49 protein-coding genes and 1 riboswitch (1 of these 50 running past the window's edge) are annotated in these 56,878 nt (G+C 72.8%); of the genes, 28 read left to right on the plus strand and 21 right to left on the minus strand.

Annotated elements, in window-relative coordinates; all coding sequences use genetic code 11:
* Positions 1-137 precede the first annotated feature (137 nt).
* Entirely contained in the window at positions 138-1,355 is a 1,218-nt protein-coding gene (locus tag NYO98_RS03005) for an NAD(P)/FAD-dependent oxidoreductase (RefSeq protein WP_268110038.1), read from the plus strand.
* Positions 1,352-2,299 carry an NAD(P)/FAD-dependent oxidoreductase gene (locus tag NYO98_RS03010; protein ID WP_268110039.1) on the plus strand — a complete coding sequence of 316 codons (948 nt, stop codon included), beginning with the start codon at positions 1,352-1,354 and terminating at the stop codon, positions 2,297-2,299. Before NYO98_RS03005 ends, NYO98_RS03010 begins: the two co-directional genes overlap by 4 nt.
* Here NYO98_RS03010 and NYO98_RS03015 read toward each other — a convergent pair.
* Genes NYO98_RS03015 through NYO98_RS03025 form a run of 3 tightly spaced genes read right to left on the minus strand, consistent with a single transcriptional unit; the run spans position 2,292 to position 5,188 of the window.
* Entirely contained in the window at positions 2,292-3,929 is a 1,638-nt protein-coding gene (locus NYO98_RS03015; RefSeq protein WP_268110040.1) for a RecQ family ATP-dependent DNA helicase, read from the minus strand. The genes NYO98_RS03010 and NYO98_RS03015 overlap by 8 nt on opposite strands.
* Positions 3,930-3,986: 57 nt before the next feature.
* Positions 3,987-4,367 carry a hypothetical protein gene (locus NYO98_RS03020; RefSeq protein ID WP_268110041.1) on the minus strand — a complete coding sequence of 127 codons (381 nt, stop codon included), beginning with the start codon at positions 4,365-4,367 and terminating at the stop codon, positions 3,987-3,989.
* Between the two features lie 23 nt (positions 4,368-4,390).
* Positions 4,391-5,188, minus strand: coding sequence for a DinB family protein (locus NYO98_RS03025; protein WP_268110042.1), 798 nt, complete (start codon positions 5,186-5,188; stop codon positions 4,391-4,393).
* Positions 5,189-5,243: 55 nt separating this feature from the next.
* Between NYO98_RS03025 and NYO98_RS03030 the strand changes: the two genes are divergently transcribed.
* The gene (locus NYO98_RS03030; protein ID WP_268110043.1) at positions 5,244-6,143 is read left to right on the plus strand and encodes an alpha/beta fold hydrolase; all 900 of its coding nucleotides are present in this window, start codon (positions 5,244-5,246) and stop codon (positions 6,141-6,143) included.
* Here NYO98_RS03030 and NYO98_RS03035 read toward each other — a convergent pair.
* Both NYO98_RS03035 and NYO98_RS03040 read right to left on the minus strand, forming a co-directional pair.
* A complete protein-coding gene (locus NYO98_RS03035; protein WP_268110044.1) occupies positions 6,133-6,348 on the minus strand; it encodes an amphi-Trp domain-containing protein in 216 nt (71 codons plus the stop codon). The genes NYO98_RS03030 and NYO98_RS03035 overlap by 11 nt on opposite strands.
* Before the next feature lie 31 nt (positions 6,349-6,379).
* Positions 6,380-7,528, minus strand: a complete 1,149-nt coding sequence (locus NYO98_RS03040; RefSeq protein ID WP_268110045.1) for an acyl-CoA dehydrogenase family protein — start codon at positions 7,526-7,528, stop codon at positions 6,380-6,382.
* 88 nt (positions 7,529-7,616) lie between these two features.
* On the opposite strand from NYO98_RS03040, the gene NYO98_RS03045 reads away from it, so the two are divergent.
* The gene (locus NYO98_RS03045; protein WP_268110046.1) at positions 7,617-8,138 is read left to right on the plus strand and encodes a hypothetical protein; all 522 of its coding nucleotides are present in this window, start codon (positions 7,617-7,619) and stop codon (positions 8,136-8,138) included.
* Positions 8,139-8,176: 38 nt separating this feature from the next.
* Here the strand turns inward: NYO98_RS03045 and NYO98_RS03050 are convergent, their stop codons facing one another.
* Entirely contained in the window at positions 8,177-9,217 is a 1,041-nt protein-coding gene (locus NYO98_RS03050) for an LLM class F420-dependent oxidoreductase (protein ID WP_268110047.1), read from the minus strand.
* A gap of 40 nt (positions 9,218-9,257) precedes the next feature.
* Positions 9,258-13,604 carry an nSTAND1 domain-containing NTPase gene (locus NYO98_RS03055; RefSeq protein ID WP_326494413.1) on the minus strand — a complete coding sequence of 1,449 codons (4,347 nt, stop codon included), beginning with the start codon at positions 13,602-13,604 and terminating at the stop codon, positions 9,258-9,260.
* Positions 13,605-13,647: 43 nt separating this feature from the next.
* Here NYO98_RS03055 and NYO98_RS03060 point away from each other — a divergent pair, with 43 nt between their 5' ends.
* Positions 13,648-13,917 (plus strand): hypothetical protein, encoded by a 270-nt coding sequence (locus tag NYO98_RS03060; RefSeq protein ID WP_268110049.1) that lies wholly within the window; start codon positions 13,648-13,650, stop codon positions 13,915-13,917.
* 566 nt (positions 13,918-14,483) lie between these two features.
* Here NYO98_RS03060 and NYO98_RS03065 read toward each other — a convergent pair.
* The 3 genes from NYO98_RS03065 to NYO98_RS03075 all read right to left on the minus strand — a co-directional run bounded on the left by NYO98_RS03065 (position 14,484) and on the right by NYO98_RS03075 (position 18,580).
* Positions 14,484-16,232 (minus strand): ABC transporter ATP-binding protein, encoded by a 1,749-nt coding sequence (locus NYO98_RS03065; protein ID WP_268110050.1) that lies wholly within the window; start codon positions 16,230-16,232, stop codon positions 14,484-14,486.
* Entirely contained in the window at positions 16,229-17,968 is a 1,740-nt protein-coding gene (locus tag NYO98_RS03070; protein ID WP_268110051.1) for an ABC transporter ATP-binding protein, read from the minus strand. Before NYO98_RS03070 ends, NYO98_RS03065 begins: the two co-directional genes overlap by 4 nt.
* A 69-nt stretch (positions 17,969-18,037) precedes the next feature.
* On the minus strand, positions 18,038-18,580 hold the full coding sequence (locus NYO98_RS03075) for a YbaK/EbsC family protein (RefSeq protein WP_268110052.1): 543 nt from the start codon (positions 18,578-18,580) through the stop codon (positions 18,038-18,040).
* Between the two features lie 77 nt (positions 18,581-18,657).
* On the opposite strand from NYO98_RS03075, the gene NYO98_RS03080 reads away from it, so the two are divergent.
* From NYO98_RS03080 to NYO98_RS03090, 3 genes are all read left to right on the plus strand, one after another.
* Positions 18,658-19,668, plus strand: coding sequence for a glycerophosphodiester phosphodiesterase family protein (locus tag NYO98_RS03080; RefSeq protein WP_268110053.1), 1,011 nt, complete (start codon positions 18,658-18,660; stop codon positions 19,666-19,668).
* 64 nt (positions 19,669-19,732) lie between these two features.
* Positions 19,733-20,842, plus strand: coding sequence for a glycerophosphodiester phosphodiesterase (locus tag NYO98_RS03085; RefSeq protein ID WP_268110054.1), 1,110 nt, complete (start codon positions 19,733-19,735; stop codon positions 20,840-20,842).
* A gap of 34 nt (positions 20,843-20,876) precedes the next feature.
* On the plus strand, positions 20,877-22,589 hold the full coding sequence (locus NYO98_RS03090; RefSeq protein ID WP_268110055.1) for an aminotransferase class V-fold PLP-dependent enzyme: 1,713 nt from the start codon (positions 20,877-20,879) through the stop codon (positions 22,587-22,589).
* Here NYO98_RS03090 and NYO98_RS03095 read toward each other — a convergent pair.
* Entirely contained in the window at positions 22,586-22,906 is a 321-nt protein-coding gene (locus NYO98_RS03095) for a hypothetical protein (RefSeq protein ID WP_268110056.1), read from the minus strand. The genes NYO98_RS03090 and NYO98_RS03095 overlap by 4 nt on opposite strands.
* An 11-nt stretch (positions 22,907-22,917) precedes the next feature.
* Positions 22,918-24,201: a PspC domain-containing protein gene (locus NYO98_RS03100; protein WP_268110057.1), complete on the minus strand. Its 1,284-nt coding sequence runs from the start codon at positions 24,199-24,201 to the stop codon at positions 22,918-22,920.
* Between the two features lie 143 nt (positions 24,202-24,344).
* Here NYO98_RS03100 and NYO98_RS03105 point away from each other — a divergent pair, with 143 nt between their 5' ends.
* The gene (locus NYO98_RS03105) at positions 24,345-25,736 is read left to right on the plus strand and encodes an ATP-binding protein (protein WP_268110058.1); all 1,392 of its coding nucleotides are present in this window, start codon (positions 24,345-24,347) and stop codon (positions 25,734-25,736) included.
* Positions 25,733-26,398, plus strand: coding sequence for a LuxR C-terminal-related transcriptional regulator (locus tag NYO98_RS03110; RefSeq protein ID WP_268110059.1), 666 nt, complete (start codon positions 25,733-25,735; stop codon positions 26,396-26,398). Before NYO98_RS03105 ends, NYO98_RS03110 begins: the two co-directional genes overlap by 4 nt.
* Here the strand turns inward: NYO98_RS03110 and NYO98_RS03115 are convergent.
* Together NYO98_RS03115 and NYO98_RS03120 are read right to left on the minus strand one after the other, a co-directional pair.
* Positions 26,395-27,072, minus strand: coding sequence for a response regulator (locus NYO98_RS03115; RefSeq protein WP_268110060.1), 678 nt, complete (start codon positions 27,070-27,072; stop codon positions 26,395-26,397). The two genes, NYO98_RS03110 and NYO98_RS03115, sit on opposite strands and share 4 nt — an antisense overlap.
* Positions 27,069-28,256 carry a sensor histidine kinase gene (locus tag NYO98_RS03120; RefSeq protein ID WP_268110061.1) on the minus strand — a complete coding sequence of 396 codons (1,188 nt, stop codon included), beginning with the start codon at positions 28,254-28,256 and terminating at the stop codon, positions 27,069-27,071. Before NYO98_RS03120 ends, NYO98_RS03115 begins: the two co-directional genes overlap by 4 nt.
* A gap of 174 nt (positions 28,257-28,430) precedes the next feature.
* Between NYO98_RS03120 and NYO98_RS03125 the strand changes: the two genes are divergently transcribed.
* From NYO98_RS03125 to pcrA, 5 genes are all read left to right on the plus strand, one after another.
* Positions 28,431-29,342 (plus strand): hypothetical protein, encoded by a 912-nt coding sequence (locus NYO98_RS03125; protein WP_268110062.1) that lies wholly within the window; start codon positions 28,431-28,433, stop codon positions 29,340-29,342.
* Positions 29,343-29,406: 64 nt separating this feature from the next.
* On the plus strand, positions 29,407-30,834 hold the full coding sequence (locus NYO98_RS03130; RefSeq protein ID WP_268110063.1) for an APC family permease: 1,428 nt from the start codon (positions 29,407-29,409) through the stop codon (positions 30,832-30,834).
* A 1-nt stretch (position 30,835) separates the two neighbouring features.
* On the plus strand, positions 30,836-31,288 hold the full coding sequence (locus NYO98_RS03135; protein WP_268110064.1) for a universal stress protein: 453 nt from the start codon (positions 30,836-30,838) through the stop codon (positions 31,286-31,288).
* A gap of 30 nt (positions 31,289-31,318) precedes the next feature.
* A complete protein-coding gene (locus NYO98_RS03140) occupies positions 31,319-31,672 on the plus strand; it encodes a hypothetical protein (RefSeq protein ID WP_268110065.1) in 354 nt (117 codons plus the stop codon).
* 46 nt (positions 31,673-31,718) lie between these two features.
* The gene (pcrA, locus tag NYO98_RS03145; protein WP_268110066.1) at positions 31,719-34,100 is read left to right on the plus strand and encodes a DNA helicase PcrA; all 2,382 of its coding nucleotides are present in this window, start codon (positions 31,719-31,721) and stop codon (positions 34,098-34,100) included.
* A gap of 328 nt (positions 34,101-34,428) precedes the next feature.
* Here pcrA and NYO98_RS03150 read toward each other — a convergent pair whose 3' ends face one another.
* Together NYO98_RS03150 and NYO98_RS03155 are read right to left on the minus strand one after the other, a co-directional pair.
* Positions 34,429-35,193 (minus strand): M23 family metallopeptidase, encoded by a 765-nt coding sequence (locus NYO98_RS03150; RefSeq protein ID WP_268110067.1) that lies wholly within the window; start codon positions 35,191-35,193, stop codon positions 34,429-34,431.
* Positions 35,194-35,412: 219 nt separating this feature from the next.
* Positions 35,413-36,747 carry a cryptochrome/photolyase family protein gene (locus NYO98_RS03155; RefSeq protein ID WP_268110068.1) on the minus strand — a complete coding sequence of 445 codons (1,335 nt, stop codon included), beginning with the start codon at positions 36,745-36,747 and terminating at the stop codon, positions 35,413-35,415.
* Between the two features lie 130 nt (positions 36,748-36,877).
* Between NYO98_RS03155 and sucC the strand changes: the two genes are divergently transcribed.
* Positions 36,878-38,047 (plus strand): ADP-forming succinate--CoA ligase subunit beta, encoded by a 1,170-nt coding sequence (gene sucC, locus NYO98_RS03160; RefSeq protein ID WP_268110069.1) that lies wholly within the window; start codon positions 36,878-36,880, stop codon positions 38,045-38,047.
* A 17-nt stretch (positions 38,048-38,064) separates the two neighbouring features.
* The gene (sucD, locus tag NYO98_RS03165) at positions 38,065-38,946 is read left to right on the plus strand and encodes a succinate--CoA ligase subunit alpha (RefSeq protein ID WP_268110070.1); all 882 of its coding nucleotides are present in this window, start codon (positions 38,065-38,067) and stop codon (positions 38,944-38,946) included.
* A 216-nt stretch (positions 38,947-39,162) separates the two neighbouring features.
* Here the strand turns inward: sucD and NYO98_RS03170 are convergent, their stop codons facing one another.
* Both NYO98_RS03170 and NYO98_RS03175 read right to left on the minus strand, forming a co-directional pair.
* The gene (locus NYO98_RS03170) at positions 39,163-40,566 is read right to left on the minus strand and encodes a hypothetical protein (protein ID WP_268110071.1); all 1,404 of its coding nucleotides are present in this window, start codon (positions 40,564-40,566) and stop codon (positions 39,163-39,165) included.
* 36 nt (positions 40,567-40,602) lie between these two features.
* Positions 40,603-42,501 (minus strand): SigE family RNA polymerase sigma factor, encoded by a 1,899-nt coding sequence (locus NYO98_RS03175; protein ID WP_268110072.1) that lies wholly within the window; start codon positions 42,499-42,501, stop codon positions 40,603-40,605.
* 120 nt (positions 42,502-42,621) lie between these two features.
* Here NYO98_RS03175 and NYO98_RS03180 point away from each other — a divergent pair, with 120 nt between their 5' ends.
* The 6 genes from NYO98_RS03180 to NYO98_RS03205 all read left to right on the plus strand — a co-directional run bounded on the left by NYO98_RS03180 (position 42,622) and on the right by NYO98_RS03205 (position 48,674).
* Positions 42,622-43,893, plus strand: coding sequence for a cell division protein PerM (locus tag NYO98_RS03180; RefSeq protein ID WP_268110073.1), 1,272 nt, complete (start codon positions 42,622-42,624; stop codon positions 43,891-43,893).
* A gap of 3 nt (positions 43,894-43,896) precedes the next feature.
* Complete coding sequence (locus NYO98_RS03185) at positions 43,897-45,087, plus strand: YibE/F family protein (RefSeq protein ID WP_268110074.1); 1,191 nt, start codon at positions 43,897-43,899, stop codon at positions 45,085-45,087.
* A gap of 10 nt (positions 45,088-45,097) precedes the next feature.
* Positions 45,098-45,715 carry a phosphoribosylglycinamide formyltransferase gene (purN, locus tag NYO98_RS03190; RefSeq protein ID WP_268110075.1) on the plus strand — a complete coding sequence of 206 codons (618 nt, stop codon included), beginning with the start codon at positions 45,098-45,100 and terminating at the stop codon, positions 45,713-45,715.
* Between the two features lies 1 nt (position 45,716).
* A riboswitch (ZMP/ZTP riboswitch) is annotated at positions 45,717-45,794 on the plus strand.
* 24 nt (positions 45,795-45,818) lie between these two features.
* Positions 45,819-47,402, plus strand: coding sequence for a bifunctional phosphoribosylaminoimidazolecarboxamide formyltransferase/IMP cyclohydrolase (purH, locus tag NYO98_RS03195; RefSeq protein WP_268110076.1), 1,584 nt, complete (start codon positions 45,819-45,821; stop codon positions 47,400-47,402).
* A gap of 26 nt (positions 47,403-47,428) precedes the next feature.
* Entirely contained in the window at positions 47,429-48,277 is an 849-nt protein-coding gene (locus tag NYO98_RS03200) for a bifunctional methylenetetrahydrofolate dehydrogenase/methenyltetrahydrofolate cyclohydrolase (RefSeq protein WP_268110077.1), read from the plus strand.
* Between the two features lies 1 nt (position 48,278).
* The gene (locus NYO98_RS03205; RefSeq protein ID WP_268110078.1) at positions 48,279-48,674 is read left to right on the plus strand and encodes a DUF3017 domain-containing protein; all 396 of its coding nucleotides are present in this window, start codon (positions 48,279-48,281) and stop codon (positions 48,672-48,674) included.
* A 46-nt stretch (positions 48,675-48,720) separates the two neighbouring features.
* Here the strand turns inward: NYO98_RS03205 and NYO98_RS03210 are convergent, their stop codons facing one another.
* Positions 48,721-49,707: a malate dehydrogenase gene (locus NYO98_RS03210; protein ID WP_268110079.1), complete on the minus strand. Its 987-nt coding sequence runs from the start codon at positions 49,705-49,707 to the stop codon at positions 48,721-48,723.
* Positions 49,708-49,814: 107 nt separating this feature from the next.
* Here NYO98_RS03210 and NYO98_RS03215 point away from each other — a divergent pair, with 107 nt between their 5' ends.
* The gene (locus NYO98_RS03215; RefSeq protein WP_268110080.1) at positions 49,815-50,501 is read left to right on the plus strand and encodes a hypothetical protein; all 687 of its coding nucleotides are present in this window, start codon (positions 49,815-49,817) and stop codon (positions 50,499-50,501) included.
* A 15-nt stretch (positions 50,502-50,516) separates the two neighbouring features.
* Here NYO98_RS03215 and NYO98_RS03220 read toward each other — a convergent pair whose 3' ends face one another.
* Complete coding sequence (locus NYO98_RS03220) at positions 50,517-51,638, minus strand: aquaporin (protein ID WP_268110081.1); 1,122 nt, start codon at positions 51,636-51,638, stop codon at positions 50,517-50,519.
* Positions 51,639-51,835: 197 nt separating this feature from the next.
* Here NYO98_RS03220 and NYO98_RS03225 point away from each other — a divergent pair, with 197 nt between their 5' ends.
* The 3 genes from NYO98_RS03225 to NYO98_RS03235 all read left to right on the plus strand — a co-directional run bounded on the left by NYO98_RS03225 (position 51,836) and on the right by NYO98_RS03235 (position 55,684).
* Complete coding sequence (locus NYO98_RS03225) at positions 51,836-54,046, plus strand: NADP-dependent isocitrate dehydrogenase (protein ID WP_268110082.1); 2,211 nt, start codon at positions 51,836-51,838, stop codon at positions 54,044-54,046.
* A gap of 67 nt (positions 54,047-54,113) precedes the next feature.
* The gene (locus tag NYO98_RS03230) at positions 54,114-55,361 is read left to right on the plus strand and encodes an MFS transporter (protein WP_268110083.1); all 1,248 of its coding nucleotides are present in this window, start codon (positions 54,114-54,116) and stop codon (positions 55,359-55,361) included.
* A 164-nt stretch (positions 55,362-55,525) separates the two neighbouring features.
* On the plus strand, positions 55,526-55,684 hold the full coding sequence (locus NYO98_RS03235; RefSeq protein WP_268110084.1) for a hypothetical protein: 159 nt from the start codon (positions 55,526-55,528) through the stop codon (positions 55,682-55,684).
* Between the two features lie 39 nt (positions 55,685-55,723).
* On the opposite strand, the gene trpS is transcribed toward NYO98_RS03235, so the two are convergent.
* Positions 55,724-56,788: a tryptophan--tRNA ligase gene (trpS, locus tag NYO98_RS03240; RefSeq protein ID WP_407673859.1), complete on the minus strand. Its 1,065-nt coding sequence runs from the start codon at positions 56,786-56,788 to the stop codon at positions 55,724-55,726.
* Between the two features lie 51 nt (positions 56,789-56,839).
* Between trpS and NYO98_RS03245 the strand changes: the two genes are divergently transcribed.
* A protein-coding gene (locus tag NYO98_RS03245) for a 2'-5' RNA ligase family protein (RefSeq protein WP_268110086.1) crosses the window boundary here: on the plus strand, positions 56,840-56,878 show its 5' end (the start). It continues 471 nt past the right edge of the window; 39 of the gene's 510 nt are visible here — the first part of the coding sequence; it begins with the start codon at positions 56,840-56,842; the stop codon falls past the right edge of the window.

Below are 56,878 nucleotides of genomic sequence, written 5' to 3' on the forward strand. Positions count from 1 at the left end.
GGTCCACACGGACCGGTCACGGCAGTCCCAGCCTCGCGCACGTCTCCTCCGTTGTCGTCGCTCGACTTGGGTAACGGCCGGCGGCAGGTCGTCGGCCGGCCGGCCCGGGCGTTGGCCGGCTGGCCTAGGGTCGCCGCATGAGAGCCGACGTGGTGGTCGTGGGCGCGGGGCTGGCCGGGCTGCGGTGCGCGCAGGTGCTGGCCGAAGCGGGTCGCGACGTGGTGGTCCTCGAGGCGTCCGACGGGGTCGGCGGCCGCATCCGCACCGACCGCGTCGACGGGTTCCTCGTCGACCGCGGCTTCCAGCTGCTCAACCCCGCCTACCCGGCCGTCCGCCGCTGGGTCGACGTCGACGCCCTCGGCCTCCAGCCCTTCGGGGCGGGGGTCGCTGCCCGCACCGAGACCGGCCTGCACCTCCTCGGCCACCCGCTGCGCAGTCCCGCGCTCATGCCGGCCACGCTGCGCACGGCAGCGCGGCACCCGAAGGAGGTCGCCGCGCTCGCCCGCTGGGCAGCCCCGCTGCTGCGACCGCGACCCGGACGCGAGCTGGCCGAGGTGGTCGCGCAGCGCCCCGACGTCGACCGTCGTACGGCACTGGACCGCGCCGGCGCGGACGGGCTGCTGCGTCGGGTGGTCGACCGCTTCTTCGCCGGAGTGCTGCTCGAGGACGACGGCAGCACCGCCGACCGCTTCGCCCTCCTGCTCACGTGGATGTTCGTCCGCGGCGTCCCCGCGCTGCCGGCGGCCGGCATGCAGGCGCTGCCGGAGCAGCTCGCGGCCACCCTCGGCGACCGGGTGCGCCTCGCGCAGCAGGTGCGCCGCGTGACCGCAACGTCGGCCGAGACCGCTGACGGCACCTGGACCGCCGACCGCGTCGTCGTGGCCACCGGCGCGGCGGAGGCCCACCAGCTCACCGGCGTGCCCGCGCCCGCGACGAAGGGCGTCGTCACCTTCTGGTGGTCGGCGCCGGGCGCCCCCGACACGGACCTCCTCCACGTCGACGCGCGACGCACCCCCGTCGGCCCGCTCGTCAACGCCGCCGTCGTCTCGCGCGCCGCACCGTCGTACGCCCCGCCGGGTCGCCACCTCGTCCAGGGCTCGGCCCTGGTGAAGGACGGTGGCGACAGCGAGGAGTTGCGCCGCCACGCAGGTGACCTGCTCGGCGTCGACCCGTCGGGCTGGGAGGTCGTCGCCCGGCACGAGGTGCCGCACGCCCTCCCGGCGCAGCCGGTCCCGTTCAGCACGACCCGTCCGGTCCGGCACGGCGACCTCGTCGTCTGCGGGGACCACCGTGACACCGGATCCATCCAGGGTGCACTGGTCAGCGGCCAGCGTGCGGCCGAGGCGCTGCTGTGACGCGCGTGGTGGTCGTGGGCGCCGGGCTGGCCGGCGTGGCGTGCGCCCGGGAGCTGCGGGACGCCGGCCTCGACACCCGGGTCCTCGACCGGGGTCGCGTGCCCGGCGGCCGGATGGCGGCCCGCACGCTGTGGGACCGTCGTGTCGACCTGGGGGCGTCGTACCTCACCGTGTCGGACCCGGGCTTCGCCGCTGTCGTCGACGACTGGGCAGCGCGGGGGCTGGCGCGGGAGTGGACCGAGACCTTCACTGCCCTCGGCGACGGCGACCCCGAGAGCAAGGACGGCCCGATGCGCTGGGGGGCGCCGCACGGCCTCCGGTCGCTGGTCGAGGACCTCGCCGCCGACCTGGTCGTCGAGCGGCAGGACGTGCGGTCGCTCGACGAGGTCGACGAGCTCGCCCCGGGCGCCGTCGTCCTCGCGATGCCCGATCCGCAGGCGCGCCGGCTCGTGGGCCACCACCCGGTCGGGGAGGAGCTGCGTCGCGAGTGGGAGCCGGTCATCGCCGTCGCCGGCCGCTGGAACGAGCGCACCTGGGACGGCGTCAGCCCGACCGGCCGCTTCGACGGCGCCTTCGTCAACGACGACCCCGACGTCGCCTGGGTGGCCGACGACGGCCGGCGTCGCGGGGACGACGCCCCGGTGCTGGTCGCGCACTCGACCCCCGGGCTGGCCGCGCGCCATCTCGACGACCCCGCAGGTGCCGCACCCGCGGTGCTGCGGGCCGTGCAGCGGTTGCTCCACGTCCGCGAGCCGGAGGACGTCCACGTCCACCGGTGGACCTTCGCCCGACCCACGGGCCGGCGTGAGCAGCCCTACGCCCTCGTCGACGGGGACCGCCCGGTCGGCGTGTGCGGCGACGGGTGGGGCGAGGCGCCCAAGGTCGAGACCGCCTGGCTCTCGGGCGTACGTCTCGGGCGCGCGCTCGCGGAGCGGCTCACGTGACCTCGAGCAGCCCCCGCTCCTCGACCAGGTCGAGCGCCAGGGTGCGGTAGCCCTCGTCCTCGAACAGGACCGTGACGCGGTCCTCCTCGACGTCGGTGACCGTGCCCAGGCCGAACTCGGCGTGGCGCACGGTGCTCCCGACGGCGTACGGCACGGCCGGATCGGCGGTCTCGTCGGGCGCGACGCCGGACACGCAGTTGTCGCAGATCCCGCACCGGTCGCGGACCTCGGCGCCGAAGTAGCCGAGCATGAAGGCGCTGCGGCACCGCTCCGTCTCGGCGTACGCCCGCATCATCTCCACGCGCGAGCCCTCGAGCTTGCGCTGCGCCTCGGCCCGCTCCACCACGGCGTCGACCACCGTCGCCACGTCGGCGTCGTCGGCCAGCCCGTCGGCCTCGCGCGCGAGGCGCACCAGGTTGACCAGCCGCCCGGCCTTGCGCGGGCCGAAGTCGAGGTGCTCGCCCAGCTCGCGGGGGTCGTCGCTGCCCGCTCGGGTGATCGCCCTGACGACCGCGCGCACGTCGCCGCGCTTCGGCACCGGGGTGGTGAAGAAGCGTCCGAGCGACAGGTCCTCGGCGCGGTAGGCCAGCACGGCCGTCGCGGTGGCACGATCGCGGCCGGCGCGGCCGACCTCCTGCCAGTACGTGTCGGGCGACTCGGGGACGTCGGCGTGGACGACGAAGCGGATGTCGGGCTTGTCGACGCCCATCCCGAAGGCCGAGGTCGCGGCGACCAGCGGCAGGTCACCGGACATGAACGCCTCGTGCACCTCGTCGCGTCGCTTCTGGGAGAGCCCGGCGTGGTAGGCCGCGGCGTGGTGCCCCCGCTCGGCGAGCGACGCGGCGACCGACTCCGCGCCCTTCCGCGTGCGGCAGTAGACGACGCCGCTGCCCCTCCGGCCGCCCTGGTCGCCGGAGAGCTCGTCGACGATCGCGAGCACGCGGTCGGCCTGCTCGTCGGCGTCGGCGAAGCGCTCGACGTTGAGCGCGATGTTGTCGCGCTCGAAGCCGGTGAGGACGACCAGCGCGTCGCTAAGCGCGAGCCGGTCGACGATGTCCTGCTGCGTGGGCAGTGCGGCGGTCGCGGTCATGGCGATCACCCGGGGCGCCCCGACCTGCTCGACGAGCTCACCGAGCCGCAGGTAGTCCGGACGGAAGTCGTGGCCCCACGACGAGACGCAGTGCGCCTCGTCGACGGCGACGAGGGTCGGCTCGATCGCGGCGACCTCGGCCAGCACGTCGGGGTTGGCGAGCTGCTCGGGGGAGAGGAGCAGGAAGCGCAGGTCGCCGGCGCGGGCGGCGGCCAGCACCCGGCTGCGCTCCTCGTCCGACTCCGCGGAGCTGAGCCGGGCGGCAGTCAGCCCGACCTCCTCGAGCGAGGCCACCTGGTCCTGCTGAAGCGCGAGCAGCGGCGACACCACGACCGTGCAGCCGTCCAGCAGCAGCCCCGCGAGCTGGTAGGCGAGCGACTTCCCCGCGCCGGTGGGGGCCACGAGCAGCACGTCGCGCCCCTCGAGGAGCGCCTGCACGGCCTCCTCCTGACCGGGCAGCAGCTCTCGGTGCCCGAACCAGCTCTCGGCGGCCTCGCGCACGCGCGCGGTCCTGGAGGATCGGGGGGAGGTGGTCGTCACGCGGCAGGGGTACCCGCAGCGCGGGGTGCCCATGAGTCGAAGCTGGGGAGAGGCGCGTCACCTGGGCCGAAAGCCGGAGCACATCACCCGCAGGTGCTCGATGGTGTCCGTGCCACGGTAGTAGACCTGCTGCTCGGCGACGTACGAGCCACTCGGGGTGACCAGGTCGAAGCGGTAGCTGACGTGCGAGGTGTCGGCGACGTCGTCCCGCTCGGAGACGTCCACGACTCGCTCGATCTCGTCGGCCGGCTCGAACCACGAGCCGAACACCGTCTCCACGACCGCGTCGGGGCCGGTGCCCTCCCAGGTCCGTCCGGGGGTCAGCCCCCGGAAGTCGACGTCGTCGGCCAGGACGGCCCGCAGCGCGACCTCGTCCTTGGCGGCGATGGCGCGGGCCAGGCGGACGCCCAAGGTCTCGGTCCGGGTCGTCTCGCTCACGGGCCCCAGTGTGCTCCCGCGGGTCAGCGTGACGCCAGCACCGCCAGGTCGCGCTCCGCGTAGAGCCGGTGCTCCCACTCCTCGTTGAGGACCACGCGCAGGCAGTCGGCGACAGTGAGCCCGGTGGCGTCGGTGAGGAAGGGCGTGGCCGAGGACACCGGTCGGGCCAGCTCCGCGTCGGTCAGCCCGTCGAGCACCTCCGCGAGGGTCGCGCGGCGCTGGCGACGCAGGGCCATCACCTCGTGCAGCTCGGGCCGCGCCCGCCTCTCCCATGGCACGCCCTCGTGCACAGGGGCCTCGTCCCACGGCAGGTCGAGCGGGTGCCAGGGCGAGGGATCCGCGAGCACGACGCCGCCGACCCAGCACGCGTGCGCGAAGCCGAGGTGGCGCAGGGTCTGGACGAACGACCACTCCCCGTCGACCTGCTCGTGCAGCCGCTCGGCGGGCACGGCCCGCGCGTGGACCAGCGTCTCGCCCCACAGCCGGTCGAGGACGGCGAACGCCTCCTGGAAGCCCGCCACGTCGGTCGGCGACATCAGCGCCCGCTCGGGCATCCGCCGGTTGAGCTCGGCCTCCACGAGCGGGACGACGTCGACCCCGTTGACCACCAGTCGCAGCACCTCGCCGCTGATCTCCATGTCGGGGACCTCGACGCCGCTCATCCGGACGCCGTCGAAGTACGCCGCCCGCACCCGGGTGCGGCTCAGGTCGACCTCGCGGACGTCGAGGTCGCTCATGTCAGCGCCGTGGAACGTGCTGCGCGAGAGGTCGACCTGCTGGAAGCTCGACCCGGAGAGGTCCTGCTGGGAGAAGTCGGCCATGCGCACAGGCTAGGAGGCGTTGCGGACGATCCGCGACCGGTTCGATGATGGCGGCATGACCGACGCACCCCGCACGCCCGGCACCGTCGCGGTTCCCGGGGCCGTCCTGTCCTTCGACGTCGTCGGCGACCTCGCCGACGCGACGCCCGACCGGCCGCCGCTCGTCCTGGCCGGCTCGCCGATGGACAGCACCGGCTTCGGCAGCCTCGCGGCCCGGCTCGCCGACCGGGTGCTCGTCCTCACCGACCCGCGCAACACCGGACGCAGCACGCGCGACGACCCCACGGCGGCGGTGACGCCCGAGCAGCACGCCGAGGACCTGCACGCCCTCGTCGAGGCGCTGGGCGTCGGCCCGGTCGACCTGTTCGCGTCGTCCGGTGCCGCGGTCAACGCGTTCTTCCTCGTCGCCGCGCACCCCGACGACGTACGCGTCCTGGTGGCGCACGAGCCACCGATGGCCCCGCTCCTGCCGGACGGTGACGCCATCGGCCGCGCGTGCGACGACCTGGTCGCGGCCTACGACGCGTCGGGCATCGGACCCGGGATGGCGCGCTTCATCGGCCTGGTCATGCACCGCGGCGAGTGGACGGGTGACGAGCCGGTCCCGGACCCGGCGGCCTTCGGCCTGCCCGGCGAGGACGACGGGTCCCGCGACGACCCGCTGATGGCCAACATGCGGGGAGAGGGATGCACCCGTGTCCCGGACCTCGGCGCGATCCGGGACGCGTCGACCACCGTGGTCCTCGGCGTCGGCGAGGAGTCGGGTGGCCCCGAGGACGGTGAGATCGCAGGGCGCGCGGCGTACGCCGTCGCGCGCGAGCTGGGCGTCGAGCCCGTGGTGTTCCCCGGCGGGCACAACGGCTTCCTCGGCGGTGAGTACGGCCAGACCGGCAAGCCCGACGAGTTCGCCACGCGCCTGCGCGAGGTGCTGTCGGACGCGCGGGCTACCAGGTGAGCTCGATCTCGATCTCGTTGTCGTCGCCCAGCTCGACCTCGACCTTGAGCCGCACCTCGTCGGGCACGGCCACGGTGACGCGGCCACCCTCCCGGGAGAACTCCACCGAGTTGTGCTTGGCGAGCGAGTCGGCGAGGGCGCGCAGCCGGGCGGCGGCCTCCTCGCGGCTCATGGTCTGGGTCTCGTCCATCTCGAAAAGGTCCATGCCCCGAACGTAGACGATCGCGACGAACCGCCTACAGGCCCAGCATCCGCCCGATGATCTCCTTCTGGATCTCGGTCGTGCCGCCGTAGATCGTCTGGATCCGGGAGTCGGTGTAGGCCTTGGAGATGGGGTACTCGTCCATGTAGCCGTAACCGCCGTGGAGCTGGACGCCGGCGTCGACGACCCGCTTCTGCAGCTCGGTGGTCCACCACTTCGCCATCGACGCCAGCGCCGTGTCGACCTCCCCGGCGTTGAGCCGCAGCACGCAGTCGTTGATGAAGACCCGCGCGATGTGGGCCTCGGTGGCCATCTCGGCGAGCACGAAGCGGTTGTGCTGGAACGTCCCGATCGGCCTGCCGAACGCCGTGCGCTCCTTGGCGTAGGCCAGGCAGAGGTCGAGGACGTGCTCGACGGCGGCGACGGCGATGCAGCCGATCGAGATGCGCTCCTGGGGGAGGTTCTCCATCAGCGAGACGAAGCCCGAGCCCTCGGCGCCGAGGAGGTTCTCCTTGGGCACCCGCACGTCGGTGAACGACAGCTCGGCGGTGTCCTGGGCGTGCAGCCCCATCTTGGCGAGGTTGCGGCCGCGCTCGAAGCCGTCCATGCCCCGCTCGACGACCAGCAGCGAGATGCCCTGGTGGCCGGCGTCGGGGTTCGTCCGGCAGACCACGACGACGAGGTCGGACAGGATCCCGTTGGAGATGAAGGTCTTCGAGCCGTTGAGCACGTAGTGGTCCCCGGCGTCGACCGCGGTCGTACGGATGCCCTGCAGGTCCGAGCCGGCGCCCGGCTCGGTCATCGCGATCGCGGTGACGAGGTCGCCCGAGACGCAGCCGGGCAGCCAGCGCTGCTTCTGCTCCTCGGTCCCGAGGGAGGAGATGTAGGGGACGATGATGTCGGTGTGCACGGCGAAGCCCGGCCCGGACGCCCCGGCGCGCGCCGACTCCTCGGCGAGCACCATGTTGTAGCGGAAGTCCTTGATCCCGGGCCCGCCGTAGGCCTCGTCGACGTCGAAGCACAGCAGGCCGCGCTCGCCGGCCCGGCGCCAGACCTCGCGGTCGACGATGCCCGCCTCCTCCCAGGCGGCGTGGTGCGGCGCCACCTCCTTCTCGAAGAAGGCGCGGGCCACGGCGCGGAAGTCCTCGTGCTCCTCCTCGAGGATGCTGGGTCGGTCAGGCATGGTTCCTCCGATGGGCCGGGTCGGTCGGGGCGGTGGTCCTCCCCGAGGGGGTGAGGCGACGCCGGTGCGGCGTGCCTACGTTGGTGGGATGACCCTCATCAGCACCGCCGTGCGCGCCACCCACCTCGTCACGAACGCCGCCTGGTTCGGTGGCTCGCTGATGGGGGCGGTCGGGCTCAACCAGGCCGCGCGCGAGCCCGACACCGAGCGGGAGAGGGTCGAGGTCTCCGGCACCGGGTGGGAGCGGTGGGGGCCGGTGCAGGGCGCCGCGATCGGGCTGCACCTGCTGAGCGGGATCGCGATCCTCGCCGACAACCGCAACCGCGTGGTGTCGCACCCGCCGACGACGGCGTCGGTCGTGGCCAAGACGGCACTCACCGGCGCTGCCGTGGCCTCGTCCGCGGCGGCGTACGTCTACGGGCAGCGCCTCGGCGACGCGAGCGGTGAGCACGGCCACCCGCGGCAGCCCGAGGTCGCCGAGGACGCGCGCGGCAAGCTGGCGTGGCTGCAGTGGGCGACGCCGGCCCTCACCGGCCTGCTCCTGGTGCTCGACGCCCACCTCGGCGAGCAGCAGCGCGGTACGGCGGGGCTGCTCGACCGGCCCTGGTGAACGCGGCCGCATGACGACGACCGGCGCGTGGAGGAAGCTCAGGACACCCATTCCTTCAGCTGGGCGACGGTCGCCGCGGGGTCCTCGGAGACGGGGTGGATGTTGAGGTCGGTGACACCGGCCTCGCGGAATGCCTCGATCCGCTCCTTGACGTACGACGCCGGGCCGACCAGGTTGGCCGCCTCCAGCCACTCGGTGGGCACGAGCGCGGCGGCGTCCCGCTTCCTGCCGGAGAGGTAGAGCTCCTGGATCTCCTCGGCCTCCTTCTCGTAGCCGTAGGCGCGGGCGACGTCGTTGTAGAAGTTCTTGCCCTTGGCCCCCATGCCGCCGACGTACAGCGCGAACATCGGGCGCGCGAAGTCGAGCAGGGACGTGGTGTCGGGGCCCTCGCCGATGGCGACCATCCCGCCGGCCATGACCTGCAGCGGGCCGAGGCCCTCCTGCCGCTTCGCGTTGCCGGCCGCGAGGGCGTCGCCCCAGACGAGGTGGGCCTTCTCCGGGTGGAAGAGGTGCGGGATCCAGCCGTCGGCGATCTCGGCGGTCTGCTCGACGTTCTTCGGACCGAGCGCGGCGATCCAGATCGGGATGGTGTCGCGCTCGGGCCGGGTCAGCAGCTTCAGCGGCTTGCCGAGACCGGTGACGGCGCCGTCGTCCTTGGTCAGCGGGAGGTGGAACTCCCCGTCGGCCGACAGCGCCTCGCGCTTGAGCCCGCGGCGGATGATGTCGACGACCTCGGCGGTGCGCGCCATCGGCTTGCGGTAGGGCACGCCGTGGAAGCCCTCGACCACCTGCGGCCCGCTCACCCCGAGGCCGAGGATCGCGCGGCCCTGGCTGACGTTGTCGAGACCGGCCGCGGTCTGGAGCAGTGCGCCCGGGGTGCGGGAGTAGATGTTGAGGATGCCGGAGCCGATCTGCACGGTCTCCGTCTTGGCGGCCAGGTAGCCCATCAGCGTGGGCGCGTCGAAGCCGTAGGCCTCCGCGACCCACACGCTGTCGAGGCCGGCCCGCTCCAGCGCGACCACCTCGTCGGCCGCCTTGCGGAGGCTGCCGTCGTACATGAGCAGGGTGGCGAGACGCATGCGGCAATCGTGACAGTGTCACTGTCACGGTGCAAGTGTGTCAGTCCTGCGGACAGACGGATTCGTACGGTTGTGCGGGCAGGACCTCCGCCCACTCCTCCCTCGTCAGGTCGCGCCCGGCCATCTGGCACGCGAAGGCGAGGGCCCGGTCGAGGTCGGTGTCCCAGCGGTAGACCCGTCCGTCGTACGACGCGATCGTCACGTCGTGGGTGTCGCCGACGAACTGCACCCCAGCCGGGACTGCCTTGCCGCGACGGGGTGGGTGGACGGTGCCCAGCAGGTCCAGGGTCGAGGCGTCCCAGAGACTGACCCCGCCGTCCTCCGCGCCCGAGACCAGCAGCTTGCCGTCCCCGGAGTAGTCGAGCCACAGCACGTTGGCACCCAGGCCGGCAGACCGCTGCTGCGCGCCGGTCCTGATGTCCAGTGTGATGATCTCGCCGGTGTCCCCCGTCACCGCAACGGTCGAGCCGTCCGGGGACGCGACGGATGCCTGGGCGAAGAGGTCGACCTTTCCCTCGGACAGCACCTCACCGGTGCCGAGGTCGAGCACCCGCCAGTGCGTGAAGCCCGCGTCGGCGGACCACGCGTAGACCATCGCCGTGCTGTCGTCCCCGAGAGGGGTGGTGCAGCACATTGCAGAGACATCGAAGGGCTCAGCCGTCGGAAGCAGCGTCGCGGCGTCGAGCAGGCTCGTCGTGCCGTCGACGTGGCCCGCGAGCAGGCTGCCACCCTCGTCGACGTAGGCCAGTGATTCGATGTCGCCGCGGCCGCCCAGGAGGTCCTGCGTGCTCCGGAGGGGTCTTCCCGTGACGGCGTCGACGATCGTCACAGTGCCTGGCTTCGCGCAGCCATTGTCGTCGCACCAGTACCCGGCGTACTGCCCTCCGTCGGGATGCCATGCGTCGACGACGTTGAACCATTCACCCTCCCACACCGGGAACCGGGCAGGAGGCGTGGCGTCTCCGGTGACGGTGTCGACGAACCTGACCCACCCCCTGTCCTCACCGTCGACCCAGCTGTAGGCCGCCTGCTGTCCGTCGGGGGAGAGGTCGGCATGTGTGAACTTCTCGACATCGACGACCTGGGTGGTCCGCCGGAGGTATGTCGCCCGCCCGGACAGGTCCCAGGTGCGCAGCATCGAGTCGCTGCCACCACCGCCGTGGACCACGTCGTTGTCGGGGCTGAAGCCGACGCCCCATGGGTCGAACGTGTCCCACCGCGTCCGTGGCCGGCCGGTGGGGATGTTCCACACGATGAGCTCGCCGTCGTCGGAGGCAGATCCCACGACCTTGCCGTCGGGGGAGAACCGGATGTCTCGCACCAGGGCTTGATGGCCCCGCAGTCGAGCGACGGTCGAACCGTCGGCGGCGTCCACCAGCAACGCGTCCCTCCCGCTCGCATCGTCCGCGAGTGCGAGGAGGGTTCCGTCTGCGTTGATGTCGAGGGCCAACCACGACGTGACGTCCTTGCGCCGCCAGATCCGCTTGCCCGTCGCCACGTCGCGCGCCGTCAGCGGCCATGCCGTGTAGAGGGTCTGGCCGTCCGGGCTGAGCGCCAGACCTTGGCCGCTTGTCCCAGCCGGCACGCGAACAGGTGGTGTGGAGGGGGAGCGCAGGTCCCAGATCGCCGCGAACGAACGTGCGAGCGGGTCGATCGACGACGAATCCAAGATTGTGGCACCCAGGTAGCGCCCGTCCGCACTGAACTGGACATCTGTCCCGATGACCGGCTTGCCGCTGGGCGAGGCGAGCGCCGTGGCCGTCACCTGCATCGTCTCTGGGTCCAGGAGGCGCACCGGCTCGGTGGACGGCACGGCTGTCAGGGTGACAGCGAGCTGGCTGCTGTCGGGACTGAACGCCCCTATGAGCCAGGCCTGTTGGTTCGCGGCCGGCTGACCGGCGTCGTAGCTGCGCAGCAACCGGTTCGTGGCGGCGTCGTAGAGGTGCATGCGGTTCTGGTCGTCGGAGGAGGCGATCCAGCGTCCGTCGTGACTGACGTCCATGCCCTCCAGGTAGTTGCCGCCGGGCTGCGACGACCGAATGAGCTGCGGCTGCCTGTCCAGCGCCGTCATGAGGTTGACCCGGGTCTCGGGCGAGTCGTCCAGCCGAACGCCGGCGGCCGCGAGCAGCAACGACAGGCCGATGTCGTCGGTGAGCTGGGACCGGGCTCCGACCCGTCGAGCGTCGGCCGAGACAGCCGCCTGCTCCGCTCGGGTGGCGTTCTCACTGGCGCGGTCGGACTGGACGGCCGCGACGCCTCCGGCGGCGAGGGCCAGCGCGAGGAGGACGACAGCTCCGCCGAGCACGATCCTGAGACGCCGGATCAGCCTGGCCTGTGCGCGGGCCCGCTCGGCGGCGGTCTGTTCCTCGATCTCGGCCTGGACTCGTGAGGCGTCGAGGAAGTCACGCTCGACATCGGTGAGCGCGCTGTCCGTCCGAGACCGCCAGTCCAGCGCGCGGGTGAGGCGGACCCCGCGGTAGAGCTCGCTGTCCGGGCGGCCGAGAGTGTCCCAGGCGTCCGCTGCGCCGCTGAGGTGGTGGCGGATGCGCTGACCCTCGATGTCGTCCTCCAACCAGCCGCGCAACCGCGGCCACGCGCGGGCCAGGGCCTCGTGGGTGATCTCGAGGACGCCCGCGTCGCTGGTCACCAGCCGAGCGTCGACGAGCATCGCGACGAGCTGCTCGTGGGGCTCGTCGGCCGCGATCAACCGGCGCGGGACCTGGGTGCGGACTGCCTCGCCCTCGCCGCCGGGCGAGACCAGCCGCAGCAGCAGGTCGCGCAGCAGGTGCCGCTGGTCAGGGGGCGTGCTGGCGTAGAGGTGTTCGGCGGACTGGGCGACGGCGCCATGGATCCCGCCGCTGGCGTGGTAGCCGTCGACGGTCATCGTGTTGCCCTCGCGGCGTCGCCACGTCTCCTGCAGGGCGTGCGAGAGGAGGGGAAGTGCCCCGGGGTCGTCGCGGACCTCGCGCACGAGGAGGTCCACCAGACCGGGCTGGAGGACCAGCCCCGCCATCTGGGCCGGGCCGGTGATGGCCTCACGAAGTGCGTCCTCGTCCAGCGCCCCGACGAGCTGGAGCGACCGCTCGACCAGGCGGCTGAACTCCGGGTGCTCGGTGACCTGCGTCAGCCGGTCCCCGCGCAGGGTGACGACGACCGGACGCCTGGCGACTTCCCGGGCCAGCCGGTCGAGGAAGTCCCTGCGCTCGTCGGGGTCGTCACAGAGGGTGAACACCTCCTCGGTCTGGTCGACTGCGAGGACCGCGCGTTCGTCGGCGTCCTCCGGCAGAGCGGTGAGGGCGTCGATCGGACGCGCGGTGGGCGTGACCAGGACGATCGGGCGTCCCCGTTCGCGGAGCGCGGCCAGCACCCCCGCGCGCATGATCGAGGACTTCCCCGAGCCCGAGGGGCCGACCAGCGCGGCGAAGGAGCCCGCCGCGAGGAGGTCGAGGCACGCCTGCACGTCGCGCGAACGGCCGAAGAACCGGTCGGCGTCGTCGACGTCGTACGCCTTGAGGCCCTGCCACGGGCACTCGCCGGTGCCGGTGCGGGGCTTTGGTGCCATGAGGTTGGGGTCTTGGTTCAGGATCGATCGCTCCAGCGCCACCATCTCCGGCGAGGGGTCGATCCCGAGCTCCCGTGCCAGGACGGCCCGGAGCTGGCGCAGCGAGCGCAGGGCCTCGCCCTGGGCGCCGGTCTGATATTGCGCGAGGACCAGCAGCTCCCACCGCCGCTCCCGCAGCGGAGCCGCCCGCACGAGGGCGTGTGCCTCCCCGAGCGCCTCGCGTGCCCGGCCGCTGCGCAGCATCGCGTCGACGTGCATCTCCTGCGCCTCCAGGCGCAGCTCGTCCAGCCGCCCGGCCTCCGTGCGGGCCGGCGGCCACTCCGGCAGGTCGGCGAAGGCCGGCCCGCGCCACCGGGCGAGGGCCTGTTCGAGCAGGAACGCCACCCGGTCGTTCTCGCCCACCGCGAGGAGTGCGCGGGCCCGGTGCACGCGCGCCTCGAAGTCGTGGGCGTCGAGGTCATCGGGTGGCACGGCAAGCACGTAGCCGTGTGACGACGTCTCGATCGCCTGCGTGCCGAGCACCTTGCGGAGCCGGACGATGCAGGACTGGAGGTTCTTGTGCGCAGAGGCGGGTGGGTGCTCGCCCCAGACGGCGTCGACCAGCTCGTCCGCCCGCACCGGCTGCCCCAACCGTGTGGCCAGGGCCTGCAGTACGACTCGGTCGTGGGGGCCGAGACGGCCCGGTCCGTCGACGGTCAGCGGACCAAGGACATTGATCCCCACCCCGCCAGAGTGCGCGGACGCGAGGGGTGGGTCAACGGGACGTGTACCCGGCCTATACCGCGCGTGAGCTTGACCTGTACCGGCTCGTGGGCCACTGGACACCTCGAGCCGCCCGGCCCGGGAGGGACCAGGTCAGGAGACCACCATGAACCAGATCAAGAACGTCGTCGTCGCAGTGGCCGCAGCTGCTGCTCTCAGCCTCGTCGCCGGCTGCGGTGACGTGGAACCGCCCGCCCAGGACATCGGCGGTACCAACGACCGCCCGAGCGACAGCCCGGCCCCGGAGGGCCCGGTGAGGACCAACCTCCACCGGCTCGACTTCGGGGACGGCGAGGCCGCCCCGCCGTCGGAGTCCGAGCCGGCCCGGGACGCCAACCTGTCCCGCCTCGACTTCAACGACAACGGCCTCGGCTGACCGCACGGAGAAGGTCATGAGCTCCTACTCGATCGGCGCGGACTCGCCGCGCTGGTGGTGGCTCCCGGCTGCCACCGGTGTGGCGGGGGTCGCCGCCATCGCCGCGATACTGGTCCTACCGGTCGACGGTGCCTCGTCGCCCGAGAGGGTCATCCCGCACCATGTGCCCCCGCCGGCGGGTGACCTGCCGTTCACCAGGATCGACCCGGGTGTGGGCCCCCCGTGCTTCCGACGTCTCCCGCGCACCGACCAGTCCCTCGACCAGCCCAGGTGCGGGCGCCCGACACCTCGGGAGCAGTGGTCCTCGATCGACGACCGGCGCCCGGGCCTCGAGACGGGCCCGTGAGGCCGTCATGGACGCGAACCGCTCGCGTCGCGCACTCGCCGTGGGCATCCTGCTCGCCGGCACGCTACTCGCGTCAGCCTGCGACAAGGTCGGCCCGCCGACGCAGGACGTCGGCTTCGAGCACAGCGTCGAGCCCCAGAAGCCCGCCGCTACTGCGGGCAGGTCTCGCGGAACGGCAGGCCGCCGCAGGTGAGGCCGACGTGAGGTTGCCGCCGGCTGGTCAGCCCTTGCCGTGCCAGGACTCCCACAGCGCGGCGTAGGACCCACCGGCGGCGACGAGGTCGTCGTGCGGCCCGAGCTCGGAGATCACGCCGTCCTCGACCACGGCCACCCGGTCGGCGTCGTGGGCGGAGAAGAGGCGGTGGGCGATCGCGATGACCGTGCGTCCCTCCAGCACGGCGGCGAGCGAGCGCTCGAGGTGCCGGGCGGCGCGCGGGTCGATCAGCGAGGTGGCCTCGTCGAGGACGAGTGTGTGCGGGTCGGCGAGCACGAGCCGCGCCAGGGCGACCTGCTGGGCCTGGGCGGGGGTGAGCGAGCGGCCGCCCGACCCGACGACCGTGTCCAGGCCGTCGGGCAGCGCGTCGACCCACTCGAGCGCGTCGACGGCCTCCAGCGCCGCGCGCACGGCGTCGTCGGAGGAGCCGGGACGGGCCAGGACGACGTTGTCGCGCACCGACCCGACGAAGACGTGGTGCTCCTGGGTCACCAGCGCCACGTGCCCGCGCAGGTCGTCGAGCGGGAGCTCGACCAGGCCGACGTCGCCGACGGTGACCCGGCCGGTGCGTGGTGGGTGGATCCCCGCGATCAGCCGCCCGAGCGTCGACTTGCCGGCACCGGACGGTCCGACCATCGCGATGCGCTCGCCCACGCCGACGTCGAGGTCGATGCCGTGCAGGACGTCGCGGCCGTCGATGTAGGAGAACCGCACGTCCTCGGCGTCGAGCTTCTCGCCGTCCGGCACGGCCCCCGACACGGTGCGGTCGTCGGGCACCTGGCCCACGCCGAGCAGGCGGGCGAGCGACGCCGCGCCCACCTGCAGCTCGTCGAGGATGGAGACGAGCCGGTCGACCGGGTCGATGAGCATCTGCACGTAGAGCGTCGCGGTCGTGACCTCCGCGAGCGACACCTGGCCGCGGGTGTAGAGCCAGCCGCCGAACAGCAGCGTGCCGACCACCGGCAGCAGGTAGGCGATCTCCATCGACGGGAAGAAGACCGTGCGCAGCCGCAGGGTGTAGCGCTCCGCCTCGTAGGAGCCACGGCAGTCGGCGTCGCCGCGCGCGACCCGGTCGGCCCCGAGGCCGAGGGCCTCCACGGTGCGGGCGCCCTCGACCGTCTCGGCGAGGGTGGTGGTGATCTGGCTGTACGACGCCGACTCGCGCTCGTAGCCCGGGCGGGCCCGGCTGAGGTACCACCGCAGCCCGGCGACCAGCGGCGGGAGCGCGAGCAGGCAGGGGAGGAAGACCCACCAGCCGACCGACAGCGCGGCCGCGAACGTGAGGACCGCGGTGACCACGGCGATCGTCCACTCGGGCAGCGCCCACCGCACCGACCAGCCGAGCTGGTCGACGTCCCGGCTCGTTCGGGTCAGCAGGTCGCCCGAGCCCGCCGACTCGACCGTCCCGACCGGCAGGGCCAGCGCGTTCTCGACGAAGTCCTCGCGCAGCTCGGCCAGCACCTGCTCGCCGAGCACCTGCGAGAGGTAGCGGGCGTAGCGGGTGAGCACCGTCTGCAGGAGCAGGAAGCCCCCGAGCAGGAGCGCGACGCGGTCGACGTGCGCGACCGTGGTGCCGTCCTCGACGGCCTGCACGAGCCCGCCGAGCAGGCGGGGCGCCGCGAGGCCGGCCGTGGCGGCCAGGACGTGGAGGGTGAGCGCGGACCACAGCATCCGCGGGTGGCGCCGGGCGAGGTCGCGCGCGTAGCGGCGTACGGACGCGGCGTCGGCCACGGGAAGTCGGGTGTCGACGCTCACGAGATCGCCACCGTCGGCTCGGCGTCGAGCTCCGGCTCCACCTCGCGGGTCACGATCGCGCGGTAGGCGGCGTGGGTCGCGAGCAGCTCGGTGTGCGTGCCGGTGGCGACGACCCGGCCGTCGACGAGCAGGGCGACCTCGTCGACGACGTCGAGCAGCAGCGGGCTGGCGGTGACGACGACCGTCGTCCGGCCCGCGCGGTGCTCGTGGAGCCGCGACGCGATCCGCGCCTCGGTGTGGGCGTCGACCGCGGACGTCGGCTCGACCAGCACCAGCACCTCGGGGTCGCTGGCAAGGACCCGCGCGAGCACGAGCCGCTGGCGCTGCCCGCCCGAGAACGACCGGCCGCGCTCGGCGACCACGGTGTCGAGGCCGTCGGTGAGGCCGTCGAGGACGTCCTCGGCAGACGCGGTGTGCAGCGCGGCCTCCACGCCCCCGCGGCCACGCACGTCGAGCACCTCACCGAGCGGGCCGCTGAACAGCTGGCTGCCGGTGTCGGACACGACGATCCGCCGGCGGACCTCGTCGTGCGGCAGCGCGGTGAGGGGTACGCCGCCGAGCGTGACGTCGTCGTCCGGCGGGGCGGCGGCCAGGCCGAGGCGGTCGGCGAGCATCGCCGAGACGTCCGGCTGGTCGCTGACGACGGCCACCATCCGGCCGGGTTCGACGCGGATCCCGGAGCGGGCGTCGGCCAGGACGCTGCCGACGGGCGGCGACCGGTGCGGCGCGACCGGGTCGACCACGTCGGGCTGGAGCGCCAGCACGATGCACACGCGGCGGGCGGCCACCCGCGCGCGGATGTACTTGTTGGCGAACTCCGTCGCCGTGCGCAGCGGCAGCATCAGGAACGCCGCATAGCCGTAGAACGCGACGAGCTCGCCGGCAGAGATCTGCCCGGACACGGCGGTGCGCGCGCCGAGCCAGACCACGACCACCACGAAGATCCCGGGCAGGAGCACCTGCAGCGCGTCGAGCACCGACTGCACGCGGGCGACCTGGACGCCCGCGGCCCGGGTGTCCTGCGACTCGCGGCGGTAACGGCCGAGGAAGACCTGCTCGCCGCCGATCCCGCGCAGGACCCGCAGGCCACCGACGATGTCGCTCGCGGTGTTGGCGAGCGCGCCCATCAGGTGGCGCTGGTGGGCGCTGCGCGCCTGCAGGGGGCTGAGCAGCGGGCCGACGGCGACCATCAGGAGCGGCACGCCGATCAGCACCACGAGACCGAGGGTCACCGACGTGCGCAGGAGCAGGAAGCCGACGAGGAGGAACGACACGATCGACCCGACGAAGCGGGCGCTGGTGTCCATGAGGCCGCCGAGGTGGGACAGGTCGCTCGTGCCGATCGCGACGACCTCGCCGGTCGACACCTTGCGGGGGAGCGTGCCGCCGAGCCGGACGGCCTGCCGGGTGACGAGCTGGACCGTGCGGTAGGCCGCGGTCAGCCAGTTGGTGACCGCGAAGCGGTGCCGCATGATCCCGCTGACCGCCTGGACGAGGCCGACGGCCAGCATCACGCCGGTCCACATGACGAGCTGCCGGGTGTCCTTCGCGGCCACGCCGAGGTCGATCGCCTGACCGAGGATGGCCGGCATCACTGCCTGTGCCGCGCCCCAGAGGATCCCGAAGAACATGCCGCCGAGGAGCGTCTGCCACTGGCGGCGCGCCAGCCACCAGAGGAAGTGGTTCGGGGTGCGGTGGTCCGCCACTCCAGGGTCGGGGACGGGGAGCGTGCGCACCCGGCCGATCCTAGATTTCGGCGCTCGTGCGCGGCGAACCCTTTTCCGGAGGGGGACGCACGGGCGGGCTCAGCGACCGAGGCCGGCCACCACCTCGGCGCCGGGCAGGTCCGCCAGCACCCGACCGGGGACCAGCAGCTTCGAGCGTCGTACGCCGCTGCCGACCACGACGACGGGCTCGGCGAGCAGGGCGTCGTGCACCAGCACCCGCCACCCGTCCGGGAGGCCGATCGGGGTGATGCCGCCGTACTCCATGCCGGTCTCGGCGACCGCGCGCTCCATGGGGAGGAAGGACGCCTTGCGCACGTCGAGCATCTTGCGGACCAGCGTGTTCACGTCGGCACGGGTGTCCGCGCGCACCACGCAGGCGGCGATCCGCTCGTCGCCGGCCCGCGCGCCGGAGACGACGACGCAGTTGCCGCTGGCGGTCATCGGGATGTCGTACGCCTCGCTCATCGCTGCCGTGTCGGCGAGGTCCGGGTCGATCGCGACGACGGCCACCTCGGCCGCCCCCGCCCACCCGGCGAGGGCGTCGGCGACGGGAGCGGCGACGAGGTCGGGGTGCTCGGCGGCGGGCAGGGACGTCAGGGACGGGAAGCTGGGGAGCGTCACGCGGTCATCATGCGGCATTCATCCTGACGTCATCCCGGCACCACCGTCCGGTCCCCGGGCACGGGCAGCGTGGTGCCATGACGGTGACCCGCGAGGCGGTGCACAGGACCTCGTCGTTGGTCCCCACCCCCGCCGTGGTTGCGCACCGCGGCGCCAGCGGGCACCGTCCCGAGCACACCCTCGACGCCTACCGGACCGCCATCCGGATGGGCGTCGACGACATCGAGCTCGACCTCGTCGCCACCCGCGACGGGGTGCTCGTGGCACGCCACGACCTCGAGCTCAGCGCGACGACCGACGTCGCCGACCACCCCGGGCTCGCCCACCTGCGCCGCACGCTGGTCGTCGACGGGGTGGAGCAGCACGGCTGGTTCGCCCAGGACCTCACGCTCCCCGAGCTCAAGACGCTCGCGGCGCGCGAGCGGATGCCCGGCACCCGTCCCGGCAGCGCGACGTACGACGGCGCGGAGGGCGTGCCGACGCTGACCGAGGTGCTGGCGATGGTCGGCGCGGAGTCGCTCCGGCGGGGCCGGCCGGTGGGCGTGGCACTCGAGCTCAAGCACGCGGCCCACCACGACGCGATCGGCCTCCCGCTTGACGTGCCGCTGCTGCGGGAGCTCGCCCGCCACGGTCTCGACCACCCGTGGGCACGCGTCGCGCTGATGGCCTTCGAGGCTCCCGTCCTGCGGCGGCTGGCCGAGCGGACCAGGCTCCCCGTCGTGCAGCTGCTGGAGCGCGGTCACCGGCTGACGCCCGAGGAGCTCGACCGCATCGACGAGTACGCCGACGGGCTGGGCGCGCACACCTCCCTCGTGCTGCCGCGCGACGAGCACGGGGCCATCGGCGCACCGTCGTCCCTCGTCCGCGACGCGCACCGTCGGGGCCTCACCGTCCACGCCTGGACCGTGCGGGCGGAGAACCGGTTCCTGCCCGCCAACCTGCGCCGGGGCACGGCGCCCGACGCGCCCGGCGACATGGCGGGGGAGGTGCGGGCACTGCTCGCCGCCGGGGTGGACGGGGTGATCACCGACCACCCCGAGGAGGCCTTGGCCGTCGTCCGGGAGCGGGCGGCGACCGCCGTCGGCTGAGGGTTCACGGGGCGTTCACCACGCCGACCGCGGGCCGCCGCCCGGCCCCGGTTGGCTCGGCAGCATGACCTCTCGGACACGCGCCGGCCTCGGGCTGGCCCTCGCCACCGCACTGACCTCCACCCTCGCACCCGCGCTGACCCCGCTCGCGGCGCCCGCCACGGCGGCGCCGGCGGAGGCCGTCGAGCCCTCGCTCGTCGAGCCGGTCCTCATCGGCCACCGCGGCGCGTCTGGCTACCGGCCCGAGCACACGCTCGCCGCCTACGAGCTCGCCATCGAGCAGGGCGCCGACTACATCGAGCCCGACCTCGTCCCCACGAAGGACGGCGTGCTGGTCGCCCGCCACGAGAACGAGATCGGCGGCACCACCGACGTCGCCGACCATCCCGAGTTCGCCGACCGCCGCACCACCAAGGTCATCGACGGCCGCCCGGTCACCGGCTGGTTCACCGAGGACTTCACCTACCGGGAGCTGCGCACCCTCCGCGCGAAGGAGCGGCTCCCGCAGGTGCGCCCCGACAACACGGCGTACGACGGCCAGGAGCGGATCCCGACCCTCGACGAGGTGATCAAGCTGGCCCGCCGCGAGGGCGTCGGCATCTACCCCGAGACCAAGCACCCCACCTACTTCGACTCCATCGGCCTCTCGCTGGAGGAGCCGCTCGTCGCCGCGCTGCGCAAGCGCCACTGGGACGACGCCGACGACCCGGTGATCATCCAGTCCTTCGAGGTCACCAACCTCCGCGAGCTCGACGCGATGGTCGACGTGCCGCTCGCCCAGCTCGTCGACGCCTCCGGCGGCCCCGCCGACCTGCCGGGCACGACGTACGCCTCCATGGTGACGCCGGCGGGGCTCGCCGCCGTCGCGACGTACGCCGACGGCCTCGGCGCCGCGAAGAACCTGGTGCTCCCGCGCGACGCCGCCGGCCGCACCGGCGCACCGTCGTCCGTGGTGCCCGACGCCCACGCGGCCGGCCTCGTCGTGCACGTGTGGACCCTGCGCCGGGAGAACCAGTTCATGGCCACGAACTTCCGCACCGGCACCGACCCGAACGCTCCCGGCGACCTGGCCGCGGAGGCGCGCGCCTTCCTCGACGCCGGCGTCGACGGGATCTTCAGCGACAACCCCGACCTGGTCGCCGCCGAGATGGTCGAGACCACCTCCCAGCACTGACAGGCAGGGCCTTGCACCGGCGTACGCTCACCTCGTGACGTACGCCGGTGCTGCCCCCGCAGCGATCCCGACAGCGACCTCGACCGCCCTGCTCGAGCGCATCCGCGCGTCCGTCATCGGTGACGACCAGGTGATGGAGGGCCCCTACGGTCCGCGCCGCGTGACGTACGCCGACTACACCGCGTCGGGACGCAGCCTCACCTTCATCGAGGACTTCATCCGCCACGAGGTGCTCCCGGCCTACGCCAACACCCACACCGAGGCGAGCGGCACCGGGCTGCAGACGACCCGGCTGCGCGAGGACGCGCGGCGCATCATCCGCGACGCGGTGGGCGGCGACGACGAGACCGTCGTCATCTTCTGCGGCGCGGGCAGCACCGCGGCGATCGACAAGATGATCGGCATCCTCGGCCTCCGCATCCCGTGCGTGCTGGAGGACCGCCACCACCTCAGCGCCGCGATCCCCGCCGACCAGCGCCCGGTGGTGTTCATCGGCCCGTTCGAGCACCACTCCAACGAGGTGAGCTGGCGCGAGACCATCGCCGACGTCGTCACGATCCACGAGGACGCCGACGGGCGGGTCTCGCTCGACCACCTGCGCGAGGAGCTCGAGCGCCACGCCGACCGGCCGCTCAAGATCGGGTCGTTCTCCGCCGCCTCCAACGTCACCGGGATCGTCACCGACACCGAGGGTGTGGCCGACCTCCTCCACGAGCACGGCGCCCTCAGCTTCTGGGACTTCGCGGCGTGCGCGCCCTACGTCGACATCGAGATGTACGGCCCCGGGAGCTCGCGCAAGGACGCGATCTTCATCAGCCCCCACAAGTTCATCGGCGGACCGGGCACCCCGGGCGTCCTCGTGGTGCGGCGCGAGCTGCTCGCCAACCGGGTGCCCGTCGTGCCGGGCGGTGGGACGGTCATGTACGTCAACCCGACCGAGCACCGCTACCTCGACGACCCGGCCCACCGCGAGGAGGGCGGCACCCCGGCGATCGTCGAGTCGATCCGCGCCGGGCTGGTCTTCCAGCTCAAGCAGGCCGTCGGCGTCGCGACGATCCAGGCCCACGAGGAGGAGCTGCTGCGCCGGGCGGTCGAGGCCTGGGTCGCCGAGCCGGGCATCCAGATCCTCGGCAACCTCGACTCCCAGCGGCTCTCGATCGTCTCCTTCGTCGTCAAGGCGCCCGACGGGACCTACCTCCACCACAACTTCGTCGTCGCCCTCCTCAACGACCTGTTCGGGATCCAGACCCGCGGCGGCTGCTCGTGCGCCGGCCCCTACGGCCACCGGCTGCTCGACATCGACCTCGAGCACAGCCACCGCTTCGAGGCACAGATCGCCGGCGGCTGCGAGGGCATCAAGCCCGGCTGGGTGCGGGTGAACTTCAACTACTTCGTCGACGAGGAGGTCTTCACCTACGTCGTGGAGGCCGTGCGCCTCGTCGCGCGCGAGGGCTGGCGCCTGCTCGGCGACTACCGCTTCGACCCGCTCACCGGCCTGTGGCACCACCGGACCGGCCCGGTCGAGCCCCCGCTGCGCCTCGCCGACGTCGTCTACGCCGCCGACGGCTCGATGACCTACCCCCGGCACACGACGACGGCCCCCGTCTCGGTGCTCCGGGAGCACCTCGACGAGGGCCGCGCGATCATGGCCGCCGCAACTCCTCCGGACTGGTCCGACACCGCCCACCTGGGGGCCGACTTCGACGACCTCCGCTGGTTCGCCCTGCCGAGCTGTTCGCTCGGCTAGGACCCGAGCGACTGCCGGCGACCCGGCCAGACGGTGGCCGCCAGCCCGGCGGCGCCGGCCGCCAGCCACGGGATCGGCATCAGCCAGCGGAGCTCGGAGGTGTCGACCACGTCGCCCTGGACGAGCGCCCACACGAGCACCATGCCGAGGAAGGCGACGCCCATCACCAGGTGCCCGACGTTGACCGGGTGGAGGCCCGACGGCTTGTCCGGTGCGTCGAGCGGGCCGGTCATCGGCTCGTCGTACGTGCCGTAGGTGGCGTCGTGGCCGGTCTCGTAGCCGTAGAGGTCGGAGTAGTCGTTCGAGTTGTCGCTCATGGCAGTGCTCCTCAGGCCGCTTCGCGGACGACGATCTCGCCGCCGACCAGGTCGATGTTGATGGACATGTCCGGGACGTCGTCGCCGCCGTCGAGGGACCCGTCCTGGGTGATGTCGAAGCCGTCGCTGCGCTGGTCGAAGACCTGGCTCTGCCCGCCGACCACCTGCGTGGTGACGTCCACGTCCATGCCGTCCGGGACGACCACCTCGACGGTGCCCCCCACGCCCTCGATCGTGAGGTCGCGCCCGTCGAGGCCCTCGACGTCGGAGACGCCGGACAGGTCGAGCGTGAAGCGCCCCCCGCCGAAGTCGTAGGACTGCTGCACCTCGTCGGCGGTGGTCGGGGCGTAGGAGTGGGTCTCGTCGCCGATGCTGCCGCCGACCGTCGCCGCTGCGGTGGCGAACGCGGCCACGAAGCCCAGGAGGATCAGCCCGCCGGCGCGGCCCCAGAAGGCGCCGACGACCAGCATCAGCGCGGTGATGCCGAGCGCGAGGGCCGGGTACGCGCTGTCCGCGACGGCCACGCCGGCCAGGTCGACGACACCGAGGACCCCCACGCCCAGCGCGATCAGCGCGAGCGTGAACCAGAACAGGACCGGTCCGCGCTTGCGCGGGTTCCGCGGACGGCGCGGCCGGTCGTACGACCCCCACGGTGCCGCCGGGGGGTAGCCCGCACCGGCCGCGTGGGCGGGGTCGTAGGTCGGGTCGTAGGTCGGGTCGTAGCCGGTCTCGTAGGTGGTGCCGTAGCCGGTCTCGTCCACCAGGTCGTCGTCCGGGCGGGCGGTGGTGCCGTCCGGCGCGAGCTGGTCGCCGTACGCCGGCGGGCGGGGGGCGGCACCCGGGCCGGACGCCTGGTGCTTGCGGTGCAGGAACCACACGACGAGCGCGGCGCCGACGGCGAGCGGCCAGGGGAACCAGAAGGTGCCGGCCCAGTCGCCGAGTGCCGCGACCAGCGCGAGCACCCCGACGCCGGCGAGCGCGATGGTGCGGCTGCGCTGGTCGAGGCCCAGCGGCTCGTCGGTGGTGCCCTCCTCGGGCACGAGGATCCAGGCGGCGACGTAGAGGAGCAGGCCGGCGCCACCGAAGAAGACCGACACCACGAGCGCGACGCGGACGATGATCGGGTCGACGTCGAAGTGACGGGCGATGCCGCCCGCGACACCGGCCACGTGCCGGTCGGTGACGCTGCGGCGCAGGCGGCCGAGGTCCTTGACCTCGTCGCGGGTGACCCGCGGGCCCGAGGGGGGCGGGGTGCCCGGGGCGGGCTGCTCGGTGGAGGGGCTGGCGTTGTCCATGGCTCAACTCTCCTCGGCGGCAGCGCCCCGCACCATCGGGGACAGCCCTGATCCGGGGCTGGCCCGCCGGGGTCCGGGTCAGGGTCGGCTCGGGGTCAGTCCTCATGGTCGTGCACCTGCGCGCCTGCGACGATGGAGGGACGATGAGCCACCCCACGCCCCCCTCCCAACCGGCCGCCCGCCCGGCTGCCCGCCCGGCCGCGCGCCCGCCGGCCCCGGGTGCTCCGCGCCGCGCCTACCGCGACCTCTCGGCGCCGATCGCCGGCGGCGTCGCGGCGGGCCTCGCCCGGCACCTCGCCGTGCCGGTGCTGTGGGTGCGCGGCTTCTTCGTGGCCACCGCCTTCCTCGGCGCCTTCGGCCTCATGCTCTACGCCGGCCTGTGGGTCTTCATGCCCGCCGACCAGCACTTCGAGGTCGGCGCACCCGGCCTCGAGAGCGCGACGCGCACCGGCAAGCGCCCCGGGCGGCGCTCGCGGCTGCGGGACGCCGGCCCGGCGATCGCGCTGGGCGCGCTGTTCTTCGGCGTGGTCCTCGGCATCGAGGGCATCTTCGGCCAGGGCGTGCTCTTCTGGCCGGTCGTCCTCGGCGTCGCGGGCATCGGGCTGCTGTGGCGCCAGGCCGACGAGGCCCAGCGGGAGCGCTGGATGGACTCCTCCGGGCGCATCGACCCGTTCCGGGCGATCTTCGGCAACGGCGGGTGGGCGGCCTACGCGCGGATCGCCGCCGGTCTCGGGCTGATCGTCACCGCCCTCATCGTCTTCGCCGTCGCCGCCGGGCAGGCGACCTTCGCCGTGCCGGTGCTGGTCGCGGGCCTGCTCGGGCTGCTCGGGCTCGCGATCGTCGTCGGCCCGTGGGCGCTGCGGCTCGTCAACGACCTCGGCGCCGAGCGGGCCGAGCGCGTCCGCACCCAGGAGCGCGCCGACATGGCCGCGCACCTGCACGACTCGGTCCTGCAGACCCTCGCGCTGATCCAGAAGAACGCCCACGACGCCACGACGGTCGCGCGGCTCGCCCGGTCGCAGGAGCGGGACCTGCGCCAGTGGCTCTTCGAGGCCGACACCGCCGACGCGACGACCCTCGCGGGCGCGCTGAAGGAGATGGCGGCCGACGTCGAGTCGCAGCACCCCGTGGTCGTCGACGTCGTCACCGTCGGCGACTGCGACCTCGACGAGTCGCTGCGCCCCATCGTCCTCGCCGCGCGCGAGGCCGTGGTCAACGTCGCCAAGCACGCCGGCACCCAGCGCGCCGACGTCTACGCCGAGACCACCGCCGGGGCCGTGGACGTGTTCGTCCGCGACCGGGGCGCCGGCTTCGACCTCGGCGGGGTGGCCACCGACCGCCACGGCGTCCGCAACAGCATCGTCGACCGGATGGCCCGCCACGGCGGCAGCGCCGACGTACGCTCTGCTCCCGGCGAGGGCACCGAGGTCCGCCTCCACATGCCGCGCACCGGCCACCACGAGTCCCGTCCCCACGAGCCCGACCCGCCGACAGACCAGCCGACAGACCAGCCCGACCGCGAGGAGACCCCATGACCCAGGCCAGCCCCGAGCGTCCCGTGCGGGTCGTCCTGGTCGACGACCACGCCATGTTCCGGGCGGGGGTCCGCGCCGAGCTCGCCACCAGCGGCGCGGGCGTGGTCGAGGTCGTGGGCGAGGCGGCCGACGCCGACGCCGCGGTGGCGGTCGTCCGCGAGCAGCAGCCCCAGGTCGTCCTCCTCGACGTGCACCTGCCCGGCGGGGGAGGGGTGGAGGTCATGCGACGCCAGCCCTCGCCCGACACGCTCTACCTCGCCCTGTCGGTCTCGGACGCCGCGGAGGACGTCATCGGCACCATCCGCGGCGGCGCGCGCGGCTACGTCACCAAGACGATCACCGGCCCCGAGCTCGTCGACGCGATCACCCGGGTCGCCGGCGGTGACGCTGTCTTCTCGCCGCGTCTCGCCGGCTTCGTGCTCGACGCCTTCGCCGGGTCGATCGACGTCGCCGCCGTCGACGAGGACCTCGACCGGCTCACCGAGCGCGAGCGGGAGGTGATGCGCCTGATCGCCCGTGGCTACGCCTACAAGGAGGTCGCCAAGGAGCTGTTCATCTCCGTCAAGACCGTCGAGACCCACATGTCGTCGGTGCTCCGCAAGCTCCAGCTGTCGAGTCGTCACGAGCTGACGAAGTGGGCCTCCGATCGCCGGCTGCTCTAGTCGCTGCCGGCCGTCGCCCCCGGCCGGACCAGCCCGGACTCGTAGGCGAAGACGACGGCTTGCGCGCGATCTCGCGCGCCGACCTTGGAGTAGATGCGTCCCACGTGCGTGCGCACGGTCGGCTCCCCCAGGTGGAGGTCGTGGGCGAGCTCGTCGTTGCTCAGCCCCTTCGCCAGCAGGCGCAGCACGTCGCGCTCGCGCTCGGTGAGCGTGGCGAGCCGCGCCGTCAGCGCCGGCAGCGGTTCACCGCTCTGCAGGTGGCGCTCGATCAGCCGGCGCGTGACGGATGGTGCCAGCAGCGCGTCACCGGCCGCCACGGTCCGGACGGCCGTGAAGATGGTCTCGCGGGGCGCGTCCTTGAGGAGGAAGCCGCTCGATCCCGCACGGAGGGCCGCCAGCACGTAGTCATCGAGGTCGAAGGTCGTCAGGACCAGGACCCGTGTCGCCATGCGGTCGTCGGAGCAGATCGTGCGGGTGGCAGCGATGCCGTCCACGTGTGGCATCCGGATGTCGAGGAGCGCGACGTCGGGTCGGTGACGCCGTACCTCCTCGACTGCCTGCAGCCCGTCGGCGGCCTCGGCGACCACCTGCAGGTCGGGCTGCGTGCCGAGGACCGCCACGAGCCCCGCACGCACCAGCTCCTGGTCGTCGGCCACGAGCACCCGGATGCTCATGCCGTCGTCTCCTCGGCCGCCGCGGCCGGCACCGTCAGGGGAAGCCGTGCCCGCACGGTGAAGCCACCGTCGTCGGGGCCGGCAGTGACCACCCCGCCCTGGGCCCGGGCGCGCTCGCGCATCCCGGTGAGTCCGTGACCGCCCTCGGCGTAGCCGGCGGCGGTGCGGCCGCCGACGTCCGTCACCTCCACGACGATCCCGTCGCCGGTCACCCTCACGCTCGCGTCGACGTGAGCGCCCGGTGAGTGGCGGAGGGCGTTGGTCAGGGCCTCCTGGAGGATCCGGTACGCCACCAGCTCGAGGTCGGCGGGCAGCGGCACGAGGTCACGGTCGATGGACAGCTCGAGGTCGAGGCCGGCCTCGGTCAGCTCGGCGGCGAGCCGGCGGGCATCGCCCAGGCCGGGGGTGGTGGTGGCGGCCGGACGAGGTTCGTCGGCCTCGCCCAGCCTGCCCAGCACGTCGCGCAGCTCGGTGAGGGTCCGGCGGCCGACCCGCTGGATGGCGCGCAGGTTCTCGGCCGACGGATGGTCGGGAGCGAGCAGGGCCTCGCCCGCCTCGGCCTGCACCACCATGAGCGTCACACTGTGCGCCACCACGTCGTGCACGTCGCGACCGACCCGGGCACGATGCTCGGCCTCGCGTGCCCGTGCCTCGGCGTCACGGCTCCGCCTCAGCTCCCTCGCCTGCTCCGCCACCTGCTCGACCAGCCGGTTGCGCGACCACACGACACGTCCGGCGAGCCAGGAGCCGCCGACCAGGATGGAGATGAAGCCCAGGTCGTCGGCCGGGTCGCCGACGTCGAGCCAGCTGGCGTACATGATCGCGGGCAGGAACGCGGCGAGCCCGGTCAGGGCGCGCCCCAGCGGCGCGTGGGCACCCAGTGAGTAGCTCGCCACCAGCAGGCTCGCGAGGAGGCCGACGCCGTCGAGGGTCCCGACGAGCAGCACCTGCAGGTCGATGCCGACAAGGATGAGCAGGAAGGTCGCCAGCGGGCGACGTCGGCGGAGCACGAGGGGCAGCGTGAAGAGGAGGTCGCTCAGGAGCGAGCGTCCGATCGGCGCGTCGCTGAACTCACCCGTCGCGGTCTCCGCCACCGCGACCACCGCGACGCCCATTGCCAGCGCCAGGTCGGCCAGGTCCCGGCGCGGGAGTCGGGCGGGCAGCGCCCACGCACGGTCCAGCACCGTCCCACGGTACGGCGCCGCGAGGCCCCGCGGCATCCTCGCCGACGATGACCCGACGTCCGCTCTCCTCATCGCGTCGGCGTACGGGCCGGGGCGCTCCCGAGGACGCGAACGGCGCGTCGCATCGCACACGCTGGTGCAGACGGATCCCACGCCGAGCCGAGGACGCACACCATGGAATCCACGAGCACACCGGTCACCAGCAGGGCCCGGAGCACCGCCCGCGCCTGGCCCTACGCCGTCGTCGGCACGGCCGCTGCGGCCTCGACCGTCGGCTTCGCGCTGAGCCTGCGCAGCCCGGTGCTGGCCGGTGCCGAGCAGCTCACCCTCGAGGACGCCGTCGATGCTGTCGCGCTGATCGCCTTCGGGCTGCTGGGCGCGACCCTGATGCGCAGGAGCAGGGCTGCCGCACTGGGCCTTGCCCTGGTGGTGGCGGCAGGGCTGCAGGGCGTCAACTACCTGCTCGGAGGGGCCGCGGACGCGCTGTCCGACGGGCGTACACCGGTGCCGGCCGCCGCGCGGCTGGGATGGTTGGTCGCCGACTCGGCCTTCGTCGCGATGTTCATCCTGCTGCTCTACGCCCCCCTTGCGCTCTTCCCGACCGGACGCCTGCCCTCGGCGCGCTGGCGCTGGTTGCCGGTCGTGGCGACCACGTGCGCGGTGTCGGGCGTGCTCTCGGTCCTGCTCGGTCCGGGACGGGTCGACGACGACAACCCCGCCAAGGGGACGAACCCCCTCGGCGTCCCGGCGCTCGACGGGGTGGCCGCGGTGCTGGAGCGCGCCGGCCTGGTCCTCCTCGTGCTCACCTTCGTCGGCGGCGTCGCGGCCTACGTCGTGCGCTGGCTCCGGTTCCGGGGTGCGAGGCGGCGTCAGCTCGCCTGGCTGGCCACCGGTGTGGTCGCGATGGCGGTCTTCATGGTGGTCGACGCGGGGAGCTCCCTCGTCGCCCAGGTGGTGTCGGCCTCCGTGCTCTTCGGCACGCTGCTGGTCGGGTTGGGATGGCCACTGCTCGGGCCGCTGGGTGCGGAGGCAGAGCGCACCGACCACGCCACGTCCACCAACTCCCCAGGGGTGGTGGACGTTTGACAAGGTAGCCGGGAACCGGTGGGGTCGGGGAACATCCCTCACCCCCTCGGGAAGCGAGCGCACGATGGCAGACACCGAGACCATCCCGCACCAGGACGAGGACGACAGCGAGCTGAAGCGCTCGATCACCGGTCGCCTCCTCTTCTTCTACACGCTCGGGGACGTGCTGGGGTCGGGCATCTACGTCCTGATCGGCCTGGTCGCCGCAGCCGTCGGCGGCGCCTTCTGGATCGCCTTCGCGCTGGGCGTCACGGTCGCCGCCATCACCGGTGCGGCGTACGCCGAGCTGGTCACCAAGTACCCCCAGGCAGCCGGCGCCTCGCTCTACGTCAACAAGGCCTTCGGCAACCGGCCGCTGACGTTCCTCGTCACCGTCTCGTTCCTCGCCGCCAGCATGGCGGCGTCGGGCTCGCTCGCCGTCGGCTTCGCCTCCTACTTCGCCGAGGTGTGGTCGGCCCCGCCGGCGCTGCTCGTCTCGCTCGTCTTCGTGGCGCTGCTCGTGGTGGTCAACTTCATCGGCATCACCGAGTCGGTGTGGATGAACATGCTGATGACCTTCGTCGAGGTCGCGGGCCTGCTGATCGTCCTCGTCATCGGCATCGTCCACGTCGCCCAGGGCAACGCCGACTTCGGCGTGCTGACCCACATCGACACCAGCGGCGACTACGGGAGCCCGGCGCTCGCCGTGCTGGCCGGCATCTCGTTCTCCTTCTTCGCGATGACCGGCTTCGAGAACACGGCCAACGTGGCCGAGGAGACCATCGACCCCTACAAGTCCTTCCCGCGCTCGCTGGTCGGCGGCATGGTGGTGGCGGGCCTGGTCTACGTCCTGGTCTCGATGGCAGCGGCGCTGACGGTGCCCGTCGAGACGCTGGCGAGCTCGGATGCGGCGCTGCTCGAGGTCGTCAAGCAGGGCATCCTGCCGTTCTCCGACGAGTTCATGACCACGCTCTTCTCCGTCATCGCGCTGATCGCGATCACCAACACGACGCTCGTGACCATCGTGACGCAGCCGCGGGTGCTCTACGGCATGGCCCGCGAGGACGTCGTACCCGGTGTCTTCGCCAAGATCCACCCGGTCCGTCGCAGCCCGTGGGTCGGCCTGATCTTCTCCGGGGCCGTGGTCGGGTCCCTGCTGGTCATCGGCACCCTGGTCACCGAGGCCGGGGGCGGCATCGACCTGGTCGGCCGGCTCGCCACGGTGACCGTCGTGCTGCTCCTCGCGATCTACGCGACCGTGATCGTGGCGTGCCTCCGGCTGCGTGGGCGGGACGAGGAGCACCCCTTCTTCCGTGCCAACACGCCGTTGCTCTTCGTCGGACTCCTGGGCAACCTCGCGATCCTCTACTTCACCATCTACGACGACCCCTATTCGCTGATCTGGTGCGCGGGTCTCCTCGGTGTGGGCCTCGTCCTCTTCCTCGCGGAGTACTTCTTCGGCAGCAAGGGCACCGGGACGCGGACCCCCGACCTCGACAGCACGGAGGCCTGACATGCACGTCATCGTCGCCACGGACGGCTCCCGCCAGTCGCTGGCCGCCGCCAAGCACTTCAAGTCCTTCGCCGACCCCACCAAGGTCACCGAGATCTCCGTCGTCGCGGTGATCCGGCCGCTCGCCTCGGTCGCGTTCGCCGACGACCTGTCGGAGGGCAAGCTCGACGGCTCGTTCCGCGACGCGGCGCAGAGCGCGGTCGACACCATCGCCGCGGTGTTCGACGGCTGGGGCCCCAAGGTCAACAAGCGGATCCGCAGCGGGTCGGCGGCCAACGAGATCATCAAGGCCGCCAAGCAGTACGACGCCGGCCTGGTCGTGGTCGCGGCGGGCGGGCGGGGGCTCAGCGACAGCGTGCTCGTCGGCAGCACCGCCCAGCGGGTGCAGCACTACGCGCCCTGCCCGGTGCTCGTCGTGCGCCCCGCCCCCAAGCCCAGGAGGCACCGGGCCTGACCCCCGGGGTCACTCACTAGGGTGGGTCCCATGGAGACCCTGCGGCTGGTGCTGCTCTTCGTCCACATCCTCGGCTACGCCGCCCTCCTCGGAGGACTCCTCGTGCAGGTGCGCGACGACACCAAGAAGGTGAACTCGCTGATGCGCGACGGCGCCGGGACGGCCTTCGTCGCCGGCCTGCTGCTCGTCGGCGTCCTGGAGAACCTCGGCTCGCCCGACCACGCCAAGATCGGCGTGAAGTTCGCCATCGGCCTCGTCATCCTGGTGCTCGTCATGGTCAACATGCGCAAGCCGAGCATCCCGCAGGGCCTCTACTACGGCCTGCTCGCGCTGACGCTCGCCAACATCGCGGTGGCGGTCTTCTGGTCGCCCGCCCACGCCTGACCGGCCCGACCGGGCTGTCGTACCGGCCGCATAGGCTGGGGCCGACATGAGCCCCACCGACGCCCCCGCCGACCAGGCCCTCTTCGAGCTCCGCGACCACCCGCTCCTCGACGGGCTCAACGAGCCCCAGCGGGCCGCCGTGACGCACGCCGGCGCCCCGCTGCTGGTCGTCGCCGGCGCCGGGTCCGGCAAGACGCGGGTGCTGACGCGTCGCATCGCCTGGCTGATCAACGAGCGGAAGGCCCACCCGGGGTCCATCCTGGCCATCACCTTCACCAACAAGGCCGCGGCCGAGATGAAGGAGCGCGTCGAGGACCTCGTCGGCAAGCGGGCCCGGATCATGTGGGTGTCGACCTTCCACTCCGCCTGCGTGCGGATCCTCCGCAAGGAGATCGACCGGGTCGGCTTCAAGTCCAACTTCTCGATCTACGACGCGGCTGACTCCAAGCGGCTGATGACGCTCGTCCTGCGCGACCTCGAGCTCGACCCCAAGCGCTACCAGCCCAACGCCGTGCTCAACTGGGTCTCGGACCAGAAGAACGAGCTGCGCGACGCCGAGGACGCCGCCAAGGAGGCGCGCAACTCGTTCGAGGAGGCCTACGCCAAGGCGTTCGCGAGCTACCAGCGCCGCCTGCGCGAGGCCAACGCGCTCGACTTCGACGACCTCATCATGACGACGGTCCACCTGCTCCAGGCCTTCCCCGACGTCCGCGAGAACTACCGCCGCCGGTTCCGCCACGTGCTCGTCGACGAGTACCAGGACACCAACCACGCGCAATACAGCCTGATCCAGCAGCTGTGCGGAGCCTCCTTCGAGGAGGGCCACCAGGAGGCCGTCGAGCCGAGCGAGCTGATGGTGGTCGGTGACGCCGACCAGTCCATCTACGCCTTCCGCGGAGCCGACATCCGCAACATCCTCGACTTCGAGCAGGACTTCCCCGACGCCACCACCATCCTCCTCGAGCAGAACTACCGCTCGACGCAGACGATCCTGTCCGCAGCCAACTCCGTCATCGGCAACAACCGCGGCCGCAAGCCGAAGCGGCTGTGGACCGACGCGGGGGAGGGCGAGCGGATCGTCGGCTACGTCTCCGACGACGAGCACGACGAGGCCCGCTTCGTCAGCGAGGAGATCGACAAGCTGACCGACGACGCCGGCGTACGCCCCGCCGACGTCGCCGTCTTCTACCGCACCAACGCGCAGTCCCGCGTCTTCGAGGAGGTGTTCATCCGCACCGGCCAGCCCTACAAGGTCGTCGGCGGGGTGCGCTTCTACGAGCGGCGGGAGGTCCGCGACGCGCTGGCCTACCTCCGGATGCTGGTCAACACCGCCGACGAGATCTCGCTGCGCCGGGTGCTCAACACCCCCAAGCGCGGCATCGGTGAGCGGGCCGAGGCCTGCATCGCCGCCCTCGCCGACCGCGACCGGATCACCTTCTGGGAGGCGCTGACCCGGGCCGCCGACGCCCCGGGCCTGGCCACGCGCAGCCTGAAGAACATCGAGGCGTTCGTCGCGATGGTGCAGGAGCTGCAGTCGATGGTCGAGGCCGACGAGCGTCCCGACGTCATCCTCGAGTCGGTGCTCGAGCGCTCCGGCTACCTCGCCGAGCTCGAGGCGAGCGACGACCCGCAGGACGGCACCCGCGTGGAGAACCTCGCCGAGCTGGTCGCGGTCGCCCGCGAGTTCGCCGAGGACCCGCAGCCGGGCCCGAGCGTCGACCCGGCCGAGGTCGAGGCCGGCACCGTCGCCGTCGGGCTCGGCGACTTCCTCGAGCGGGTCGCCCTCGTCGCCGACGCCGACCAGATCCCCGACGCCCCCGACGGCGACGACTCCGGGGTCGTCACGCTGATGACGCTCCACACGGCGAAGGGCCTCGAATTCCCGGTCGTCTTCCTCACCGGCCTCGAGGACGGCGTCTTCCCCCACCAGCGCTCACTCGGCGACCAGCCCGAGCTCGAGGAGGAGCGCCGCCTCGCCTACGTCGGCCTCACCCGCGCGCAGCAGCGCCTCTACGTCTCCCGGGCGCTCGTGCGCTCAGCGTGGGGCGCCCCGAGCCACAACCCGGCCAGCCGCTTCCTCGACGAGCTCCCGGTCGACCTCGTCGACTGGCGCCGCACCGCGTCCGAGCAGACCCGCTGGGGCCGCCAGGACCTCAGCGGCGGCTCCACGCGCCTGGCCATCCCCACCGACGCCGGCCGCCGCAACTTCAGCTCCGCCGCGCTCCGCGCCGACGCGGCCGCCAAGGCCAAGCCCGCCCGCGACATCCCCAGCCTCGACCCGGGCGACCGGGTGGTGCACGACTCCTTCGGCATGGGCACCGTCGTCGCCGTCGAGGGCGTGGCCGAGAAGTCCGTGGCCTCCATCGACTTCGGCTCCGAGGGCGTCAAGCGCCTGCTCCTGCGCTACGCCCCGGTCGAGAAGCTCTGACGGCCCGTTCCGGCTCGGCGCGGGGGCGCGTCGGCGTACGGCGCGGGGTGGGCGGTGCGTCAGCTACCTTCTGCGGCGCGGGAATGTGGCTCAGGCACCGCTCGCGGGCGTGTCGGCGTACGGCGCGGGGGTGGGCGGTGCGTCAGCCACCTTCTGCGCCTCGGGAATGTGGCTCAGGCACCGCTCGCGGGCGTGTCGGCGTACGGCGCGGGGTGGGCGGTGCGTCAGCCACCTTCTGCGGCTCGGGAATGTGGCTGACGCACCGCTTGCGGGCGTGTCGGCGTACGCCGCGGGGTGGGCGGTGCGTCAGCCACGCTCCGCGCGTCGGTCAGGGGACGATGCCGTGCTCGACGAAGGCCTGGAACGGGTCGACCGGGCCGCCGCCGCCGGGGCGCACCTCGAGGTGGAGGTGGGAGCCGGTGACGTTGCCGGTGGCGCCGACGGTGCCGATGTTCTCGCCGCCGGTGACGCGGTCGCCGACGGAGACGTAGATCGCGGTCTGGTGGCAGTACCAGATCTCGGTGCCGTCATCGAGGGTGACGACCGTCTTGTTGCCGTAGGCACCGTCGTATCCGGTCTCGGTCACGGTGCCGTTGGCGATCGCCAGGATCGGGTCACCGGAGTCGCCGTTGAAGTCGAGGCCGGTGTGGTAGCTGGCCCAGAGGCCGTACTGGCCGAACGTCGCGGTGATGCCGTAGTGCGCGAGGGGGAGAACCCACTTGTTCTCCTTGATCTTCGCCGCCTGCTTCTCGGCGGCCTTGCGCATCTCCTCGAGCTTGGCGGCCCGCTCGGCCATCTGCTTCTCGGCCAGGGCGATGAGCTCGGGGTCGGTCTCCTCCTCGCCGGAGTCGCGGACGTGGTCGCGGCTCACGACGACGCCGCGGCGTGAGATCGCCTGGCCGGCGACCGAGCCGATGGCCTGCGTGGCCTCGACCGCGGAGCCCGACGAGGCCATCGTGACGCCCGAGCCGGACGCGGTGACCGCGCCGCCGGCGGAGACCGCCAGGACGGCGACGCCGGCCACGAGGGGCAGGGACGGCAGCCGGACCACGGAGCGTCGCGGCGGCGTGGAGGCACGTCGCTTGCCGCTCACGGGTGCAGCCGTTGCCGAGGTGCGTCGCTTGGGAGCGCGCTCCGCTCGGTGGTTGCCCATGAAGGAGTTACCAATCTGCCGGGTCGTCAGGGGGGTCGGGTCGGCGAGACCGCGCACGACTGTAACGGAAGGATCACGGGAAAGTGCAACCCTGGACCAAATAAGTGCCGGTACCCCCGCTCGGTGGTCGATAAACGGACGCGGGGCGTGACGCGGGCCTCAGCCGCGCGCGGCCTGGTAGCGCTCGAGTGCCTCCCGGCGCTCGTCGGCGTGGTCGACGATGCGCAGCGGGTAGTCCCGCTCGTAGCCGACGTCGGACTTCCACGGCTCGTGAGCGGCCTTGCCGGGCAGGTGCGCCAGCTCGGGCACCCAGCGGCGGACGTAGTCGCCCTGCGGGTCGAACTTCAGGCCCTGGGTGACCGGGTTGAAGACCCGGAAGTAGGGCGAGGCGTCGGTCCCGGTGCCGGCCACCCACTGCCACCCGTGGTTGTTGGAGGCCACGTCGCCGTCGATGAGCAGGTCGAGGAAGTGCCGGGCGCCGACCGGCCACCACACGTGCAGGTCCTTGGTGAGGAAGGAGGCGGTGATCATCCGCACCCGGTTGTGCATCCACCCGCTGTGCATCAGCTGCCGCATCCCGGCGTCGACGATCGGGTAGCCGGTGGTGCCGGTGCGCCACGCCTCGATCGCGTCGTCCGGGTCGTCGTACCTCATCCCCTTCAGCGCCGGCTTGAGGTCCGACCACGCCGAGGACGGCGCGTGCCACAGCACGTCGGCGTAGAAGTCGCGCCACGCCAGCTCGTTGGCGTACGTCGACGTGGGGGGCGCCTCCGCGAGGAGCGAGCGGGGGTGCAGCACCCCGAGATGCAGGTACGGCGAGAGCCGCGACGTGCCGTCGTGGTCGGGGCGGTTGCGCTCGTCCGCGTAGGCCCGGAGCCCGTCGTCGCGGAACGCGCGCCAGCGCCGCCACGCGGCGTCCTCGCCGGCGCCGGGCAGCTCGAAGGGTGCCTCGGCCACCGCCTCCTCCAGCAGGTCGAGCGCCCGCTGGTCGGAGTCGGCCGGCAAGAGGTCGGGGGAGCGGGGCGTGCGGGCCGGCTCGGACCAGCCGTGCTCGCGCCACGCGCGGGCGAAGGCGCTGAACACCTGGTACGGCTCGTTGCTGCCGTTGCGGACCCGCCCCGGCCCCACGGCGTACGGCGACCCGGTCGCGACCAGCTCGACGCGCTCGCCGACGGCCTCGTCGCGGCGCCGGCCGTACGGCGTCGTCTCGGCCGCCACGTGCACCCGCCGCCCGTCGGCCACCCGGGGCACGACCTCGCGCGGGTCGCCGTGGAGGACGGTCAGCGGGATCCGCTCGGCGAGGGCCAGGACGTTGGCGGCCAGCCACGCCCGACGTGCCGGGCCGGCGGTGGCCCAGATGGCCGGGTCGACGACGAAGAGCGCCGTCGTGGCGCCCTCCTCGAGCGCGGCGAGCAGGGCCGGGTTGTCGCGCACCCGCAGGTCGCGACGGAACCACATGACGGCCGATCCGGGGCCCTTCGAGGTGGTGGACATGCACCTCAACGTAGCCCGGGCGTGAGCACCACCACGCTCACCCGACCTCGCTCGACCCCTCCGGGGAGGTCTAGGGTGCCGAGAGGGAATTCCCCGCACTGTTCGCAGACGAAAAGGACTGGTCACTCTCGTGGACCTGATGGAGTTTCAGGCGAAAGAGCTCTTCGCCAAGCATGGAGTAGCGACCACCCTGGGTGTCGTCGCCGAGACCCCGGAGGCCGCGCGAGCCGCCGCCGAGGAGATGGGCGGCGTGACCGTCGTCAAGGCCCAGGTCAAGGCCGGCGGCCGTGGCAAGGCCGGCGGCGTGAAGATCGCCAAGACCGCAGACGAGGCGGAGTCCTACGCCCGCGACATCATCGGCATGGAGATCAAGGGCCTGCGCGTCAACCGCGTCCTCGTGACGCCGGCGACGCCGCCGGTGGAGGAGTACTACTTCTCCTTCCTGCTCGACCGCTCCAACCGCTCGCACCTGTGCATCGCCTCGGTCGAGGGTGGCGTGGAGATCGAGGAGGTCGCCAAGACCAACCCCGACGCCGTCAAGAAGATCCGCATCGACGCCCTCGAGGGCGTGACCCCGGAGAAGGCCGCCGCGATCGTCGACGAGGCCAAGTTCCCCGCCGAGCTGCGCGACCAGGCCATCGAGATGGTCCAGAACCTCTGGAAGGTCTACGTCGAGGAGGACGCCACCCTCGTCGAGGTCAACCCGCTCGCGCGCCTCGAGGGCGACAAGCTCGAGGCCCTCGATGGCAAGGTGTCGCTCGACGACAACGCCTCCGAGGTGCGCCACCCGGACCACGAGCAGTTCGAGATCCGCGAAGAGGCCGACCCGCTCGAGGCGGCCGCCAAGGACAAGGGCCTCAACTACGTCAAGCTCGACGGCGAGGTCGGCATCATCGGCAACGGCGCGGGCCTGGTCATGTCGACCCTCGACGTCGTGGCCTACGCCGGCGAGAAGCACGGCGGCGTGAAGCCCGCCAACTTCCTCGACATCGGTGGCGGCGCCAACGCCCAGGTCATGGCCAACGGCCTCCACATCATCCTCGGGGACCCCCAGGTCAAGAGCGTGTTCGTCAACGTCTTCGGCGGCATCACCGCGTGCGACGAGGTCGCCAACGGCATCGTGGGCGCGCTGGACATCCTCGGCGACGAGGAGACCAAGCCGCTGGTCGTCCGCCTCGACGGCAACAACGTCGAGGAGGGCCGCCGCATCCTGGCCGAGGCCAACCACCCGCTGGTGACCATGGTCGACACGATGGACGGCGCGGCCGACAAGGCCGCCGAGCTCGCCCACCAGGCCTGAGAGAGAGAACCGAACAGATGAGCATCTACCTCAACAAGGACTCCCGGATCATCGTCCAGGGCATGACGGGCGGCATGGGTGCCAAGCACACCACCCTCATGGTCGAGTCCGGCGCCAACATCGTCGGCGGCGTCAACGCCCGCAAGGCCGGTACGACGGTCGAGCTGGGCGGCAAGGAGCTCCCCGTCTTCGGCACCGTCGAGGAGGCGATGAAGGAGACCGACGCCAACGTCTCGGTCGCGTTCGTGCCGCCGGCGTTCACCAAGGACGCCTGCATCGAGGCCATCGACGCCGAGATCCCGCTCCTCGTGGTGATCACCGAGGGCGTGCCGGTCCTCGACACCGCTGAGGTCGTGCAGTACCTCGAGGGCAGGTCCACCCGGATGATCGGCCCGAACTGCCCCGGCATCATCACGCCGGAGGAGTCGCTCGCCGGGATCACGCCGCACACCATCGCGGGCAAGGGCCCGGTCGGCCTGGTGTCGAAGTCGGGCACGCTGACCTACCAGATGATGTACGAGCTGAAGGACTTCGGCTTCACCACCGCCATCGGCATCGGCGGCGACCCGATCATCGGCACCACCCACATCGACGCGCTCGAGGCCTTCGAGAACGACCCGGAGACCAAGGCGATCGTCATGATCGGCGAGATCGGCGGCGACGCCGAGGAGCGTGCCGCGGCCTACATCAAGGAGCACGTCACCAAGCCGGTCGTCGGCTACGTCGCCGGCTTCACCGCCCCCGAGGGCAAGACGATGGGCCACGCCGGCGCCATCGTGTCCGGCTCGTCGGGCACCGCCCAGGCGAAGAAGGAGGCCCTCGAGGCCGCCGGGGTCAAGGTCGGCAAGACGCCGTCGGAGACCGCCGCCCTGATGCGGGAGATCCTTCAGGCGCTCTGATCGACAGCGCTCTCCAGACGGCCTCGCAGGTCCACCTGCGGGGCCGTCGTGGATTTCGCGTGCCGGTCGTGGCGCGTGGGCGGGTGGGCCTCCCACAGCAGCCGCCACACCACGTGGGCGCCCAGGAGGCGCACCGGCGCGACGGCGGACATCCGTCGCGGCGACGGCAGGGTCGGGCAGGCCGAGCTGGCCAGCGTCGATGGAATGGACATGGCTCTAGCACCCCGTTTTCGTGAACGCGCACATCGCTTGGACGATCTGGTTGGTGGTGGCCGTGACCTCGTCGGCCTGTCGGTCCAGCGACGCGAGCGTGCCCTCACCGTACGTCTGGACCATCAGCCGGGCCGAACCGACGCGGGTCACCTGGTAGACCGAGCTGCCGAGCCCGTCGTCGTACGTCAGGCCCAGGGTGACCGTGTCGTAGCCGGTGTCCCTGGCCAGGACCGTCCAGACCTGGTTGGCCGACCGGCGGCAGTCGCGGGCGGCGCGGCGCACGCCTGACATCGCCGCCACGGCGGCGTCCGCGTCGGCGTGGACGACGAGCTCGCGGCCGTCGTAGTACTCCGGGCCGAGCACGGCGGAGTAGAGGTGGCGGGTGCCGGCCGCTCCCGCGGCGGGCCAGACGTCGCGGCCACACATCTCGACGGGGTCCATGGCCACGTCGTCGGTGGGTGCGGTGACGTCGTCGTCGCCGCCGTCCTCGGGCAGGCCCACCCCGAGCGGGAAGTCCGAGGGGATCCTGGCGGGCGCGGTCGGCGGGGTCGACGGGGACGACGTCGGGGACGAGGCGGGTGCCGAGGGCGACGGGCTGCCGGGACTCACGGTCGGGGACTCGGTGGGAGTCTCGCTCGGGGAACCACTCGATGTCTCCGTCGGTGTCGCCGTCGGTGTCTCGCTCGGCGACTCGGTCGGTGTCTCGCTCGGGGTCGGCGCGGACGTCGGCGCCTCGCCGAACACGGCCAGCGCGTCGACGGTCTCGCGCAGCGGCGCGACGCTCGCCTCGACGGCGTCGCGGGCGCGCTGGCGGGTCCAGTGGCCGTACGTCGAGGTGACGAGGACCGCAGCACCGACGGGCACCACGTGCAGGATCGTCGCGCCCGTCCCGGGCTCGCCGTCGAAGCTGTAGGTCTGCAGCAGTGTCGTGGCCGGCCCGGGGCCGAACGGCGAGGCCAGCACCTCGGTGCGGGTCTCCATGTCGCGACTGGCGTCGGGCTCGGTGCAGTCCGAGACGAGGCCGGCCAGGCGGTCGGCCAACCGGCGGGCGTCGTCGGGAGCCCCGAGGACCAGCAGCTCCCGGGTGTCGGCGGACTCGCCTCCGCTGGCGTCGGCCACCATCCGGTCACGGGTGCCCAGTCCGCGCAGCGGGGAAGTGCCGCACAGCTCGAGGTCACGCAGGCCGGTGCCGGAGCGGGAGGTCGGGACGGTGTCGGCAGGCGCGCCCATGCCCGAGGACAGCGGGAAGTCGTCGGGGATCGCGGTGCCGGTGCCCGCGCCGTCGGTCGCCGAGGTGGCCGAGGAGCCACCCGTCGCAGGCTCGTCGGGCGACCGGTCACCGCACCCGGCGGACAGCGCGAGGGTGCAGGCCAGCGCCGCGGTGACGAGCCGTGCGCGGTGCCTCATGACCGGTGAGACACGCCCGCGGGCGAAAAGGTTGCGTCAGCCGGAGGAGTCGAGCGGTCCGAGCCGCTCGGCCACGCGCCGGGCGAGGGCGACGAAGTCGGGGCGCGACATCGTCATGGTGCGGTCGGGCGCGAAGCCGAGCTGCGAGACGGCCCCGCCGTCGCGCACGATCGCCATCAGGAACGGGAACGACTGGCTGTCGTTGATCTCGAAGTTCAGCGCCCACACGCTCAGGTCGCCGGACTTCGAGGACGACGAGGCCAGCTGCGTGACGTCGGTGCCGAGGTTCGCGCGCCCGCACTGCTGGATGCGGTCGCGGACCTGGTCGACGAAGGTGCTCGCTCGCGCCGGCTTCATCGCGCCGACCGTCTGGGTGAGGCCGAGCTGGTTGGCCTTCGGCGTCTCGGGGAAGAGGAAGGTGCGGGTCAGGGCCTTGCTGATGCCCTTGCCCTGGAAGGTGGTGCGGTCGCAGCGGGTCGCGGCGTAGTTGCTGCGCGCCCGCTCGGGCTCCGTGCCCACCCAGGGACCGCGCACGGCGGCGACCGGTGGCAGGTCGACCACCGACAGCAGCCCGGGCGGCGTACCGATCCCGAGGGGCGGGGTGACCCGGGCCCGCGCGCGGCCGGCGCAGGCCCCGGCGCCCTCGGACCCGCAGACGCCGTTGACCGCGGCGGCGAGCCCGGTCAGCACGGCCTTGTCGGGGACGGCGCGGCCGCGGCTGCGCACGACCTGGGTGATCACGAGGTTGCCGGTGCGGGCCGTGCCGACGGTGAGGGTGGCCGGCTCCTTGCCCCAGGACCTCAGCCGGAACGTGCGCGCCTCGTCGCCGACGCGCTTGACCGTGCGGGTGCCCAGGAGCTGGGTGCGCGGGTCGATGCACCCGGCGAACCACAGCGACGCGGTCTCGAACCCCTGTGCCGCCTGGCGCTCGTTGCGCGACATCTCGACCATCTGGACGGCGGTCGACCGCACGTCGGCGACCTCGCGCCTGCGGGTGCGCTGCTGGTCGCCCTTGCCGACCTTCGTGCGCTCGACGCGGGTCTCGGTGCCCTCCCAGGTGCGGGCGAGGGCGGTGACGCCGTCGGGGTCGGCGAACCGCTCGCGCTGGCACGGCGCGAGCAGGCCGTCGCCGTCGAGGTTGTCGGTCGTGGCGGTCTCGGTCCAGTCGAGCCCGGGCCCGAACCGGGAGAGCTGGGCGGAGGAGAGCAGCGAGTCGGCGCTGATCATCTCCGCACCCGGGTCGTCGTCGACGGGTGCGTGCACCGTGACCCCGGGCGTCGCCTTCTCCTCCCGGAGGCTGGTGGGCTCGGCGCCGGCCCCGGTGGCGACCAGGGACCCGGACGCGAGGAGCGCCGCGGTCGCCAGCCCGGCCCCGATGACGGTGTGCGTACGACGCCGGGCGGCGCCGGCACGACGGATCACGGTCGCGCGGGGCCAGCGGGTGTCCTCGAGCGGGCCCGTGAGCGCGTGGAGCAGCCGCGGGATGTCGGTGGTCGGGGCGTCGCGGTGCAGGGAGAACTGCGAGGTGGCGGTCTGGAGCTCGCGCTCGGCGTCGGCGCGGGTGAGCCCGACGGTGCGGGCCACCTCGCCGAGCGAGAGCGCGGAGATGCCGTTGAGGACGAGCAGCTCGCGCTGGCGGGTGGTCAGCTTGGACAGCGCGTCGAGGGTGCTGCGCACCTCCGGGTCGAGGGACTTGTCGCGGTGCCAGATGCGGGCGGTGTGGCGCCGGCGGGCGCGACCGAGGGCGAGGGGGCGCACGTAGCCGTCGCGGTCCTCGAGCTGTCCGACCTTGCGCCAGCGGTGCCAGGCGACCACGAAGGCGTCGCGGACGGCGGCCCGGGAGGCGGGTGCGTCGCCGGTGAGGGCGTACGCCTCGTGCAGGAGGCGGTTGCGGGTCTCGACGTAGTAGGCGTCGAACGTCTCGGGGCTCCTCATGACCGCTCCACGGTACGGGAGTGGTCGTGGCCACGCACATCGATCGCGGGTCCGTCCTGCCGGGGCCGGGCGGCGTGGGAGCACGATCCGCCGCGGGGAGCGGGTGATGATGGGGCGGCCATGACGTCGCTCCTGACCCGCCCCGACCACCCACGGACCGAGGCCGCCCGACCGCGCCCGCTGGTGCTGATCGCGACCCTCGGCGGTGCGCTCGCCGCGCTGGGCCCGCTCGTCGTGCTGCTGGCGATCGGGGTCATCGGCTGGTTCGCCTCCGACGCCGGCGTCCACGGCGCCCCCCGCGACGGCATGCGCGTCGGCGCCCTCGCCTGGCTGGCCGGCCACGGCTCGGGCTTCACCGTCATGGGGGCGCGGGTCACGATCGTGCCGCTCGGCGTCACGGCCGTCGCGGCCTGGTCGATGTGGCGCCTGGGCTACCGGGTGGGCGACTCGATCTCCGGCCACGGCCCCGACGCGGACCGCATCTCCGACGGCGAGCGCGACCTCACCGTGCCCACCGCCGTCGCCCTGTTCTTCGCGGCGTACGCCGTCGTGGCCGTGGTGGTCGCGACCCTCGCCGCCGGCAGTACGGCCGATCCCTCGCTCCCGCGGGTGCTCGGCTGGACCGTGCTCCTGACGACGTTCGTCGCCGCCCCGGCCATCGCGGTCGGGTCGGGCCGGGCGGCGATCTGGGCGGCCTTCCTGCCGGCCTCCGTCCGCGCGGGCGCCGCCGTCGCCGGCTCGGTCCTCGCGCGGCTGCTGGTCGTGTGCGCCATGGTCTTCCTCGTCTCCTTCGCGGCGTCCTTCGGCGAGGCCGCGACGATGAGCTCGCGGCTGCACCTCAGCCCCTCGGAGGCCGGCCTCTACGCCCTCGCGAACGCCGCCTACGCACCCAACGCCGTGCTGTTCGCCGGGTCGTGGCTCCTCGGTCCCGGCTTCGCCGTCGGTGGCGCGACCGTCGTGTCGCCGGGCACGGTCGTGCTCGGCCCGCTGCCGGTCGTCCCGCTGCTCGCGGCTCTGCCGGCGGTGGGGACGCCGCCCGGCTGGGCGGGCGCCCTCATGGTCGTCCCGCCGCTCGTCGCCGCCGTCGCCGCGCACCGCACGCTCCGCGGCCGGCTCCTGGGCTGGGACCGGATCGCGCTCGCCGGGTGCGGTGGCGGCCTGGTGGCCGGGGTCGCGTTCGCCCTGCTCGCCTCGCTGTCGGGCGGCGCCGCCGGGCCCGGCCGCATGCGCTTCGTGGGCCCCTTCACCCGCGACGTCCTCGTCCACTCGGTCACCGCGTGCGGGATCGGCGCGCTCCTCGGCGCGTCGGTGCTGGCCTGGCTGGCGTGGCGGGCCGCCCGGTCCGTCGCGCCCGAGGAGGACCCCGGCCCCGACGCGACCGTCGAGGACTGATCGGTGGGGGCTGGACACAGCCACGGCGAGCGCCCGTCCCTCGGGCCCGCGCCGCGGCAGATCAGGGTGCTGATGGCGGCGCTGGTGGCGCCGCTCGTGCTGGCGACGCTCGTGGGCCTCGTCGCGCTGTGGCCGGACGGCGACCTGGAGGTCAGCGGCCCGGGTGTCGACGTCGAGCGTGGCACCGCCGAAGTGCAGTCGGTCGGTCCCTGCCGCCAGCAGGTGGAGGGCTGCCAGCTCGCCGAGGTGGAGCTGCTCAGCGGTCCGGGAGCGCCGGGCGAGGCGGAGGCGCTGCTGCCCTACGGCTCGCAGGCCCCCGAGGTGGTCGCGGGCGACCGCATCATCGTGTCCTACACCGCGCAGGCGCCCGACGGTGAGCAGTACGCGTTCCAGGACTTCGACCGCGGCCCGCCCCTGCTCCTGCTGCTGGTCCTGTTCGCGGTGGGCGTCCTCGCGCTGTCGCGGTGGCGCGGCATCGGTGCGCTCGCCAGCCTGGCGTACTCCCTCGTCCTGATCGCCGCGTTCACCCTTCCCGCGATCATGGAGGGCTCCTCGCCGCTCCTCGTCGCGGTGACGACCGCGGCCGCGATCATGCTGGTCACCCTCTACCTCTCCCACGGCCTCAGCGTCCGCACGACGGTCGCGATGCTCGGGACCCTGGTGTCGCTCGTGGTGATCGGTGGCGTCGGGTGGGTGTTCACCGAGATCGGCCACTTCACCGGCCTCGTCGACGAGGGCAGCCAGTACATCTCCGGCATCGCCGCCCAGGTCGACCTCCGCGGACTGCTGCTCGCCGGGCTGGTCATCGGTGCCCTCGGCGTGCTCGACGACGTCACCGTGACCCAGACATGGGCGGTCTGGGAGCTCGCCGACGCCGACGCCGACGCCGGCACCCGCTCGCTCTTCACCCGGGCGATGCGCATCGGTCGTTCGCACGCGGCGTCCACCGTCAACACGCTCGTGCTGGCCTACGTCGGCGCCACGCTGCCGCTGATGCTGGTCTTCTCCGCGCTGTCGCTGCCCTTCGGGATCGCGGTCAGCCAGGAGGTGGTGGCCCAAGAGGTGGTCCGCGGGCTGGTCGGCGGTCTCGGGATCCTCGCGGCGGTCCCGGTGACGACGGCGATCGCGGCGCTGGTCGCCGGTCGCCTGCTCCGCGAGCGGACGCACACGGCCGCGCCGTCCCACCGCGCCTAGACTTCCGCGCGTGCGCCAGCCCACCCGCCTCGTCGTCCTCGTCTCGGGGTCCGGCACCAACCTGCAGGCCCTGCTCGACGCCTGCGCCGACCCGTCGTACGGCGCCCGGGTCGTCGCCGTCGGCGCCGACCGCGAGGACATCGAGGGCCTCGCGCGCGCCGAGCGCGCCGGGATCCCGACCTTCGTGCGGCGGCTGTCGGACTTCGAGACCCGCGAGGGGTGGGACGCCTCGCTGACCACGGTGGTGGAGCGCTTCGAGCCCGACCTCGTCGTCTCCGCCGGCTTCATGAAGCTGCTCTCGACCGAGTTCCTCGACCGCTTCCTCACGCTCAACACCCACCCGGCGCTGTGCCCGGCGTTCCCGGGGATGCACGGCCCCCGCGACGCCCTCGAGCACGGCGTCAAGGTCACCGGCGCGACGCTCTTCGTGGTCGACGCGGGCGTCGACACCGGTCCGATCGTGGCCCAGGTGCCGGTGGAGGTGGCCGACGACGACGACGTGGCGTCGCTGCACGAGCGGATCAAGACCGCCGAGCGCGCGATGCTCGTGGACGCCGTGGGCCGCATCGCCCGCGAGGGGATCACGGTCGAGGGCCGCCGGGTTCGCATCGGCGCCGGGGCTCGCTAGGCTGCGGCCACACGACTGGCGCAGGTGGGTCACCACCAGGGAGTGACGCCGGGGAGCATCGAACGCCTGGGTGCCCCCGACTCGAGATCGACCGAGGAGTCCCGTGTCACCCTCCACCCCCGCACCCGACCGCATCGCCATCAAGCGAGCGCTGGTCTCCGTCTACGACAAGTCCGGTCTCGACGACCTGGTCCGCGGCCTGCACGCGGCCGGCGTGGAGCTCGTCTCCACCGGTGGCTCCGCCGCGCTCATCGAGTCGCTCGGCCTGCCCGTCACCAAGGTGGAGGACCTCACCGGCTTCCCCGAGTGCCTCGACGGCCGGGTCAAGACGCTGCACCCGCGGGTGCACGCCGGGATCCTGGCCGACCGCCGCCTCGACTCCCACGTGGCGCAGCTCGAGGAGCTCGGCATCGAGCCCTTCGACCTCGTGGTGAGCAACCTCTACCCCTTCACCCAGACGGTGGCCTCGGGCGCCGGCCCCGACGAGTGCGTCGAGCAGATCGACATCGGCGGCCCGTCGATGGTGCGTGCCGCCGCCAAGAACCACCCCAGCGTCGCCATCGTCACCTCGCCCGCGACCTACGACGCCGTGCTCGCCGCCGTCGCGGCGGGCGGGTTCACGCTGGCCGAGCGGCAGCGCCTCGCCGCCGAGGCGTTCGTGCACACCGCGACGTACGACGTCCACGTCGCGTCGTGGATGGGCAACGTCCTCACCGACAGCAGCGAGGGGACCGGCTTCCCGGCGTGGATGGGTGCCACGTGGTCCAAGGAGGCGGTGCTGCGCTACGGCGAGAACCCGCACCAGTCGGCCGCCCTCTACAGCAACGGCTACCTGCCCGGGGGGCCCGGCCTCGCCCAGGCGACGCAGCACCACGGCAAGGAGATGTCCTACAACAACTACGTCGACGCCGACGCGGCCCGCCGGGCGGCGTACGACTTCGACGAGCCGGCCGTGGCGATCATCAAGCACGCCAACCCCTGCGGCATCGCGGTCGCCGACGACGTCGCCACCGCCCACCGCAAGGCCCACGAGTGCGACCCGGTGAGCGCCTTCGGCGGCGTGATCGCCACCAACGTCCCGGTCTCGGTCGCGATGGCCGAGCAGGTCGCCGAGATCTTCACCGAGGTCGTCGTGGCGCCCGGCTACGAGGACGGCGCGGTCGAGGTCCTGCAGGCCAAGAAGAACATCCGCATCCTCGAGTGCCCGCCGCTGACCCGCGGCGGGGCCGAGATGCGGTCGATCTCGGGCGGACTCCTGCTGCAGGACCGCGACGTCGTCTCCGCCGAGGGGGACGACCCCTCCACCTGGATCCTCGCGACCGGCGAGGCCGCCTCCGAGGAGGTGCTGGCCGACCTCGCGTTCGCGTGGCGCGCCTGCCGCGCCGTGAAGTCCAACGCGATCCTGCTCGCCGCCGGCGGCGCGTCCGTCGGCGTCGGCATGGGTCAGGTCAACCGCGTCGACTCCTGCCGCCTCGCCGTCGAGCGCGCGGGGGAGCGGGCCGCGTCCGCGGTCGCCGCCTCCGACGCGTTCTTCCCCTTCGCCGACGGGCCCCAGATCCTCATCGACGCCGGCGTGAAGGCGATCGTCCAGCCGGGTGGGTCGGTGCGAGACGCCGAGGTCGTCGCGGCCTGCGAGGCCGCCGGCGTGACGATGTACCTCACCGGTGCGCGCCACTTCTTCCACTGATCGCCGACCCTGACAGGATGGCCCGCGTGACCGCACAGACCCTCGACGGCGCAGCGACGCTGCGGACCATCAAGGCCGAGCTCGCCGAGCGCGTCGCCGCCCTGCGCGAGCAGGGCGTCGTCCCCGGTCTGGGCACCGTGCTCGTCGGCGACGACCCCGGCTCGCACTGGTACGTCGGCGCGAAGCACAAGGACTGCGCGGAGATCGGCATCACCTCCATCCGCCGCGACCTGCCCGCCACGGCCACCCAGGCCGAGGTGGAGGCCGTCATCGACGAGCTCAACGCCGACGACGCGTGCACCGGTTTCATCGTCCAGCAGCCGACCGGGCTCGACGAGTTCGCGCTGCTCTCGCGGGTCGACCCCGACAAGGACGTCGACGGGCTGCACCCGGTCAACCTCGGCAAGCTCGTGCTGGGCGAGGCCGGTCCGCTGCCCTGCACGCCGGTGGGCTCGATCGAGCTGCTGCGCCGCCACGGCGTCGAGATCGCCGGTGCCGAGGTCGTCGTCGTCGGCCGCGGCATCACCGTCGGCCGCCCGCTGGGGCTGCTGCTGACCCGCCGCTCCGAGAACGCCACGGTCACGCTGTGCCACACCGGCACCCGCGACCTGGCCGCGCACGTCCGCACGGCCGACATCGTGGTGGCGGCCGCCGGCGTGCCCGGCATCGTCACCGCCGACATGGTGAAGCCCGGAGCGGCCGTGCTCGACGTGGGCGTCTCGCGCGTCGACGGGAAGGTCACCGGCGACGTGCACCCCGACGTGTGGGACGTGGCGGGCTGGGTCTCGCCCAACCCCAAGGGCGTCGGCCCGATGACCCGCGCGATGCTGCTGACCAACATCGTCGAGATCGCCGAGAAGTCCGTCCGACCCTGACATGGCCGAACCCGACACCCCCGACACCCCCGAGACCCCCGGGCGTCCCGTCGAGCCGCCCGAGTCGGTGCCCCCGGTCTCGGCCGAGCCGCCGCCGGAGGACCCCGACGAGCCGCGTCGCTACCCCTCGACCATCGGGGGAGCGTTCTACCTGCTCGTCCTGGGTGTCGTCGCCGTGTCGATGGTGGTCGTGGCGCTCGACGAGTGGCGCAGCGGGGTCCGGCTCATGGGCGGGGCGCTGATCTTCGCCGCGCTCGTGCGGCTGGTGCTGCGCCGCCGCGACGCCGGCATGCTCGCCGTACGCCACAAGCTCCTCGACGCCGGCGTGCTGCTCGTCCTCGGCGGGTCGCTGATCTTCCTCGCCGGCTCCATCCCCGACCAGCCCGGCGGCTTCTAGACAGCACGAAGGGCCGGACCCACCGGGTCCGGCCCTTCGGCGTCGCTCAGATGAGGCCGAGCTCCGTGACGGCCTTGCGCTCGTCGGCGAGCTCGGCGGTCGAGGCGTCGATGCGGGCGCGGGAGAAGTCGTCGATCTCCAGGCCCTCGACGATGGACCAGTCGCCGCCCGAGGTGGTGACCGGGAACGACGAGATCAGGCCCTCGGGGACGTCGTACTCGCCGCGGGACACGACGGCCATCGACACCCAGTCGTCGTCCGCCGAGCCGAACAGCCAGTCGCGGGCGGCGTCGATGGTGGCCGACGCGGCCGAGGCGGCCGAGGAGGAGCCGCGCGCGTCGATGATCGCGGCGCCACGCTTGGCGACGGTCGGGATGAAGTCGTTCTCGAGCCAGGCTTGGTCGCCCACGAGCTCGGCGGCGTTCTGGCCCTTGACCTTCGCGTGGAACAGGTCGGGGTACTGGGTCGCCGAGTGGTTGCCCCAGATCGTCATGTTCGTGATGTCGGTGACGGCGGCGCCGGTCTTGGCCGCGAGCTGCGAGATCGCCCGGTTGTGGTCGAGGCGGGTCAGCGCGGAGAAGCGCTCGCGCGGGATGTCGGGCGCGTTGGTCATCGCGATGAGGGCGTTGGTGTTGGCCGGGTTGCCGGTGACGCCGATCCGCACGTCGTCGGCCGCGACCGCGTTGAGGGCCTTGCCCTGCGCGGTGAAGATCGCTCCGTTGGCCGAGAGCAGGTCGCCGCGCTCCATGCCGGGACCGCGCGGGCGTGCGCCGACGAGGAGGGCGAGGTTGACGCCGTCGAAGATCTTCTCGGCGTCCGCGCCGATCTCGACGCCCGCGAGGTTCGGGAACGCGCAGTCGTCGAGCTCCATGACGACGCCCTCGAGCGCCTTGAGGGCGGGCTCGATCTCGAGCAGTCGCAGCTCGATCGGGCGGTCCGCGGCCAGCGCGCCGCTGGCGAGGCGGAAGAGCAGGCTGTAACCGATCTGGCCGGCGGCGCCGGTGACGGCGACCTTGAGGGGTTCGGAGGTCACGGTGGTACTCCTCGTGAGTGTGCGGGAGGCGGGACGTCTGTCCGGCTGACGCTAGCAGCGCCCGATCCGCCGTCGGCCGCTGGTCGGCGACTGGCATGCTGGCGCCCATGACGAGGGGGGCGCGAGCCGTACGCCGTCCACGGACGGGCGCCGCGCTGGCGGCCGGGCTGGTCCTCGGGCTCACCGGCTGCGCCGGCATCGGCCAGCCCGCGCCGTACGACTCACCGGGCATCAACGGCCTCGTCGTCCCGACGCCGACGCCGGACCCCGACGACTTCGTCGACGACGTCGACAACCCCTGGCTCGCCCTCCAGCCGGGCAGGCAGTGGACCTACGACCTCACCGACGACGCCGGGGCGCGCGGACGCATCGACATCGACGTCCTGGACCGCACCGAGCAGGTCGACGGCCTGGACGCCACGGCGGTGCGGACCACGACCGACACCGGGGACGGCACGACGAGCGTGGAGACCCGCCTCTACGCCCAGGACGCGGCGGGCAACGTCTGGTGGGTCGGCTCGGACTCCGAGGACCTCACCTGGCGCGCCGGTGAGGACGGCGCCGAGGCGGGGCTCGCGATGCCCGCCGACCCGCGCCTGGGCGACGGGTGGCTGTCGTACGACGTCCCCGGCCTGCCGCGGTCGAGCGCGACCATCGAGGACCAGACCAGCGAGCTGGTGCAGCTGCGCAACGAGGCCGACACCACGACCCGCACGGTGTACGAGAAGGGTGTCGGCCTCGTGGGGCTGCAGGACCTCGACGCCGGCTGGACCGCCGAGCTGGTCGAGGACTGACCGGGCCGCCGGGACTCAGTCGGGGCGACGCACCTGGGTGCGGCCGTCGTCGTCGCCGTCGGGGTTGCCCCAGTGGCCGGGCTGACCGGGCTGTGTGGGCTGACCGGGGTGTGCGGGCTGCTGTGCGGGCTGGGCGGGCGGCTGCTGCTGCGGTGCGCCCCACTGGCCGGGCTGGGCGGGCGGCTGCTGCTGCGGCTGGCCCCACTGGCCGGGCGGCGGGGACTGCGGCGCACCGTAGGCCGGGTCGGGCTGCTGCGGCTGCTGGTAGGGGTCGGGCTGGCCCCACTGCTGCTGCGGGGGAGCGCCCCACGCGGCACCGGGCTGCCCCCAGCTGGCCGGCTGTCCCTGGTTCCACTGGGCCTCGTAGTTGCCCGGCACGAGCTGGTCCTTGCGGCCGCCGCCGAAGTTGAGGCCGGAGCCGTCCACTGGCTCGGCGCCGTGGCCGAAGAGGACGGGGTAGGTCAGACCGGCGATGGCCGCGCCGAGCAGCGGAGCGAGCACGAAGAGCCACAGCTGGACGATCGCGTCGGTGCCGGCGAAGACACCGACACCGATCGAGCGGGCCGGGTTGACCGAGGTGCCGGTCAGCGGGATGGAGGCGAAGTGGATCATCGCGAGCGCCAGGCCGATGGCGAGGGGACCGAGCGCGACGTTGACCTCGTTGCGCGCGTCGGTGACGGCGAGGATGACCCACACGAAGACGGCGGTCATCAGCAGCTCGAGCAGCAGGGCCGCCCACCAGGCGAAGCCGGAGCCCTGGTCGCCGTAGAAGTTCTGGCCCATGTTGCCCTCGGCGACGAAGCCCTCGAAGCCGTGGCCCAGGCCGAAGAGCGCGGCACCTGCGAGCAGGGCGCCGAGCAGCTGGGCGGCCATGAAGATGCCGACCTGGCTCCACGGCAGGCGTCCGCCGAGGACGGCCCCGAGCGTCACGGCCGGGTTGAAGTGACCGCCGGAGATGCGCCCGAAGGCGTAGGCCATCACGAGCACGGTCAGGCCGAAGGCCAGGCCGGTCGCGACCAGGTCACCGCCGCTGTAGATGGCGGTGCCGCAGCCGAAGAAGACGAGCACGAAGGTGCCCAGGACCTCTCCCGCGAACTTCTGCCCGGTGGTCGGTGTGTCTTCGACAATGACGCTCATCGCGAGTCCCCTCCAGAGTCAGGTGGCCGTACCCCTCGTAGGCCGAGGCGAGCCTAGCGGCATCCAGCGACATGTCTGGCGGCGTGCAGCGTGGGGGTGCGAGGGTGGGCGGGTCGTCACGCGTCACCGGCGTCAGGTATCTTGACGTCAAGAGTTATGCCCGGACCGGATCACGAGCTGCAGGAGCTGTCGTACCCATGGCCAAGATCATCTACACCCACACCGACGAGGCGCCGCTGCTCGCGACGTACTCGTTCCTCCCGATCATCGCCGCCTACGCGAAGACCGCCGGTGTGGACGTCGAGACCCGCGACATCTCCCTCGCCGGCCGCGTGATCGCCCAGTTCCCCGACCGGCTCACCGACGAGCAGCGCCTCGACGACGCGCTCGCCGAGCTCGGCGAGCTGGCGACCAGGCCCGAGGCCAACATCATCAAGCTGCCCAACATCTCGGCCTCCATCCCGCAGCTCAAGGCGACCATCGCCGAGCTGCAGTCGCAGGGCTACGACCTGCCCGACTACCCCGAGAACCCGCAGACCGACGAGGAGCGCGAGACCCGCGCCCGCTACGACAAGGTCAAGGGCTCCGCGGTCAACCCGGTGCTGCGCGAGGGCAACTCCGACCGCCGCGCGCCCGCCTCGGTCAAGAACTACGCGAAGGCCCACCCGCACTCCATGGGCGCGTGGAGCAGCGACTCGAGGACGTCGGTGGCGACGATGGGCCACGACGACTTCCGCAGCAACGAGAAGTCCGTCGTCCTCGAGGGCGACGACACCCTCTCGATCGTCCACGTCGGCAGCGACGGCCAGGAGACGGTCCTCAAGGAGGGCCTCGAGGTCCTCGAGGGCGAGGTCGTCGACGCGACCTTCATGAGCGCGGCCCACCTCGACGAGTTCCTCGAGCAGCAGGTCGCCAAGGCCAAGGCCGACGGCGTCCTCTTCTCCGCCCACCTCAAGGCCACGATGATGAAGGTCTCCGACCCGATCATCTTCGGCCACGTGGTGCGCGCCTACTTCGCCGACGTCTTCGCCCAGTACGGCGAGCAGCTCGCCGCGGCCGGCCTGTCCGCCAACGACGGCCTGGGCGCCATCCTGTCGGGCCTCGACAAGGTCGACGGCGGCGCGGAGATCAAGGCCGCCTTCGAGAAGGGCCTGGCCGAGGGGCCGTCGCTCGCGATGGTCGACTCCGACCGCGGCATCACCAACCTGCACGTCCCCTCCGACGTCATCATCGACGCCTCCATGCCGGCGATGATCCGCACGTCCGGGCAGATGTGGAACGCCGAGGGCAAGCAGCAGGACACCCTCGCCGTCATCCCGGACTCCTCCTACGCCGGCGTCTACCAGGCGGCGATCGACGACTGCCGCACCCACGGCGCCCTCGACCCGGCCACCATGGGCTCGGTGCCCAACGTGGGCCTGATGGCCAAGGCGGCCGAGGAGTACGGCTCCCACGACAAGACCTTCGAGATCCCCGCCGCCGGCACGGTGGAGGTACGCAACGGCGCCGGCGACGTGCTGATGTCGCACGACGTCGAGGCCGGTGACATCTGGCGCGCCTGCCAGACCAAGGACGCCTCGATCCGCGACTGGGTCAAGCTCGCCGTCACCCGCGCCCGTGCCAGCGAGACGCCCGCCGTCTTCTGGCTCGACGAGACCCGCGCGCACGACGCCAACCTCATCGCCCTGGTCCAGAAGTACCTCGCGGACCACGACACCGACGGCCTCGAGCTGTCGATCATGGCGCCGGCGGCAGCGACGACGTACTCGCTGGAGCGGATCCGCCGCGGCGAGGACACCATCTCGGTGACCGGCAACGTGCTGCGCGACTACAACACCGACCTGTTCCCGATCCTTGAGCTCGGCACCAGCGCCAAGATGCTCTCGATCGTCCCGCTGATGAACGGCGGCGGCCTGTTCGAGACCGGCGCCGGCGGGTCCGCGCCCAAGCACGTGCAGCAGCTGGTCAAGGAGGACTACCTGCGCTGGGACAGCCTCGGCGAGTTCTTCGCCCTGGCCGCCTCGCTCGAGCACCTCGCCGGCTACGACGACAACGCGCGCGCGAGGATCCTGGGCGACACGCTCGACAAGGCCACCGAGACGTTCCTCAACGAGGACCGCTCGCCGGGTCGCAAGCTCGGCACGATCGACAACCGCGGCTCGCACTTCTACCTCGCCCTCTACTGGGCCGAGGAGCTGGCCGCGCAGACCGACGACGCCGACCTCGCCGCCGCGTTCGCCTCGCTCGCCGGCACGCTGCGCGACAACGAGCAGACGATCGTCGACGAGCTGCTCGCCGTGCAGGGCAAGCCGGCCGACATCGGCGGCTACTTCCGTCCCGACCCCGAGAAGGCGGCCGCGGTGATGCGTCCGTCCGCCACGTTCAACGACGCCATCGCCTCACTCTGAGCGCGACCCGCGTCACAGGCCGGGCTCCCGGGGAACAATCCCCGGGAGCCCGTCCTTGTCGGAGGTGATGACCACGACCGCCGAGACCTCCGCCCTGCCCGCCGACCCCGCGCCGGTCGACCTCGACGTCCCGTCGGTCACCGCCCGCCACTTCGGCCTCGCGGTCCTGGCGCTGGCGATGGGCGGCTTCGCCATCGGCACCACCGAGTTCGTCACGATGGGGCTGCTCCCGCAGATCGCGAGCGGCGTGGACGTCTCGATCCCCACCGGTGGCCACGTCATCTCGGCGTACGCCGTCGGGGTGGTCGTCGGCGCACCCGTGCTCGCGTTCCTCGGCGCCCGCCTCCCGCGGCGCGGCCTGCTCGTGGCCCTCATGGCGGCCTTCGCCGTCGGCAACGGCCTGAGCGCGCTCGCCACGTCCTACGAGCAGCTGATGGCGGCCCGCTTCGCCGCCGGCCTGCCGCACGGCGCCTACTTCGGCGTCGCGTCCCTCGTGGCGGCGAGCATGGCTCGCCCCTCGCGCAAGGGCCGCGCCGTCGCCCTGGTGATGCTCGGCCTGTCGGTCGCCAACGTGATCGGCGTACCCGCCGCCACCGTGCTCGGCCAGGAGCTCGGCTGGCGGGCGGCCTACTGGGCCGCCGGCGGCCTCGCCGTGGTCACCCTCGCGCTCGTCGTGTGGTTCGTGCCGTCGTGCCCCGGTGACCCCGGCGCGAGCGGCCGCCGCGAGCTGTCAGCCTTCAAGGTGCCGCAGGTGTGGCTGACCCTGCTCGCCGGCGCCGTGGGCTTCGGCGGCATGTTCGCCGTCTACTCCTACATCGCGCCCGTCGTGACCGACGTGGCCGGGCTGGGGGAGCGGTCGGTCGCGGTCTTCCTGCTGTCCTTCGGCCTCGGCATGGTCGCCGGCACCTGGCTGGCCGGGATCATGGCCGACTGGTCGATCTTCCGCTCGCTCATCATCGGCGGCGTCGGCATGGCCGCGACCATGCTGGCCTTCTGGCTCGCCGCCCCGCACGGGTGGGCCGCGCTGCCCGTCGTCTTCCTCATCACCACGCTCGGGTCGGTCCTCGTCGTGAACCTGCAGCTGCGGCTGATGGACGTCGCCGGCGACGCCCAGACCCTCGGCGCGGCGATGAACCACGCCTCGCTCAACATCGCCAACGCCCTCGGCGCGTGGCTCGGCGGGCTCGTCATCGCCGCCGGCTGGGGGCTCCGCGCGCCCGCGCTCGTGGGGCTTGGCCTCTCGATCGCCGGCGTCGCGATCCTGCTGCTGTCGGCGGCGCTGCACGTGCGCCGGCGCGACGCCGTCCCTGCCTGACCTGCGCTGATCTGCGCTGCCTTGCGCGCAGAACCGTGCACGTGATTTCCGCTGATGTTGCGCGGTGTTAACACGGGCGGAACTGTTGCGTAGCGCAGACTTGTAACGATCCAATCGACGGAGGGCGGGTCAGCCGCCGAAGGACCTTCTCGATTGGGGGAGTCATGGACGAGGACAAGATCGCGCGCGAGATGGAGCGCCGCCGCCAGCTGGCCGACCGCAACACCGGTGCGGTGGTCGAGCTGCTGAGGCGCCGTGAGGAGCTGCGGGGCATCTACCCCGCGGCAGACCTGGTCGCGGAGAACGTCGGCTGGGTCGTGTGAGCCGGCCGGTGGCGGTCGTCGACGTGACGACCGCCGCCGTCAGGCCCAGCCGTAGACCATGCCCATCGCCTCGCGCACCTCGGCCAGGGTCGCCTCCGCGACCTCGTTGGCGCGGGCGTTGCCGCGGCGGAGCACCTCGTCGAGGTAGCCGGGGTCGGCCTCGAGCTCCGCGCGGCGGGCGCGCAGCGGGGCGAGCTCGGTGTTGATGGCCTCGGTGAGGCGACCCTTGAGCGCACCACCGCCGCCGTCACCGATCTCCTCGGCGACCGTCGCCGGGTCGACGCCCTCGCACAGGCCGATGAGGGTGAGCAGGTTCGCGACCTCCGGGCGGTTGTCCGGGTCGTAGGTGATGACGCGGTCGCTGTCGGTCTTGGCGCCCTTGAGCTTCTTGGCCGTCTCGTCGGCGCTCATCCGCAGCTCGACCACGTTGCTCTTGGACTTGCTCATCTTGGTGCCGTCGGTGCCGAGGATCAGCGGCGCCTCGGACAGCAGGGCACCCGGCTCCGGGAACACCGGGGCGTACCTGTCGTTGAAGCGGCGCGCGACGACGCGGGTCTGCTCGAGGTGGGGGAGCTGGTCGCGGCCGACGGGCACGACGTTGGCCTTGCAGAACAGGATGTCGGCGGCCTGGTGGACGGGGTAGGTGAGCAGCAGCCCGCCGATCGAGGTGATGCCGGCCGACTTGGCCTCCTCCTTGACGGTGGGGTTGCGCTGCAGCTCCGCCACGCTGACGAGGCTGAGGAAGGGCAGCATCAGCTGGTTGAGCGCCGGCACCGAGGAGTGTGTGAAGATCGTCGCCCGCTCGGGGTCGAGGCCGGCGGCGATGTTGTCGACCAGCAGGTTGCGCACGTTGCCGGCGATGTCGCCGGCGACCTCGCGGTCAGTGATCACCTGGTAGTCCGCGATCAGCTGCCAGATCTCGGCGCCGCTGTCCTGGAGGCGGAGGCGGTTGCGGATCGAGCCGAAGTAGTGGCCGATGTGCAGCGCCCCGGTCGGACGGTCCCCGGTCAGCATGCGCAACGAGGCCGGGTCCTTCGCCATCTGCTCCTCGATGGCGTCGCTGCGGGCCTGTGCGGCGCGGAAGGTGTCACTCACGCGGACGATCCTAATCAGGGGCCCGTCGACGTCACGATCGGGTTCTGTAGGGTTTCGGGGGTGCCCACCATCGGAGTAGCGATCGCGATCCCCGAGCCC

It is taken from the genome of Nocardioides pini (genome assembly GCF_026712185.1).
In the GTDB taxonomy this organism is placed as follows: domain Bacteria; phylum Actinomycetota; class Actinomycetes; order Propionibacteriales; family Nocardioidaceae; genus Nocardioides; species Nocardioides pini.

Excerpts from the sequence above, each read along its gene's own strand:
- NYO98_RS03005 (WP_268110038.1), top strand. The coding sequence starts at position 138 with ATGAGAGCCGACGTGGTGGTCGTGGGCGCGGGGCTGGCCGGGCTGCGG.
- NYO98_RS03025 (WP_268110042.1), bottom strand. The coding sequence starts at position 5,188 with ATGGCCGACTTCTCCCAGCAGGACCTCTCCGGGTCGAGCTTCCAGCAG.
- NYO98_RS03030 (WP_268110043.1), top strand. The coding sequence starts at position 5,244 with ATGACCGACGCACCCCGCACGCCCGGCACCGTCGCGGTTCCCGGGGCC.
- NYO98_RS03035 (WP_268110044.1), bottom strand. The coding sequence starts at position 6,348 with ATGGACCTTTTCGAGATGGACGAGACCCAGACCATGAGCCGCGAGGAG.
- NYO98_RS03040 (WP_268110045.1), bottom strand. The coding sequence starts at position 7,528 with ATGCCTGACCGACCCAGCATCCTCGAGGAGGAGCACGAGGACTTCCGC.
- NYO98_RS03045 (WP_268110046.1), top strand. The coding sequence starts at position 7,617 with ATGACCCTCATCAGCACCGCCGTGCGCGCCACCCACCTCGTCACGAAC.
- NYO98_RS03050 (WP_268110047.1), bottom strand. The coding sequence starts at position 9,217 with ATGCGTCTCGCCACCCTGCTCATGTACGACGGCAGCCTCCGCAAGGCG.
- NYO98_RS03060 (WP_268110049.1), top strand. The coding sequence starts at position 13,648 with ATGAACCAGATCAAGAACGTCGTCGTCGCAGTGGCCGCAGCTGCTGCT.
- NYO98_RS03080 (WP_268110053.1), top strand. The coding sequence starts at position 18,658 with ATGACGGTGACCCGCGAGGCGGTGCACAGGACCTCGTCGTTGGTCCCC.
- NYO98_RS03085 (WP_268110054.1), top strand. The coding sequence starts at position 19,733 with ATGACCTCTCGGACACGCGCCGGCCTCGGGCTGGCCCTCGCCACCGCA.
- NYO98_RS03095 (WP_268110056.1), bottom strand. The coding sequence starts at position 22,906 with ATGAGCGACAACTCGAACGACTACTCCGACCTCTACGGCTACGAGACC.
- NYO98_RS03100 (WP_268110057.1), bottom strand. The coding sequence starts at position 24,201 with ATGGACAACGCCAGCCCCTCCACCGAGCAGCCCGCCCCGGGCACCCCG.
- NYO98_RS03105 (WP_268110058.1), top strand. The coding sequence starts at position 24,345 with ATGAGCCACCCCACGCCCCCCTCCCAACCGGCCGCCCGCCCGGCTGCC.
- NYO98_RS03110 (WP_268110059.1), top strand. The coding sequence starts at position 25,733 with ATGACCCAGGCCAGCCCCGAGCGTCCCGTGCGGGTCGTCCTGGTCGAC.
- NYO98_RS03115 (WP_268110060.1), bottom strand. The coding sequence starts at position 27,072 with ATGAGCATCCGGGTGCTCGTGGCCGACGACCAGGAGCTGGTGCGTGCG.
- NYO98_RS03125 (WP_268110062.1), top strand. The coding sequence starts at position 28,431 with ATGGAATCCACGAGCACACCGGTCACCAGCAGGGCCCGGAGCACCGCC.
- NYO98_RS03130 (WP_268110063.1), top strand. The coding sequence starts at position 29,407 with ATGGCAGACACCGAGACCATCCCGCACCAGGACGAGGACGACAGCGAG.
- NYO98_RS03135 (WP_268110064.1), top strand. The coding sequence starts at position 30,836 with ATGCACGTCATCGTCGCCACGGACGGCTCCCGCCAGTCGCTGGCCGCC.
- NYO98_RS03140 (WP_268110065.1), top strand. The coding sequence starts at position 31,319 with ATGGAGACCCTGCGGCTGGTGCTGCTCTTCGTCCACATCCTCGGCTAC.
- pcrA (WP_268110066.1), top strand. The coding sequence starts at position 31,719 with ATGAGCCCCACCGACGCCCCCGCCGACCAGGCCCTCTTCGAGCTCCGC.
- NYO98_RS03155 (WP_268110068.1), bottom strand. The coding sequence starts at position 36,747 with ATGTCCACCACCTCGAAGGGCCCCGGATCGGCCGTCATGTGGTTCCGT.
- sucD (WP_268110070.1), top strand. The coding sequence starts at position 38,065 with ATGAGCATCTACCTCAACAAGGACTCCCGGATCATCGTCCAGGGCATG.
- NYO98_RS03170 (WP_268110071.1), bottom strand. The coding sequence starts at position 40,566 with ATGAGGCACCGCGCACGGCTCGTCACCGCGGCGCTGGCCTGCACCCTC.
- NYO98_RS03175 (WP_268110072.1), bottom strand. The coding sequence starts at position 42,501 with ATGAGGAGCCCCGAGACGTTCGACGCCTACTACGTCGAGACCCGCAAC.
- NYO98_RS03180 (WP_268110073.1), top strand. The coding sequence starts at position 42,622 with ATGACGTCGCTCCTGACCCGCCCCGACCACCCACGGACCGAGGCCGCC.
- NYO98_RS03205 (WP_268110078.1), top strand. The coding sequence starts at position 48,279 with ATGGCCGAACCCGACACCCCCGACACCCCCGAGACCCCCGGGCGTCCC.
- NYO98_RS03215 (WP_268110080.1), top strand. The coding sequence starts at position 49,815 with ATGACGAGGGGGGCGCGAGCCGTACGCCGTCCACGGACGGGCGCCGCG.
- NYO98_RS03220 (WP_268110081.1), bottom strand. The coding sequence starts at position 51,638 with ATGAGCGTCATTGTCGAAGACACACCGACCACCGGGCAGAAGTTCGCG.
- NYO98_RS03225 (WP_268110082.1), top strand. The coding sequence starts at position 51,836 with ATGGCCAAGATCATCTACACCCACACCGACGAGGCGCCGCTGCTCGCG.
- NYO98_RS03230 (WP_268110083.1), top strand. The coding sequence starts at position 54,114 with ATGACCACGACCGCCGAGACCTCCGCCCTGCCCGCCGACCCCGCGCCG.
- NYO98_RS03235 (WP_268110084.1), top strand. The coding sequence starts at position 55,526 with ATGGACGAGGACAAGATCGCGCGCGAGATGGAGCGCCGCCGCCAGCTG.